This window comes from Streptomyces sp. NPDC029014, from assembly GCF_055564695.1.
Genome location: NZ_JBVHVT010000017.1, coordinates 54,130 through 110,095, shown reverse-complemented (window position 1 = coordinate 110,095; position 55,966 = coordinate 54,130). Strand labels below are relative to the sequence as shown.

48 protein-coding genes and 1 pseudogene (1 of these 49 cut by a window edge) are annotated in these 55,966 nt (G+C 74.8%); 18 read left to right on the top strand and 31 right to left on the bottom strand.

All coding sequences use genetic code 11. The features are described from left to right. Positions 1-63: the 3' end of a DUF6479 family protein gene (locus tag ACZ4VL_RS12160; RefSeq protein WP_468198795.1), read on the top strand. Its footprint begins 342 nt before the window's first position; only the last 63 of its 405 coding nucleotides appear in the window; its start codon lies beyond the left edge, outside the window; its stop codon occupies positions 61-63. A 72-nt stretch (positions 64-135) separates the two neighbouring features. Here ACZ4VL_RS12160 and ACZ4VL_RS12155 read toward each other — a convergent pair whose 3' ends face one another. Both ACZ4VL_RS12155 and ligD read right to left on the bottom strand, forming a co-directional pair. Continuing rightward, on the bottom strand, positions 136-1,080 hold the full coding sequence (locus ACZ4VL_RS12155) for an ATP-dependent DNA ligase (RefSeq protein ID WP_468198821.1): 945 nt from the start codon (positions 1,078-1,080) through the stop codon (positions 136-138). Next, positions 1,080-2,006 carry a non-homologous end-joining DNA ligase gene (gene ligD, locus ACZ4VL_RS12150; protein ID WP_468198792.1) on the bottom strand — a complete coding sequence of 309 codons (927 nt, stop codon included), beginning with the start codon at positions 2,004-2,006 and terminating at the stop codon, positions 1,080-1,082. Before ligD ends, ACZ4VL_RS12155 begins: the two co-directional genes overlap by 1 nt. 31 nt (positions 2,007-2,037) lie before the next feature. Here ligD and ku point away from each other — a divergent pair, with 31 nt between their 5' ends. Next, on the top strand, positions 2,038-3,159 hold the full coding sequence (gene ku, locus ACZ4VL_RS12145; protein WP_468198790.1) for a non-homologous end joining protein Ku: 1,122 nt from the start codon (positions 2,038-2,040) through the stop codon (positions 3,157-3,159). A 72-nt stretch (positions 3,160-3,231) separates the two neighbouring features. On the opposite strand, the gene ACZ4VL_RS12140 is transcribed toward ku, so the two are convergent. Continuing rightward, positions 3,232-4,032: a nuclease-related domain-containing protein gene (locus ACZ4VL_RS12140; RefSeq protein WP_468198788.1), complete on the bottom strand. Its 801-nt coding sequence runs from the start codon at positions 4,030-4,032 to the stop codon at positions 3,232-3,234. Positions 4,033-4,226: 194 nt separating this feature from the next. On the opposite strand from ACZ4VL_RS12140, the gene ACZ4VL_RS12135 reads away from it, so the two are divergent. The 3 genes from ACZ4VL_RS12135 (at position 4,227) to ACZ4VL_RS12125 (ending at position 6,994) form a co-directional block, all read left to right on the top strand. Beyond that, positions 4,227-4,796, top strand: coding sequence for a hypothetical protein (locus ACZ4VL_RS12135; protein ID WP_468198786.1), 570 nt, complete (start codon positions 4,227-4,229; stop codon positions 4,794-4,796). Between the two features lie 120 nt (positions 4,797-4,916). Beyond that, the gene (locus tag ACZ4VL_RS12130; protein WP_468198783.1) at positions 4,917-5,708 is read left to right on the top strand and encodes a coiled-coil domain-containing protein; all 792 of its coding nucleotides are present in this window, start codon (positions 4,917-4,919) and stop codon (positions 5,706-5,708) included. Beyond that, positions 5,705-6,994 carry a histidine kinase dimerization/phospho-acceptor domain-containing protein gene (locus tag ACZ4VL_RS12125; protein WP_468198781.1) on the top strand — a complete coding sequence of 430 codons (1,290 nt, stop codon included), beginning with the start codon at positions 5,705-5,707 and terminating at the stop codon, positions 6,992-6,994. Before ACZ4VL_RS12130 ends, ACZ4VL_RS12125 begins: the two co-directional genes overlap by 4 nt. Positions 6,995-7,050: 56 nt before the next feature. Here the strand turns inward: ACZ4VL_RS12125 and ACZ4VL_RS12120 are convergent, their stop codons facing one another. Both ACZ4VL_RS12120 and ACZ4VL_RS12115 read right to left on the bottom strand, forming a co-directional pair. Then, positions 7,051-7,338 (bottom strand): hypothetical protein, encoded by a 288-nt coding sequence (locus tag ACZ4VL_RS12120; protein WP_468198778.1) that lies wholly within the window; start codon positions 7,336-7,338, stop codon positions 7,051-7,053. A 10-nt stretch (positions 7,339-7,348) separates the two neighbouring features. Then, positions 7,349-8,068, bottom strand: a complete 720-nt coding sequence (locus tag ACZ4VL_RS12115; RefSeq protein WP_385830901.1) for a TetR/AcrR family transcriptional regulator — start codon at positions 8,066-8,068, stop codon at positions 7,349-7,351. Here ACZ4VL_RS12115 and ACZ4VL_RS12110 point away from each other — a divergent pair. Beyond that, positions 7,985-8,530 carry an RNA-guided endonuclease TnpB family protein gene (locus ACZ4VL_RS12110; RefSeq protein ID WP_468198776.1) on the top strand — a complete coding sequence of 182 codons (546 nt, stop codon included), beginning with the start codon at positions 7,985-7,987 and terminating at the stop codon, positions 8,528-8,530. The genes ACZ4VL_RS12115 and ACZ4VL_RS12110 overlap by 84 nt on opposite strands. Before the next feature lie 74 nt (positions 8,531-8,604). Here ACZ4VL_RS12110 and ACZ4VL_RS12105 read toward each other — a convergent pair whose 3' ends face one another. Further along, positions 8,605-9,591, bottom strand: a complete 987-nt coding sequence (locus ACZ4VL_RS12105) for an AurF N-oxygenase family protein (RefSeq protein ID WP_468198773.1) — start codon at positions 9,589-9,591, stop codon at positions 8,605-8,607. A 196-nt stretch (positions 9,592-9,787) separates the two neighbouring features. Between ACZ4VL_RS12105 and ACZ4VL_RS12100 the strand changes: the two genes are divergently transcribed. After that, positions 9,788-10,954, top strand: a complete 1,167-nt coding sequence (locus ACZ4VL_RS12100) for a ferritin-like domain-containing protein (protein WP_468198771.1) — start codon at positions 9,788-9,790, stop codon at positions 10,952-10,954. Between the two features lie 22 nt (positions 10,955-10,976). Here ACZ4VL_RS12100 and ACZ4VL_RS12095 read toward each other — a convergent pair whose 3' ends face one another. The 3 genes from ACZ4VL_RS12095 to ACZ4VL_RS12085 are packed head-to-tail and all read right to left on the bottom strand — an operon-like array spanning position 10,977 to position 14,522. Next, positions 10,977-11,483 carry a DUF3291 domain-containing protein gene (locus ACZ4VL_RS12095; RefSeq protein WP_468198769.1) on the bottom strand — a complete coding sequence of 169 codons (507 nt, stop codon included), beginning with the start codon at positions 11,481-11,483 and terminating at the stop codon, positions 10,977-10,979. Positions 11,484-11,526: 43 nt separating this feature from the next. After that, positions 11,527-13,119, bottom strand: a complete 1,593-nt coding sequence (locus ACZ4VL_RS12090) for a penicillin-binding transpeptidase domain-containing protein (protein ID WP_468198767.1) — start codon at positions 13,117-13,119, stop codon at positions 11,527-11,529. Next, entirely contained in the window at positions 13,116-14,522 is a 1,407-nt protein-coding gene (locus tag ACZ4VL_RS12085; RefSeq protein WP_468198765.1) for an FtsW/RodA/SpoVE family cell cycle protein, read from the bottom strand. The genes ACZ4VL_RS12090 and ACZ4VL_RS12085 overlap by 4 nt, the downstream gene beginning before the upstream one ends. Positions 14,523-14,617: 95 nt before the next feature. Here ACZ4VL_RS12085 and ACZ4VL_RS12080 point away from each other — a divergent pair, with 95 nt between their 5' ends. The 3 genes from ACZ4VL_RS12080 (at position 14,618) to ACZ4VL_RS12070 (ending at position 17,651) form a co-directional block, all read left to right on the top strand. Further along, complete coding sequence (locus ACZ4VL_RS12080; protein ID WP_468198763.1) at positions 14,618-15,007, top strand: DUF6325 family protein; 390 nt, start codon at positions 14,618-14,620, stop codon at positions 15,005-15,007. Next, positions 15,007-15,447: an SHOCT domain-containing protein gene (locus ACZ4VL_RS12075; RefSeq protein ID WP_468198761.1), complete on the top strand. Its 441-nt coding sequence runs from the start codon at positions 15,007-15,009 to the stop codon at positions 15,445-15,447. Before ACZ4VL_RS12080 ends, ACZ4VL_RS12075 begins: the two co-directional genes overlap by 1 nt. 1,034 nt (positions 15,448-16,481) lie before the next feature. Then, positions 16,482-17,651 (top strand): C40 family peptidase, encoded by a 1,170-nt coding sequence (locus tag ACZ4VL_RS12070; RefSeq protein WP_468198759.1) that lies wholly within the window; start codon positions 16,482-16,484, stop codon positions 17,649-17,651. Here ACZ4VL_RS12070 and ACZ4VL_RS12065 read toward each other — a convergent pair. The 5 genes from ACZ4VL_RS12065 to ACZ4VL_RS12045 form a co-directional block, all read right to left on the bottom strand. Further along, entirely contained in the window at positions 17,567-18,862 is a 1,296-nt protein-coding gene (locus tag ACZ4VL_RS12065) for a styrene monooxygenase/indole monooxygenase family protein (protein WP_468198756.1), read from the bottom strand. The two genes, ACZ4VL_RS12070 and ACZ4VL_RS12065, sit on opposite strands and share 85 nt — an antisense overlap. Positions 18,863-18,972: 110 nt before the next feature. Beyond that, a complete protein-coding gene (locus ACZ4VL_RS12060) occupies positions 18,973-19,590 on the bottom strand; it encodes a GTP-binding protein (RefSeq protein WP_468198754.1) in 618 nt (205 codons plus the stop codon). Continuing rightward, positions 19,571-19,972: a DUF742 domain-containing protein gene (locus ACZ4VL_RS12055; RefSeq protein WP_385831037.1), complete on the bottom strand. Its 402-nt coding sequence runs from the start codon at positions 19,970-19,972 to the stop codon at positions 19,571-19,573. Before ACZ4VL_RS12055 ends, ACZ4VL_RS12060 begins: the two co-directional genes overlap by 20 nt. Continuing rightward, positions 19,969-20,481: a roadblock/LC7 domain-containing protein gene (locus tag ACZ4VL_RS12050; RefSeq protein ID WP_468198752.1), complete on the bottom strand. Its 513-nt coding sequence runs from the start codon at positions 20,479-20,481 to the stop codon at positions 19,969-19,971. Before ACZ4VL_RS12050 ends, ACZ4VL_RS12055 begins: the two co-directional genes overlap by 4 nt. Beyond that, positions 20,478-23,684, bottom strand: coding sequence for a sensor histidine kinase (locus ACZ4VL_RS12045; protein WP_468198749.1), 3,207 nt, complete (start codon positions 23,682-23,684; stop codon positions 20,478-20,480). Before ACZ4VL_RS12045 ends, ACZ4VL_RS12050 begins: the two co-directional genes overlap by 4 nt. Before the next feature lie 400 nt (positions 23,685-24,084). Between ACZ4VL_RS12045 and ACZ4VL_RS12040 the strand changes: the two genes are divergently transcribed. Beyond that, on the top strand, positions 24,085-24,858 hold the full coding sequence (locus ACZ4VL_RS12040) for a protein phosphatase 2C domain-containing protein (RefSeq protein ID WP_468198747.1): 774 nt from the start codon (positions 24,085-24,087) through the stop codon (positions 24,856-24,858). Positions 24,859-24,923: 65 nt separating this feature from the next. Here ACZ4VL_RS12040 and ACZ4VL_RS12035 read toward each other — a convergent pair whose 3' ends face one another. The 6 genes and pseudogenes from ACZ4VL_RS12035 to ACZ4VL_RS12010 all read right to left on the bottom strand — a co-directional run bounded on the left by ACZ4VL_RS12035 (position 24,924) and on the right by ACZ4VL_RS12010 (position 32,019). Continuing rightward, positions 24,924-25,388: a MarR family winged helix-turn-helix transcriptional regulator gene (locus tag ACZ4VL_RS12035; RefSeq protein ID WP_468198819.1), complete on the bottom strand. Its 465-nt coding sequence runs from the start codon at positions 25,386-25,388 to the stop codon at positions 24,924-24,926. A 137-nt stretch (positions 25,389-25,525) separates the two neighbouring features. Continuing rightward, entirely contained in the window at positions 25,526-27,925 is a 2,400-nt protein-coding gene (gene lon, locus ACZ4VL_RS12030; RefSeq protein WP_468198744.1) for an endopeptidase La, read from the bottom strand. A gap of 260 nt (positions 27,926-28,185) precedes the next feature. Beyond that, positions 28,186-28,941 carry a DUF4097 family beta strand repeat-containing protein gene (locus ACZ4VL_RS12025; protein ID WP_468198742.1) on the bottom strand — a complete coding sequence of 252 codons (756 nt, stop codon included), beginning with the start codon at positions 28,939-28,941 and terminating at the stop codon, positions 28,186-28,188. A gap of 124 nt (positions 28,942-29,065) precedes the next feature. After that, positions 29,066-29,608: a DinB family protein gene (locus ACZ4VL_RS12020; protein WP_468198817.1), complete on the bottom strand. Its 543-nt coding sequence runs from the start codon at positions 29,606-29,608 to the stop codon at positions 29,066-29,068. Between the two features lie 12 nt (positions 29,609-29,620). Next, positions 29,621-30,517: pseudogene (locus ACZ4VL_RS12015) on the bottom strand (sulfurtransferase); the annotation flags it as partial. Between the two features lie 59 nt (positions 30,518-30,576). Continuing rightward, positions 30,577-32,019: a glycosyltransferase family 39 protein gene (locus ACZ4VL_RS12010; protein WP_468198740.1), complete on the bottom strand. Its 1,443-nt coding sequence runs from the start codon at positions 32,017-32,019 to the stop codon at positions 30,577-30,579. 36 nt (positions 32,020-32,055) lie between these two features. On the opposite strand from ACZ4VL_RS12010, the gene ACZ4VL_RS12005 reads away from it, so the two are divergent. From ACZ4VL_RS12005 to ACZ4VL_RS11990, 4 genes are all read left to right on the top strand, one after another. Next, a complete protein-coding gene (locus ACZ4VL_RS12005) occupies positions 32,056-32,610 on the top strand; it encodes a hypothetical protein (RefSeq protein WP_468198738.1) in 555 nt (184 codons plus the stop codon). A gap of 340 nt (positions 32,611-32,950) precedes the next feature. Further along, the gene (locus ACZ4VL_RS12000; protein ID WP_361088982.1) at positions 32,951-33,694 is read left to right on the top strand and encodes a response regulator transcription factor; all 744 of its coding nucleotides are present in this window, start codon (positions 32,951-32,953) and stop codon (positions 33,692-33,694) included. Beyond that, positions 33,691-34,770, top strand: coding sequence for a HAMP domain-containing sensor histidine kinase (locus tag ACZ4VL_RS11995; protein WP_385831156.1), 1,080 nt, complete (start codon positions 33,691-33,693; stop codon positions 34,768-34,770). The genes ACZ4VL_RS12000 and ACZ4VL_RS11995 overlap by 4 nt, the downstream gene beginning before the upstream one ends. A gap of 258 nt (positions 34,771-35,028) precedes the next feature. Next, a complete protein-coding gene (locus ACZ4VL_RS11990; RefSeq protein WP_468198735.1) occupies positions 35,029-38,871 on the top strand; it encodes a multifunctional oxoglutarate decarboxylase/oxoglutarate dehydrogenase thiamine pyrophosphate-binding subunit/dihydrolipoyllysine-residue succinyltransferase subunit in 3,843 nt (1,280 codons plus the stop codon). 160 nt (positions 38,872-39,031) lie between these two features. Here ACZ4VL_RS11990 and ACZ4VL_RS11985 read toward each other — a convergent pair whose 3' ends face one another. Both ACZ4VL_RS11985 and ACZ4VL_RS11980 read right to left on the bottom strand, forming a co-directional pair. Further along, a complete protein-coding gene (locus ACZ4VL_RS11985) occupies positions 39,032-39,271 on the bottom strand; it encodes a hypothetical protein (protein ID WP_468198732.1) in 240 nt (79 codons plus the stop codon). Positions 39,272-39,379: 108 nt separating this feature from the next. After that, positions 39,380-39,727 carry a hypothetical protein gene (locus ACZ4VL_RS11980; RefSeq protein ID WP_468198730.1) on the bottom strand — a complete coding sequence of 116 codons (348 nt, stop codon included), beginning with the start codon at positions 39,725-39,727 and terminating at the stop codon, positions 39,380-39,382. A 157-nt stretch (positions 39,728-39,884) separates the two neighbouring features. Here ACZ4VL_RS11980 and ACZ4VL_RS11975 point away from each other — a divergent pair, with 157 nt between their 5' ends. Next, on the top strand, positions 39,885-40,874 hold the full coding sequence (locus ACZ4VL_RS11975) for a helix-turn-helix domain-containing protein (protein WP_468198728.1): 990 nt from the start codon (positions 39,885-39,887) through the stop codon (positions 40,872-40,874). Between the two features lie 5 nt (positions 40,875-40,879). Here the strand turns inward: ACZ4VL_RS11975 and fxsT are convergent, their stop codons facing one another. The 7 genes from fxsT to ACZ4VL_RS11940 all read right to left on the bottom strand — a co-directional run bounded on the left by fxsT (position 40,880) and on the right by ACZ4VL_RS11940 (position 53,878). Continuing rightward, the gene (gene fxsT / locus ACZ4VL_RS11970) at positions 40,880-43,885 is read right to left on the bottom strand and encodes an FxSxx-COOH system tetratricopeptide repeat protein (RefSeq protein WP_468198726.1); all 3,006 of its coding nucleotides are present in this window, start codon (positions 43,883-43,885) and stop codon (positions 40,880-40,882) included. A gap of 86 nt (positions 43,886-43,971) precedes the next feature. Beyond that, the gene (locus ACZ4VL_RS11965) at positions 43,972-45,228 is read right to left on the bottom strand and encodes an HEXXH motif domain-containing protein (protein ID WP_468198724.1); all 1,257 of its coding nucleotides are present in this window, start codon (positions 45,226-45,228) and stop codon (positions 43,972-43,974) included. Next, on the bottom strand, positions 45,225-46,487 hold the full coding sequence (locus ACZ4VL_RS11960; RefSeq protein WP_468198722.1) for an FxsB family cyclophane-forming radical SAM/SPASM peptide maturase: 1,263 nt from the start codon (positions 46,485-46,487) through the stop codon (positions 45,225-45,227). Before ACZ4VL_RS11960 ends, ACZ4VL_RS11965 begins: the two co-directional genes overlap by 4 nt. 138 nt (positions 46,488-46,625) lie before the next feature. Continuing rightward, positions 46,626-47,030: an FxSxx-COOH cyclophane-containing RiPP peptide gene (gene fxsA, locus ACZ4VL_RS11955; RefSeq protein WP_468198719.1), complete on the bottom strand. Its 405-nt coding sequence runs from the start codon at positions 47,028-47,030 to the stop codon at positions 46,626-46,628. 126 nt (positions 47,031-47,156) lie between these two features. Continuing rightward, positions 47,157-50,678 carry an SAV_2336 N-terminal domain-related protein gene (locus tag ACZ4VL_RS11950; protein WP_468198717.1) on the bottom strand — a complete coding sequence of 1,174 codons (3,522 nt, stop codon included), beginning with the start codon at positions 50,676-50,678 and terminating at the stop codon, positions 47,157-47,159. Between the two features lie 5 nt (positions 50,679-50,683). Further along, on the bottom strand, positions 50,684-51,694 hold the full coding sequence (locus ACZ4VL_RS11945) for an AAA family ATPase (protein WP_468198715.1): 1,011 nt from the start codon (positions 51,692-51,694) through the stop codon (positions 50,684-50,686). A gap of 45 nt (positions 51,695-51,739) precedes the next feature. Continuing rightward, positions 51,740-53,878, bottom strand: coding sequence for a VMAP-C domain-containing protein (locus ACZ4VL_RS11940; RefSeq protein ID WP_468198714.1), 2,139 nt, complete (start codon positions 53,876-53,878; stop codon positions 51,740-51,742). A 137-nt stretch (positions 53,879-54,015) separates the two neighbouring features. On the opposite strand from ACZ4VL_RS11940, the gene ACZ4VL_RS11935 reads away from it, so the two are divergent. After that, positions 54,016-54,201 (top strand): DUF6104 family protein, encoded by a 186-nt coding sequence (locus ACZ4VL_RS11935; RefSeq protein ID WP_010061466.1) that lies wholly within the window; start codon positions 54,016-54,018, stop codon positions 54,199-54,201. A 167-nt stretch (positions 54,202-54,368) separates the two neighbouring features. Here ACZ4VL_RS11935 and sodN read toward each other — a convergent pair whose 3' ends face one another. Beyond that, positions 54,369-54,764 (bottom strand): superoxide dismutase, Ni, encoded by a 396-nt coding sequence (gene sodN / locus ACZ4VL_RS11930; protein WP_048475438.1) that lies wholly within the window; start codon positions 54,762-54,764, stop codon positions 54,369-54,371. A gap of 183 nt (positions 54,765-54,947) precedes the next feature. Between sodN and sodX the strand changes: the two genes are divergently transcribed. Then, the gene (gene sodX / locus ACZ4VL_RS11925; RefSeq protein ID WP_468198711.1) at positions 54,948-55,373 is read left to right on the top strand and encodes a nickel-type superoxide dismutase maturation protease; all 426 of its coding nucleotides are present in this window, start codon (positions 54,948-54,950) and stop codon (positions 55,371-55,373) included. Here the strand turns inward: sodX and ACZ4VL_RS11920 are convergent. Then, positions 55,277-55,906, bottom strand: a complete 630-nt coding sequence (locus ACZ4VL_RS11920; RefSeq protein ID WP_468198709.1) for a CGNR zinc finger domain-containing protein — start codon at positions 55,904-55,906, stop codon at positions 55,277-55,279. The genes sodX and ACZ4VL_RS11920 overlap by 97 nt on opposite strands. Positions 55,907-55,966: the final 60 nt, after the last annotated feature.

Below are 55,966 nucleotides of genomic sequence, written 5' to 3'. Positions count from 1 at the left end.
GGCCCCGGCCCGCACCCGCAGCCCGGCTCTCCCCCGAACTCGGGGCGCGGCGCCCACGCGTGACCGCCCCGGGCCCTCGTCTCCGCCGCCCCTCCTCCACCACGCCTGACCTGCGCCGCCCGCCCGCGGTGCGGGTCAGGCGTCCGTGCGGAGCCTGAGCACCTCGGGGGGCGGGTGCCGGGTCGAGGTGTGCCGGACCTCGGCGGCGAGGGGCGGGTCCAGGGGCCGGTACGTGACCTCCCCGATCCCGATGGCGGTGGCGGTGGCCGTGGCGGTGGCGGTGTCCCCTCCGCCCGCCCCTCCGCCCGCCGCGCCACCCGCGCCCGCCGCCCGCCCACCCGCGTCCGCCCGCAGGGCCATCTCCGCCAGCAGCTCCGCTCGCTGCACCGCGGTCAGCGGGCTCGACACCAGCGGCGCCTCCTCCTCGCCCGGCAGCACCAGCACCAGCGCCTGGGGGCGGCGCGGGGTGCCGGTGTAGCCGATCACCGCCGCGTCCCGCACCTCCGTGTGCCGCAGCTTCCGCCAGCCGCGCCGCCCCGCCGGGTAGGCCTGGTCCAGCCGCTTGACGACCAGGCCCTCGATGCCGCTGGCGGGCAGGGTCTCGTACCAGGTCTCGGCCACCTCCGGGTCGGTGGTCATCGGGACCGGTTGCAGGGGCGGGCCGAGCGGGAGCAGCAGGTCCACCAGGAGGGCCCGGCGCCGCTCGTACGGGCGCCCGCGCACGTCCTGCCCGGCCAGTTCGAGGACGTCGAACGCGGCGTACGAGGCCGGCAGGCTCTGCGCGAGGACGGCGGCCCTGGCCGCGGTGGCGGCGGCCCGCCGCTGGACGAGGGCGAAGTCGGTGCGCCCCTCGGACCACACCACCACCTCGCCGTCGAGGACGGTGTCGGGGGGCAACTGCCGCGCCGCGGCCACCAGGTCGGGGAAGGCGCTGGTCACGTTCCGGCCGGAGCGCGCCTGCAGCAGTACCTCCTCGGGCGTGCGGACCACGATCAGCCGGTGTCCGTCGAACTTGGGCTCGTACGCCAGGCCCGCCGCGCGCGGCAGGGTGCGCACGGGGGCAGCCAGCGCCACCTGGATCACGGCGGGCCCCGTTTGCGTGAGGCCCTGGACCCGGCCCTTTCGGGGAGCCGGTGGGCGCGGTCCGGGTCCAGCAGGGGCGCCCAGAGGTCGCCGTCCCGCTCCAGCCGGGGCGGGAGGTCGTCGGCGAGGAACACCAGGTCGGACGGTGTGCGGCAGTCCTCGACCTCGGCCCATGACACCGGTGCGGAGACGGTGGGCCGGGCGCGCGCCCGCAACGTGTAGGGGGCGGCGGTGGTCTTGGCGGCGGCGTTCTGGCTGTGGTCGACGAAGACCTTGCCGGGCCGCAGGGCCTTGGCCATGCGGTGCACGACGAGTTCGGGGAGCTCGCCCTCGGCTTCCTGGGCGAGGGCCTTCGCGTACGCCGACACGAGCTCGGACGGGGTCGGTTCCAGGGGCACGGACAGGTGCAGCCCTTTGGCCCCGGAGGTCTTGGCGCAGGCGACGAGCCCGTCGGCGGCGAGCCGCTCGCGCAACCACCCGGCCACCGCACAGCACTCGACGACGGTGGCGGGCGCCCCGGGATCGAGGTCGAGGATCAGCCGGTCGGCGACGGCGGGACTCCCCGCCGTCCACTGGGGCGTGTGGAACTCCACCACCAGGTTGGCCGCCCACATCAGCGACGGCAGGTCGGAGACGACCACCTGCTCGGCCGAGGGGTCGTCCGACCGCGGCACGGCGGCGGTCTTCACCCAGGCGGGCGTACCGGGCGGCGGGTTCTTGGTGAAGAACAGCTGTCCTTCCGGCCCGTCGGGATAGCGCAGGAACGACACCGGCCGGTCGTGGATGTGGGCCAGCAGCGCAGTGGCGACGGTGGCGTAGTAGTGCAGCACCTCGCCCTTGGTGAACCGGGTCTCGGGGTACAGGACCTTGTCCAGGTTGCTGAGCGAGATGCGACGCCCCTCCACCATTGTGATCGGCGTCATACGATGAGACTGCCACGAAACGGGAGGAACCGTGCGATCCATCTGGAACGGGGCCATCTCCTTCGGCCTGGTCAGCATCCCGATCAAGCTGGTGAACGCCACCGAGAGCCACTCCATCTCCTTCCGCCAGATCCACCTCGACGACGGCGGCCGCATCCGCTACCGCAAGGTGTGCGAGCTGGACGGCGAGGAGGTGTCGAGCGACGAGATCGGCAAGGGCTACGAGGAGGCGGACGGCTCGATCATCCCGATCACGGACGAGGACCTGGCCCGGTTGCCGATCGCCACGGCGAAGACGATCGAGATCGTGTCGTTCGTACCGGCGGACGAGATCGATCCGCTCCAGTTGGACTCGGCGTACTACCTCGCGGCGAACGGAGCCACGGCCGCCAAGCCGTACACCCTGCTCCGCGAGGCGCTCAAGCGCAGCCGCCGGGTCGCGATCGCCAAGTACGCGCTGCGGGGCCGGGAGCGGCTGGGCATGCTGCGGGTCGTCGACGACGTCATCGCCATGCACGGACTGCTCTGGCCGGACGAGATCCGGCAGCCGGAAGGGGTCGCCCCCGAGGCGTCGGTCTCGGTGCGCGAGGCGGAGCTGGACCTGGCGGACGCACTGATGGCGACGCTGGGCGAGGTCGACATGGCGTCGCTGACCGACGAGTACCGCGAGGCGGTCGAGGCGATGATCGAGTCGAAGGCGGGGGGCGCCTTCGAACCGCCGTCGGAGGCGGAGGTGGAACCGGCCGGCGGCAAGGTGATCGACCTGATGGCGGCGCTGGAGAAGAGCGTACGGGCGGCCAAGGCGTCGCGGGGCGGGGACGAGGAGGCGGCCGGGGCCGCGGCGGAGGCCGAGGTGACGCCGATCCGGCAGCCGGCGCCGCGCAAGCGGGCTCCGGCTGCGCCGAAGGCGGTGGGCGGCAAGAAGTCGACGGCCGCGGCCAAGAAGACGACGGCGGCAGCGGGGAAGTCCACCGCGACCAAGTCGACGGCGAAGACCGCGAAGACGGCGAAGACGGCCACCACGGCGAAGACTGCGAAGACGGCCAGGAGCACCAGGTCGGCGAAGGCCGCCGGCGCCGCCGAGCAGACCGCGAAGAAGGCGGCGAAGACGACGGCGAAGAAGGCCACCCCCCGCAAGCGGGCCTCTGCGTAGCCGCCGGCCGGCGGGGGAGCGCGGCCCGGCGGACGGAAGGTGGGCTCGGCCCTTCGGGTCCCCCGGGCCGTGTCACCGCCCCTGCCACGTCCGGGCGTCCCGGGCCAGCGCGAACAGTCCCTCGACGTCCGGCGGCTTGAGCGTGAGCGGCGACGACGCCAGGGCGGCGGCGGCCGTGGCCGGTTCGAGCACGCGGATGTCGCGGACCGTGGGGGCCACGTCGACGCGGGAGGCGTCGACCAGGGCCAGCGAAGGCGTGGCCGTGGCGCCCAGCGCCCGCGTGGCGGCGGCGGCCGCGCGGCGGATCCAGCGGGGATCGGGGCGGGGGTCGGCGCGGCCCACGCCGAGCAGGAGGTCGCCGACGACGGCGCGTTGGCGGCGGCCCGGGAGGCTGCGGATGCAGAAGACGCCGGCGGGGCCGATCAGCAGGTGGTCGAGGCGGCCCAGCGCGCGCAACGGGATGCAGTGCACGACCCGCCAGCCGTCGGCGTCGAGGGCGTCGAGGAGGTCGCCGATGCGCTGCTGGGCGGTGAGTTCCTGACGCAGCCGGTGGCGGGTGCGGGCGCCGGCGGAGCCGTGGGCGAGTTCGCCGAGCAGGGTTTCGCCCGGGCGGTTCGGGGCGAGGTCCTCGTCCGGCGGCAGGGCGAGGCGGCGCAGTTCCGTCCGGGTGGGGACGGGCGGCGGGCCGATGGTCCAGGCGCCGCCGAGGTACGGCCGCAGCGCCGTGACCACGGCTTCGCGGTGCTGGTCGGCGAGCACGCTGATCCGGTTGGTCTGCCGGTCGTACCAGGCCACCGCCCGGCCGTCGGGCAGGTTCACGTAGAGCCGGCCGCGGCCGGGGCGGCCGCTGGGCAGCACTGTGAGTCCGCGCATGGACGTCACCCCCCGGGGTCAATGGGACCAGGGCGGGGGGCCGGGGGCAATCCCCCGTGGGGAGTTCTCGGTCGTGTAACGGCTTCTACGGGAGTCTGCCGGGTTCCTGTTACACGCTCATCGCGGTACCGCAACGGCGGGTTCCTAGGTTGGTGGCGATGACGTCGGGTGGCGATGACGAAGGAGGGCTCCGCGTGAGCATCGTCCGTACTGTGGTCCGCGCCACCGCCGTGGGCGCGTGTGCGGGAGGTCTGGTCGTGCTGCCCGCGGCCGCGGCCCTCGCCGAGGGGCTGCCCGCGGCGTCGGCGGCGCGGACGCCGGTCAAGCGGGTGGCGCTCGCGGACGGGGTGTCCCGGGCCGAGGTCTACGAGGTCGCGGACGGTGTCTACCGGGCGGACGTCCTCGGCGGTGACGGGGCCAGGACGGCCACCCTGCACAGCGGGGACGGTGCGGTCGCGATCGGCGGCGGGGCGATGCACGCCGCCCTGCGGACCGACGGGCGGATCACGTCCTGGATCGGCGACGGCGGCGCGCCCGACGGACACGCGCCCGGCGGCAACGTGCCCGGCGGCCACAAGACGGCGACGCGCGACGGGGTCGTCCTCGCCGTGCCCGAGCCGAGCACGGGGGCGCTGCGCCTGAACACGCTGGCCGACGAGCCGGGCGACGGGGTGCTGCTGCTGGCCGCGGGCGGCGGCATCGCGGCGGTGGGGGCTGCGGGGCTCGGCTTCGCGATGCTGCGGCGCGGGCGTACCGACGGCTGATTCCGGGGAGGTTCCGGGGGAATCGGGGCATATCTCTGCATGCGGCCGGACCACGGACGGTCGGACCGCGGGTGCTCGGAACGCACCCGGTCGTGCCGCGGAGAGGAGGTCCCGCAGGTCATGAGGACGCCCCTCCTGCGCGCGGCTCCGCGAGCGACTCGGCGCGCGACCCGGCGCACGACCCGGCGCGCGGCCCTGCGTACGGCTGCGTGCGCGGCGCTGCTGCTGGTCGCCGGCTGCGGCGGGGGCGGAGGGCTGGTCAGTGCGGGGGTCGTGCCGACCGCGAGCGGGCCCGTGCAGCTGTGGCCCGGCCGCCAGGGGGCGACCGTGCCGCCCGCGGATCCGGGGGGCGCGCCCGCGGTGTACGTGCCGGGGCTGCCGCCCGTCCGGGGCCAGAACGTGCACGAGGTCGATCCGGTGGCCCTGGTCAAGGCCGAGGTGGCGGCGGGCACCGCCGGTGTGCCGCCGGAGACGGCGGCGGCGGTCGAGGCCTGCGGGAAGGAACCGGCGGGGGCGTGCCCGGTGCTGACGCCGTACTACCGGGACCTGACCGGGAACGGGCGGGACGAGCTCGTCGTCGGGATCGACATGCCCGACGGGATGATGTCCGTACGGGTGTACACGGCGGACCGGAACGGGCTGCTCAACCGGATCATGACGACCACGGAGTCCGTGGTGGGGGTGGAGCTGGCCGGGCAGGACGTGGTCCTGCGGGTACCGAGCGGAAACCCGGGCTACGAGCTGGTCACCGCCTGGTCCTGGGACTCCAAGGAGCGGACGATGCTGCCGACGCGGGAGCAGATCGTCCGCGTACCGCAGACGCAGGCGCAGGCGCAGGCGTCACCGCAGCCCCCGACGCAGGAACCGCCCGGGACGCAGGGACCGCCCGGGACGCCGGGGCAGTCGTCGTGAGGGCCCCCGCGTGGACGGCGTCGCTGACCTGGAAGTCGGGGTGCTTCATCGTCGTCATGTGCTGTGCGCTGGCGGCCGCGCTCGGCGTGCTCGTCCACGTGGAGGTGACCCGGCAGACCCTCACCACGGCCCGCGACAAGGCGCTCGACAAGCTGAGCGGCGTGGTCGCGGAGTACGAGGCGGGCGAGCCCCTGCCGCCCGATGCGGGACCGGATCCCGCCGGGCTGCCGCCGCCGTTGCGGCAGCTGGCGCTGAGCGGGCGGCGCGGGACGATGCTGGCCGAGGACCGGCCGGTGATGTGGGCGGCGGCGCCGGCGGACGGGAAGGCGCTGGCCACGTACGTCGACTACGCGCAGGGCGCGCGGACGATCAGCGGTCTCGACAACGCGATCATCGGCTCCTCGGTGGTGGCGATCGGCGGGACGCTGCTGCTCGGCGCGTTCGCGGTGACGCGGGTGACGCGGCGGCTGCACCAGACGGCGACGGTGGCCCGGCGGATCACGCAGGGGGACCTGGACGCGCGCGTGGACGATCCGCGGACGAAGGACCCCGCACGGCACCAGGACGAGGTGGCGACGGTGGCGGCGGCGCTGGACACGATGGCGGGGACCCTGCAGGCGAAGCTGTTGCGCGAGCAGCGGTTCACGGCGGACGTGGCCCACGAGCTGCGGACCCCGCTGACGGGGTTGCAGGCGGCGTCGGAACTGCTGCCGGATGGCCGGGCGACGCAGCTGGTGCAGGAGCGGGTGCGGACGATGCGGGGGCTGACCGAGGACCTGTTGGAGATCTCCCGGCTGGACTCCGGCAGCGAGGTGGTGGAGGGCGACCTGCACCAGTTGGGGCGGCTGGCCCGGCGGGTGGTGCGGGCGTCGGGTACGGACACCGAGGTGGTGGTCGTGCGGGACGCGCACGTGGAGACGGACCGGCGGCGGCTGGAGCGGGTGCTGGGCAACCTGGTGGCCAACGCGCACCGGCACGGCCGGACCCCGGTGGTGCTGACCGTGGACGGGCCGGTGGTGACGGTCCGGGACCACGGGGACGGCTTCCCCGCCTACCTGCTGGAGCACGGACCGGAGCGGTTCCGCAGCGGCGGCCCGGGGGGACACGGGCTGGGCCTGACGATCGCGCTGGGTCAGGCGGCGGTGATCGGGGCTCGCCTGGAGTTCGGCAACCCCGGATCCGGCGGGGCCCTGGCGACCCTGACCCTGCCCGACACCCCGCCCCCACCGCATCCGGGCGCCCCCGCCCACCCGGGCGGCCCGGGCGGCCCGCCCCCGCGCCGCTGACCCTGCGACGGGGCCCACGGCGGCCCGGGTACGGGCACGCGGGGGCCGACGGGGGGTTACTCGTTCGGCGGAGGGGTGCGTCGGGTGGGCTTGGTCCAGGGCCAGCGGAGCCTCGGCTTCTCCGCGTCCGGGGAGTACGTGTACTTCCAGCCCTTCTGGAGGCCCAGCCGTCTGGTGTAGCCCGCGGGGACCCGCTCGTACAGCAGGACCGTCGGGGGGCCGCCGTCCGGCGCCGGGACCGGGATCTCGTACCACTTCGGGGGGTGGCCGGTCGGACCGACGAGGATCGGCAGGGTGCGGCCGTCCATCGGGCCGCCCTCGAAGGGGGTGGGTTCGCTTCTCACCCCTCCAGTGTCACAGCAGGTGGGCGGCCTCGGAGACCACCGGGATCACGCGCCGCGCCAGGACTCCGGCCGGCCCGTCGGCGGTTTCCAGGGCGAGTGCCGCGCGGGCCGCGGCGGCCGTCTCGGGGTCGGTGGCGGCGGTGGCGGTCAGCAGGGCGATGAACTGGTCCACCAGCCAGTCCCGCAGGGTGCCGGCGTCGGGCTGTTTGCCCTCGTCGATCCATATCAGGGAGGCGGCTTCGACGGCGGTGATCCAGGTGCGGACCATCATGCGCAGCCGGGGCCCCGGTCCGGGCGCGGGGACGGACAGGTGGAGCAGGATCTCGCGGGCTGCGGCGCGGCGGATGCCGTCGACGGTGGCGGTCGTGCGGGAGGTCTCCACGACGCTGCCGCCCTGGAGGAGGGCGGTGAAGCCGGTGTCGTGCTCGTCGACGAAGGCCAGGTAGTGGTCCAGGGCCCGGGCCAGGCGCTGGGTCAGCGGGCCCGTCCGGGGTACGGCGAAGCACTGGTCGAGCCGGTCCGCGGCCGAGCGCAGGGCGGCCTCGTAGAGCTGCTGCTTGCCGCCGGGGAAGTAGCGGTACACCAAGGGCCGGGAGACACCGGCCGCCTCGGCGACGTCGTCGAGGGAGACCTCCTCCGGCGCCCGGTGCGCGAAGAGCGACAGTGCCACGTCGAGGAGCTGTGCCCGCCGCTCCTCGACGCTCAGCCTGCGGTACGCGGGTGCGGTCATGCCCGCAGGGTAGCCGCCGCGGGCCGGCCGCAGGACTGCCGCAGCAACGCGGTCTGCGCACGGCAGCCGGGGCCCGCCGCCCCCGGGCCGCCGGCCCGCGCCCGCGCCCCGTCCGGTATCGCCCTCGAAGACCTCACGGGCATCCGCAGCCGGGTACGGCTCCGCAAGGACCAGCGGACCACCCTGCACACGTGGAGCTTCCACCAGCTCGTCCGGTACATCGAGTACAAGGCCAAGCGGGCCGGAGTGCCGCTGGTGTACGTCGATCCTGCGTACACCAGCCAGCAATGCTCCGAGTGCGGCCACATCGACCGGAACAACCGCGTCGATCAAGCGACGTTCGCACGCCGGTCCTGCGGGACCCTCAAGCACGCGGACGACAACGCGTCCCACAACCTCGCCCGCAAGGGCCAGACCGCGTGGACAGCGGGGCGTGAGTCACGCGTCCCAGCCACCCCATAGAGGTGGCTCAGACGGAGGAGGCCACGCGACAACCAGCCGCGCCCCACCTCCAAACCCGGCCCTTCGAGACCGGGTCAAGTTGACGCGAGGAGTCCGGAGCTTCGCCAGAGCCGGCGGCCGACGCCGCGCAGGACCCCGATGTCGTCGAGGAAGTCGGTGAGCCGCCCGGCTCCGGTCTGCATGACCTCGCGGCGGTGGCCGCTGGCCTTGACCTGGGCGACGGCCTCGCGCCGGTCGAGGCCGACGTTCTCGTACACCTGCGGGTTGACGAAGGCGAGGGAGAAGACGCGGGCGGCCTCGCCGCAGCTGATCCGGGTCAGCTCCTGCTCCCAGCGCGGGGCCGTGAGCATCTGGCGGCGCAGTTCCTCGCGGGCGTAACGGACGTGTCGGGCCTCCTCGATGACGTGGATCCGGGTGACGCCGCGGACCAGCGGCTGGATGCGCTCGTCGGGGAAGGTGAGGCGCTGCATCCAGTCGAGGATCTCCTCGCCGAGCAGGGTGCAGGCGAAGGAGCCGGGGGTGGTGGAGACGGTCTTGAGGACGCGGGCGAGGTTGTGGTTGAGGCGGGAGACCGGGTAGGCGGGGGCGCCGGCCTTCTGGATCATGCGGGCGAACATCATCGAGTGCCGGCACTCGTCGGCTATCTCGGTGAGCGCGTAGCGGACGTGGTTGCTGGTCAGCGACTTGTCGTAGATGTGCCGGACCAGCAGCTGCATCAGGATGATCTCGAACCAGATGCCGAGGGAGGCGAGCGAGGCGGCTTCGTGGCGGGACAGGTCGATGCGCTGCTCCTCGCTCATCCGCTTCCACATCGGGGTGTCGTAGAGGGAGAGCAGCTCGGGGGGCCAGTAGTACGCGCCGTCGACCAGCGGGGCGTCCCAGTCGAGCTCCTCGTCGGGGTCGAAGGAGTGCTTGGCGGAGGAGTCGAGGAGGCGTGCGGCGGTCTCCTCGCGGTCCTTGAGGAGGCCGAGGGCGTCCCGGAGGGCCTGGTCGCGGTCGGTCCCGCGGCCCTTGCCTCGGTCGGTCCCGCGGTCGTCCGTGCGGTCGGTGGTGGTCGTCATGGCGGGGCACCTCGCCCTGTTCCGGGGTGGGTTGGGGTCACGGCTGCGATCCCCCGGTGCGGTCACCAGTTATGAGACTGCTTGTCAGCAAGAGCGTCAATCCCCTGCGCGCCACTTGTTGACTGCGCGTCTACCAACGTGTGACATTGCCAACGATCCTGTCCTGCACGGCAGTACGCGAGGCGAGGGGGCGTCAGTGTCGACGCACGAGCTCTACACCGCAGTCCCGGACGAGGACGTCTGGCAGGTCCCGGCCACCGGCGCGGCCCGCTTCAACTGGGAGTACGCGCAGGGCCGCGAACGGCTCCTCGCGCTCTACCAGAAGGGCAAGGACAAGCAGTGGGACGGCGCCAAGCGCATCGACTGGGACCTGCCGGTCGACCCTCACAACCCGCTCGGCACCCCGGACGAGGCCCTGACCCTGCACGGCACCCGCTACTGGTCGAAACTCACCGAGCAGGACAAGGGCGAGCTGCGCCGGCACTACGCCTCCTGGAACTTCAGCCAGTTCCTGCACGGCGAACAGGGCGCGATGGTGTGCGCGGCGCGCATCGTGGAGTCGGTCCCGGACCTGGACGCCAAGTTCTACTCCGCCACCCAGACCATGGACGAGGCCCGGCACGCCGAGGTCTTCGGCCGCTTCCTGCACGAGAAGATCGGCCTGCTCTACCCGATCAACGACAGCCTCCAGGGCCTGCTCGGGGACACCCTGCGCGACGCCCGCTGGGACATGCCCTACCTGGGGATGCAGGTGCTGATCGAGGGGCTGGCGCTGGCCGCCTTCGGGATGATCCGCGACACGACCGACAAGCCGCTGCCGAAGCAGATCCTGGCGTACGTGATGCAGGACGAGGCACGGCACGTGGCGTTCGGACGGATGGCACTGCGCGACTACTACCGGCAGCTCACCGACGCCGAGCTGCGCGAGCGCGAGGAGTTCGTGATCGAGGGCTGCCACCTCATGCGCGACCGGCTGCGCGGGGTGGAGGTGCTGGAGAACTTCGGCATCCCGCGGCAGGAGGCGGTGCGGTTCACCGAGCAGTCGGAGTTCCTGCACCTGTTCCGCAGGCTGCTGTTCAGCCGGATCGTGCCGTGCGTCAAGGACATCGGCCTGTGGGGGCCGCGGCTGCAGAAGGCCTACCTGGACATGGGGGTCTTCGAGATGGGCGACTCCAACCTGGACCTGCTGATGAGCCAGGACGAGGAGGTCGCCGAGGCCCTCGACCGCGAGCGGTTCGCGGCCGAGGAGGCGGCGCGGGTGGCGGAGGTGGCGGCCGCCATCGCCGAGGGGGCGCAGGAGGGCGCAGTCGACACGGAAGGCGGGGGCGGGCGGGACGGCCGGGCGGGTCCCGAGGCCCCGTAGCCGGTAGCCGGACGCCCCGCCGCTACCCGGCGGTCGTCGGCGCCGACTCCCGCCCAGGCTCCGGCGGGAAGTCCGTGCGCAGGGTGAACGCGTACGGGGTCGGGCCGTGTTCCCGCAGGTGGAGGAGCCGTTCCTCGGCGTCCGCCACGGTGGGCCGCTGCCCGGCCGGGACCCACCACAGGGCGGTCATCGCGTCCGTGACGTGCTCGAACCACTCCCGGCGGCGGGCCAGGACCTCCCGGTGCCGGCCCCGGTACATGTAGGCCTTCAGGGCCTCGGGGTCCCGCCACACGGACATGTTCAGGATCAGCCATGCGTCGTCGAAGACCGCCACGTCGGTGGCGTTGCCCTCCTCCGACTGGAGCCGCCACACGAACCCGTCGGCCGCGTCGGCATCGGCGTTGACCGGGTCGAGGGCGTCGACGAAGCCCTTCAACTGCGGTGAGTCCAACGAGTACTTGAGTCGGGCTATGTTCACCTGTGCGAGTTCGGCCACGGATTCGGATACGGGTTCGCGTTCAAGGGTCATGAACGTAGCGGTACCAGCCGACCCGTCCGCGGTGCAGGGCATTTCACTCCCCGGACGCGGACGGGGACGGGGACGGGGGCGCGAACGCACGCGGCGGCAGGGCCGGGGGCCGGGGCGTGGCCGCAGGCCCCGGCGTGGTGGCAGGCCGGGGCCGGGCCGCAGGGGCGGCCGCACGCGCCCCGTCGCGCAAGGCCGCCTCCATCACCGCGCGGGCGATCGGCGCGGCCGCACTGTTGCCGCTGATGTGCCCGCGGTCGCCCGCCGCGTCCTCGACGACGACCGCGACCGCCACCTCCGGAAGCGGTGCGCCCGCGGCCTTGGCCCAGCCGATGAACCAGGCGTACGGGGTGCCCGCGTTGCCCACGCCGTGCTGGGCGGTGCCCGTCTTGCCGCCGACCTCGGCCCCCGGGATGGCCGCGTTGCGCCCGGTACCGTCCTCGACGGCGTTCACCATCAGCCGCTGCAGCCGCAGGGCCGTCGCCGGGTTCATGGCGCGGCCGAGGCTGCGCCGGCCGGCGCGCCGGACCTGGCTCCCGTCGTCCTGGGTGGTCCGCTCGACCAGGTACGGGGCCCTCAGCTCGCCGCCGGACGCGACGGCCGCGGCCACCATCGCCATCTGCAGCGGGGTCGCCTTCGTGTTGAACTGCCCGATCGAGGACAGGGCGAGCTGGTCGGGGCTCATGTCGGTGTCGAAGTTCGACCGGGACACCCAGGCCGGCACCCGCAGGCCCTCCTCGTTGAAGCCGAACCGGCGTGCCGCCTCCACCATCCCCCGCAGCCCCACCTGCACGCCGATCTTCGCCATCACCGTGTTGCAGGAGTGCCGCACCGCCTCCGCCATGGAGGCGTCCCGGCAGCCGGTGCCCACGTTCGGCAGCAGGGTGCTGGTGCCCGGCAGCGGGTAGGGGTCGGGGGTGCGGGTCGGCGCGTCCACGTCCGTGACCACGCCCGCGTCCAGGGCCGCGGCCGCCGTCACGATCTTGAAGGTGGAGCCGGGCGGGTACGTCTCGCGCAGCGCCCGGTTGAGCATCGGCCGGGCCGGGTCCGCGTTCAGCCGCGTCCAGGCCGCGGTGACGCCCGGGCCGGTGCCGGACAGCACCCCCGGGTCGTACGAGGGGCTGCTGACCAGCGCGAGGATCCTGCCGGTGGCGGGGTCGAGGGCGGCCACCGCGCCCCGCTTGCCCGCCAGCGCGCCGTACCCGGCCCGCTGCACGGCCGCCCGGACGGTGGTTTCGGCGTCGCCGCCGTCGGGTCGGCCGCGGGACAGCTCGTACCAGAGCGGGAAGAACGACAGCCCCGGGTCGGTGCCGGCGAGGACGGGGTCCTCGGCCCGCTCCAGCAGGCTGGTGCCGTAGGTCTGGGAGGAGAAGCCGGTGACGGGCGCGTAGAGCGGGCCGTGGGCGTACGTCCTCTCGTAGCGCAGCAGTTGGCCGCTGTCCCGGGATCCGGTGACCGGCCGCCCCTCGACCAGGATGTCCCCGCGCCGCTGGGCGTACCGCTCGATGGCGGGGCGCTTGTTGGCCGGGTTCGCCCCGTAGGCGGCGGCCTCCCAGACCTGCACCCGGACCACGTTGGCCAGCAGGGCGGCGAGCATCAGGGCGCAGAAGTACGCGCACCACCGGATGTAGCGGATCACCGGCCGGCCACCGCCCCGCCGGCCGCTCCGGGCCCCGTCCCGGCGGGGGCGGGGCGCGGTCTGCGGGCGCTGTCGCTGAGCCGGACCAGGAGCGCGACGATGATCCAGTTGGTGACGACGGAGGAGCCGCCCTGGGCGAGGAAGGGCATGGCCATCCCGGTGAGCGGGATCAGGCCGGTCACTCCCCCGGCGATGCCGAAGACCTGGAGCGCGACGATGGAGGCGAGTCCGGTGGCCAGCAGCCTCCCGAAGGGGTCGCGCAGGGCGAGCCCGGCGCGGAAGCCGCGGTCCACCAGGATCCCGTAGAGCAGCAGGACCGCGGTGAGGCCGACGAGGCCGAGCTCCTCGCCGGCGGTGGCGAGGATGAAGTCGGACTTGGCGGCGAAGCCGATCAGGAAGGACTGGCCGTGGCCGAGTCCGGCACCGAGGAGCCCGCCGGCGCCGAAGGCGAAGAGGGACTGGGCGAGCTGTCCGGGGCCCTCGCCGCGGTCGATGGAGGCGAAAGGATTCAGCCAATCGTCGACCCGGCCGTGGACGTGCGGTTCGAGGCTGCCGACGGCGTACGCACCCGCGGCGGCCAGGGCCAGCCCGACGGCGATCCAGCCGATCCGCCCGGTGGCCGTGAACAGCATGATCACGAAGAGGCCGAAGAAGAGGAGGGAGGTGCCGAGGTCCCGCTCCAGGACGAGCACGCCGACGCTGAGCAGCCAGACCGCCAGGATCGGGCCGAGGACCCGGCCCGGGAGCAGCCGCAGCCGCCAGAACAGGCGGCGGCCGGTCAGGGCGAGGGCGGTGCGGTTCGCGGCGAGGTAGGCGGCGAAGAACACGGCGAGCAGGATCTTCGCGAACTCCCCCGGCTGGAACGAGAACCCCGCGAACCGGATCCAGATGTGCGCCCCGTTCACCGCCGGGAAGAAGACCGGGACCAGCATCAGCACCAGGGCCGCCGCCACCGACAGGTACGCGTAGCGCTGGAGCACCCGGTGGTCGCGCACGGCCGCGACGACGAGCACGAACAGGACGATGCCGAGGGCCGACCAGCGCAGCTGGTCCCCTGCGGCGGCGTCGGCGGCCGGGGTGGTCAGGTCCAGGCGCTGGATGAGGACCAGGCCGAGCCCGTTGAGCAGGAAGGCGATCGGGAGCAGCGCCGGGTCGGCGTACGGGGCCCGGAGGCGGACCGCGAGGTGGGCGAGCAGGGCGGCGCAGCCGAGCCCGGCGGCGTAGCGCGCGGTCGTCCCGGGCGGCCGGCCGGTGGCGGCGAGGCCGACGGAGAGGTGGCCGAGCACGCAGATGAGGACGGCCCCGGTGAGGAGCGTCAGCTCGGCTCCCCCGCGCCGGGACGGACGGACGCCGGGGGGCGGGTGCGGGAAGGGCTCCGCCACCTCAGCCGTCAGAGCGGTCATACGGGAAACGTAGCAAGTGGACGGGTGACATGTCCGCTTATGTCATAGGGTGCCGAAGAATCGTCAGAAACAGTCGGAAGTGGGAGTCGCGGCACATGGGACCAGTGGAGTTCATCGTCCTCGCCTTCCCGGAAGAACAGCTGCGGGTACCGGCGGTCGAGGCGGTGCTGGGGTTGCGGAAGACCGGGAACGTACGGCTCATCGACGGCCTGGTCACCACCAAGACCGCCGGGGGCGAGGTGCTGGCCGCGGAGTTCGACGAGTTCGTGGAACTCCAGGGTCTCCTCGCCCACCGGGAAGCGGCCCGGCTGATCGGCCCCGAGGACGTGAAGGAGGCCGCGGACCTGATGGAACGGGGCAGCTGCGCACTGCTGCTGGTGGTGGAGCACGTCTGGGCCGAGGACGCCGCCATCGCCGTACGGGCGGCGGGCGGGCGGATCGCGGGATCCGTCCGGATCCCGGCGGAACGGCTGGGGGTCGCCTGATGTTCATCCGACCCGTCGGCCCCGTCGTCCACCCGGCGCAACGCCCCGCCGGGCGGCCGCTGCTCCGGGGGATCCTGGCGCGCGGCGCCTACGTCTGGGACGCGGCCCAGCTTCCGGTCCGGCCGGCGCAGCACGATGCGGATGCGGGCGGGCCGCCGCCCTTCGCCGGGGCGGCGGGGGATGCGGAGGGGCCCGCGGCGGAGGCGCCCGCGACCGCGGAGGCGGTGGACACCGGGGAGGGGGTGGACACCGGGGAGGAGATGCGCCCCGGGGCCGAGGTCGGCGCGGGGCCGGGGGCAGGGCCGTCCCCCGGGCCGGCGGCTGCGAACGCCGGGGGCGCGCTGACGGCCCACCTGACCCAACTGGCCGCCCTGGCCAGGGAGGGCCTCCTCACCCCCGAGGAGTTCACCGCGGCCAAGTCCCGCCTGCTGAACCCCTGACCGGTTCGTGCAGCGGCCCCGACGGGGGGCGGGCCGACACGGGCGCCGGCCCTGCGCCCGGGCCCGGCCGGATCCGGCGCGCCCGCGCCCGCGTCCCGCCGCGGCGGTGGCCGTCGGGGGAATTTCCCCCACCCCGCCCCTTCCCGAAACCGGGGTTGCGCCCCCCGGCGCCGCGCGCCCGAGCTACCGGGGCTCCGCCCCGGACCCCGCTCCTCAAACGCCGGAGGGGCTGGATTGGCCGCGGGTGCCGCCGGGAGGGTGAGTGGGGCGGCAGGGCCGCGACGGATGGGGCGTTTGTCATATCTTGCGTGGCAGCATCGGCGGCCGGAGGTGATCCCATGTCACGCCGCCTACTCCACGCCGCCGGTGTCGCCGCCCTGTTCCTCACGGCCGGGCCGCTGTCCGCTCCCCACGCAGAGCCGCTGCCCCGCCCCACTGCCGAAGCCACCGCACGGGTCACCCCCCGTGGCACGGCCGTGGTCACTCCCGGCGCCACGGCCTCAGCCGGGGCCGGTGCCGAGGCCGGCGCCCCGGGCGGGGCCGCCCCCAGCGCCACTGCCGACGCGGCGGGCCTGGCCACCGCGCCGGCCGGGGCCACGGCGTCCCCGGGTGCTCCCCGCACCGCACCGGGCACGGCCGCCACCGGAGCCGCCCGCGGGCGTGGCGGTGGCTCCGCGGGCGACGGCCCGGGGCGGAGGTCCCGCACGGGTAACGCCGGGCGGGCGGACGAAGCCACCGCCGATGTCGTCACCGATGACCCCGCGCCCACAGCGGAAGCCACGCCGAGCGCCACCGCAACCGCCGGGGCCGGTGCCGGTGCCGGGGAAAGCCCCGGCACGGCAGGCGGTGTCGCCGGTGCCGGAGTCAGTCCCGGGAGTAGTGCCGGGACCGAGCCCGGGTCCGGGTCCGAAGCCAAAACCGGAGCCGGGGCCGGGGCCAGCCGGGGGGCCGGGGCCGAAACCAAAACCGGGGCCGGGGCCGATGTGGGTTCCGGGGCCAGTCCTGCTGCCGGGGGCGGCGCCGGCGGGGGTGGGATGAGTGCCGGTGGGGCCTCGGCTTCGCGGACCGGGAGCGTCGACTCCGTCGGGGGGTTGGTCTCGCGGCTCCAGGGGCTCTACCGGCAGGCCGAAGAGGCCGCCGAGGCCCACAACGCCGCCGAGGCCGCGCTCAAGGTCCGGCAGGAGGAGGAGCGGCGGCTCGGCACCGACCTGGGCCGGGCGCGGGCCGCCCTCGGCGTGGAGCGGGCCGCCGCCGGGCGGATCGCCCGCGAGCAGTACCAGGGGGCCCGCGGCCTCTCCCCGTACGCCCGGATGCTGCTCACCGGCGATCTGCGGGCCGCCCAGGACCAGCGTCGGCTGGCCGCCCGCGAGAGCGCCCGGCAGGCCGGGATCCTGGCCCGCCTCGCCCGCGGTGAGCGGCGGGCCGACGTCCTCGCCACGGCCGCCCGCAAGGCCCTCGACGCCCAGCAGGCCGGGGCGGCCCGCCAGAAGCGGCTGAAGGACGAGGCCGACCTGCGCCTCCGGGAGGTCGAGCGGATGCTGTCGGCGCTCTCCGCGGACGAGCTCGCCCGGGTCGGGGCGCGCGAGGCCGCGGACGCCGACTCCGCGCAGCGGGAGCTACTGGCCTCGGGCCGGCTGGGCGCGCCCGCCGCGGCCCGTACGCGTACCCCGACGGAGGCCGGCAGCACGGCCCTCGCCTACGCCACCGCCCAGATCGGCAAGCCGTACGTGTGGGGGGCGGAGGGGCCGGGGGCCTTCGACTGCTCCGGGCTCACCTCCCAGGCGTGGGCGCACGCCGGCCGGGCGATCCCCCGCACCAGCCAGGAGCAGTGGGCGCAGCTGCCGAGGGTGCCGCTGGACCGGCTGCGGCCGGGGGACCTGGTGGTGTACTTCCCCACCGCCACGCACGTGGCCCTGTACGTCGGTGACGGGAAGGTGATCCAGGCCCCGCGTCCCGGAGCCGCCGTCAAGGTGTCGCCCATCGCGGCGAACCCGCTGCTCGGGGCGGTCCGCCCGGACCCGGACGGGGTTCCGCTCACCGCCTACAGCCCGCCGGCCCTGCTCGCGACCGCCGCTGCCGCTGCCGCCGCCTCGGCGTCCGCCCCGGGCGGCGACGCCGGTTACTCGTCGGCCGAGGCTCCGGCCGCCGCCGGGGCGGAGGAGTCCGCGGAGGAATCCGCGGACTCCTCCACCTCGGCCAGGTAGTCCGCCGCGTCCTGGGCGTCGTAGAAGAACGCCTCGAAGTCGGCCGGGTTGTCGAAGCCGTTGGCGAAGCGGTCCGCCACCGGCTGGAACCGCCCGGCCGCCCCGATCAGGTTCAGCACGTGCTCCGGCGGCGGGGCGAGCATCGCGTTCGTCCACCGGGTCACCGGCTTGCCCGTCGCGAACCAGTACTTGTCGAACGTCGCCTTCATCCAGGCCTCGTCGAACGGCTTGTCGCCGTGCATCAGGATCGACGACAGGTACGAGGCCGCGCACTTCGCGGCGGAGTTGGCGCCCTGCCCGGTGATCGGGTCGTTCGCGACGACGACGTCAGCCACGCCCAGCACCGCACCGCCGCCCGGCAGCCGTCCGACCGGGTTGCGGACGACGGGCGCGTACCGGCCGGCGAGCGTGCCGCCGGCGTCCGTCAGCTCGACCCCGGTCGCCCGCGCGTGCTCCCAGGGGGTGTACCGCTCCATCAGGTCCAGGGTGAGCTTCAGGTGTTCCGCGGGGTCGTTGACCCCCCGGAACACGTCCAGCGGCCCGCCCGGCAGGCCTTCCCAGAACAGGATGTCGGCCCGCCCCGACGTGGTCAGCGCGGGCATGATGAACAGTTCGCCGACGCCGGGGACCAGGTTGCAGCGCACGGCCTCCGTGCCGGGGTGCTCGGGGCGCGGTTCGAGCCCGTGCACGTACGAGACGGCCAGCGCGCGCTGCGGCGTGCCGTACGGGGAGCGGGCCGCGTCCCGGCCGAACATCGACACGAGCTCGCCCTTGCCCGCCGCGACCAGCACCAGGTCGTAGGTGCGGGAGAAGTAGTCCAGGTCGGCGACGGACGCGCCGTGGATGACCAGCTGTCCGCCCCGCTGCACGAAGGTGTCGAGCCAGCCGGCCATCTTCACCCGCTGGTCCACCGACTGCGCGTACGCCTTGAGCCGGCCGAGCCAGTCCACGGCGCGGCCGCCGTCGGGGCCGGCGACCGTGACGCCGACGCCCTCGATGCGCGGGGTGTGCCGCTCCCAGTAGGCCAGCCCGAGGTCGCGTTCGTGCTGGAGCGCCGTGTCGAACATGACCTGCGTCGACATGATCCGCCCGGTGCGTATCTCGTCCGCGGTCCGGTTGGACATGAGCGTGACCTCGTACCCCTTCCCCTGGAGGCCGATGGCGAGCTGGAGGCCGGACTGGCCGGCGCCCACGACGAGTATCTTGCGCATCTCACGTTCTCGTTTCGGGGTACTGCGAGGGTGCAGGGGTGCGGGGGTGCAGGGGTGCGGGCGGGCGGGTGCACGGGGGTGGGGGCGGATCGGCCGCACCCCCGGACCCGCTACTCGGGCGTCTCGTCGAGGGCGTGGTCGACGAGCGTCAGCAGCGATTCGACGACGGTCTCCCGGCGCCGGGCGTCCATGATCAGCACGGGTACGCGGGACGGGATGGTCAGCGCCTCGCGGACGTCCTCGGGCTCGTACGGCTGCGAGCCCTCGAAGTGGTTGACGGCGACCGCGTACGGCAGCCCGCAGCTCTCGAAGTAGTCGAGGGCCGGGAAGCAGTCCCGCAGCCGGCGGGTGTCGGCCATGACGATGCCACCGATGGCGCCGCGGACCAGGTCGTCCCACATGAACCAGAACCGCTCCTGGCCGGGGGTCCCGTACACGTACAGCACGAGGTCGTCGGCGAGGGTGATGCGGCCGAAGTCCATCGCGACGGTGGTGGTGCTCTTCTCCGGCACCGCCGACAGGTCGTCGGTGGGGATGCTGGCCTCGGTCATCACCGCCTCGGTGCGCAGCGGGGTGATCTCGGAGACCGACGAGACGAAGGTGGTCTTGCCCACCCCGAAGCCGCCGGCGACCAGCACCTTGACGGCGGCGGGGGACCGGGAGCGGTCGTACTGCCAGGGCTGGACGGGCTCGTCGTCGACGGCGGTTTCACAGACGGCGAAGGCCACTGAGCACCCTTTCGAGCAGTGCGCGGTCGGGGCGGCCGGGGCCGTGCCCGGTCCCGTAGACACGGACCCTTCCCTGGTCGGCGAGGTCGCTGACCAGGACGCGGACCACGCCGAGCGGCAGCTTCAGCAGAGCCGCTATCTCGGCGATCGTGCGCATCCGGCGGCAGACCTCGACGATGGCGGGCATCTCCGGCATCCGGTCGTCGCCGTCGGCGGGCTGCTGCGGTTCGGACGCCCGGGTGTCCAGGGCCGCGACGAAGGTCTCGACGTGCAGGACCTGCGTGAAACGGGTGCGGCCGCCCGTGAGGGAGTACGGGCGGACGCGCGCGGGACGACGGTCGGCTCCGCGTATCGGCAGCCGGTCGGAGGCCGTGCTTCTCACGGGGTGTTCTCCATGGACTGGCGCAGCTCGCTGCGGACTTCGGGGGTCAGGACGTGTCCGGCGCGGCCGACGAACAGGGCCATGTGGTACGCGACGACGCCCATGTCGCAGTCGGGCGTGGCGTGCACGCCGAGGAGCGAGCCGTCGCTGATGGCCATGACGAAGACGGAGCCGTTCTCCATCGCCACCATGGTCTGCTTGACCTCGCCGTACTCCATGAGGGCCGCGGCGCCGGTGGTGAGGCTGCCGAGCCCGGACACGATGGTGGCGAGGTCGGCGGAGGCGCCCCGCGGGCCCTTGGGCCGGCCGGGGCCCTGGGCCGGGACCTGGCCCTTCCCGGGAGCGGCGGTCGCGGCCGCGCCGCCGGGGTCGGAGGACAGCAGCAGGAGCCCGTCCGAGGACACGACGGCGACGGAGTTGACGCCGGGCACCTCCTCGACCAGGTCGGTGAGCAGCCACTGCAGGTTGCGGGCCTGGGTGCTCAGTCCGTACGTACTGGGCGCGGTCATGTGCGTGCCTCCTGTGCGGTGTCCCCCTGGTCGGTGTCCTGTGCGAGCTCGGCGGCGACGACGCGCCGTCCGTCCCGCGTCCCCTGGTAGAACCCGCCGAGCCGGCGGCGCAGTTCCTCCGCGTCGACGCGGCGCGGCGCGGGGGGTGCGGTCCCGGCTCCCGGGCCGGCACCGGGGACCGGGGCCGGGCCCGGGCCCGCCGCGAATCCCGGGCCGGAGCCGGGGAAGGCCCGGCCGCCCAGGGTGCGCGGGGTGCGCTTGGGCAGGCCCTTGGCCGTGACGGCTTCGCGGCGCCCGTCATGGTCGGCGTGGGTCCCCTGGCGGGGGACCCAGTCGGCCTCGGCGGGTGCGTGCCCGTGCGGCTCGGCGGGTGCGTCGCCCTGTGCGGTGAGGACGCGGTCGGCCGGGGGCAGCCGTTCCGCGTCGGGTGCGGCGGGCGCGGCGGCCTGCCCGGGCAGCGTGGGGCTCGTCTCGTGTACGTCGACCGGCTGCGCGGTGGCGTCCGGCGCGTCCGCGGCCGCCGGGCCGGCGTGGTCGGGCACCTCGAAGGCGCCCGGTTCCGCGTCGGGGACGACCCGCGCGAGGAGTTCGTCGCCCGGATCCCGGTCGGCCGGGGTCGGTGCGGTGAACACCTGCTCGGCGGCCGGCAGTTCCTCCCGCGCGGCCCGCTCGTGCAGCGGCACCGGGGTGGCCGCGGCCACCGGGGCCGGGTCCTGCACCGGATCCGCGTCGGCGCCGGTCGCGGCATCGGCGTCGGCATCGGCATCGGGGGTCTGCGCCGCGCCGGGGGTCGGTGCGGTGAACACCTGCTCCGCCGGGGGCAGCAGCTCCCCGTCCGGGGTGGTGCCGCCGCCGGAGCCGGCGGCCTCGGGTGCCGTCCCGGGCAGCGTCTCGGCGTCGAAGCCGGTCGCACCGGCCGGGGCGTCGTCACCGGCGGCGGTGTCGGAGGCCAGGGCGTCGAAGCCAGGGGTCTCGGAGGCCACCGCGTCGAAGAGCGGGGTCGCGACCGCGTCCGCGGGCGCCGGCGCGGCGAGGTCCGCATCGACGGCCGGGGCGAAGTCCGGGTCCGCCGGCTCCGGGGTGGGCCGGAGCCGGGGCGGCAGGGTGTTCTCGTTGGCCTCGGCGATCACGCCCGGCAGCTGGAACCGCGGCAGGCCCGGCGCGGCGAAGGTGTGCACCGGGCTGGTCGGCGGGCCGTCCGGGAGCAGGGCCGCCGGGATGACGACCAGGCCCTCGATGCCGCCGGACCGCGGGGCGCGCAGCTCGGCGCCGACGCCGTGCCGGGCCGCGAGGCGGCCGGCCACGTACAGGCCGAGGCCGAGGCCGTGCTCCGCCTCGGACTCCTGGTCGTAGGCCTCGGGGGTGGCGAGGCGGGCGTTCAGCGCGTCCAGCCGGTCCGGGGTGACGCCGATGCCCTCGTCCACGACGGACAGCACCACGTCGCCGGAGTCCAGGTGCTGTGCGGACACCCTGACCTTGGCTCCGGGCGGGGAGAACGTCGTCGCGTTCTCCAGCAGTTCGGCGAGGACGTGCGAGACGTCGTCGGCGGCGTGTCCCGCGACCAGGCTGAACGAGGGCGGCACGGCGAGGTCGACCCGCTCGTAGCGTTCGATCTCGCTGACCGCGGCCCGCATGACGTCGACGAGCGGCACCGGGGCGCCGGCGCCCTGCCCGTGCTCCTGCCCGGCGAGGACCAGCAGGTTCTCGTTGTGGCGGCGCATCACGGTCGCCAGGTGGTCCAGCTTGAAGAGGGTCTCCAGGCGGTCCGGGTCCTGCTCCTTGGCCTCCAGCTCCTCGATGACCGCGAGCTGGCGCTCGACGAGGCCGAGGGTGCGCAGCGACAGCGACACCGAGGTGGTCGACATGACGCGCCGGTGTTCCTCGACGGTCTCGCGGAGCGCGGTCAGCTCGGATTCCAGCGCGTCGCGGGCCGTGGACAGCGCGTCGTTGCGGCCGATGAGCCGCTTCCGGTCGGCGTCCAGCCCGGCGATCTTGGTGTGCAGGGAGACCGTCTGGTCCCGGACGGCGTTGAGGTGGCGTACGACCTCGGCGAACTCGTCGTTGCGGCCGGTGAACCGGACCGGTTCCACCGAGCCCTCGGGCGTGGCCAGCCGGGCCGCGCCGCGCCGGAGGACCGACAGCGGCCGGGTCAGCGAGCGGGCGACGCCGGTGCAGACGCCGACGGTGACGAGGAAGAGCACGCCGAGGCCGGCGACGAGCATCTCCAGCCGGCTCACGTCGTCGTCGCGCAGGGTGCCGAGGGCGGTGGCCCGCTGCCCGGCGAGGGTGGCCTCCACCGACCGCATGCGGTCGATGCGGGCGGTCAGGGCGGAGCCGACGGCGGCGGCGTCGAGCTTGCGGTCGGCCGTGGAGAGCGTGGACCGCTCGGTGAGCCGCTTGAGGTAGTCGTCTGCGGTCTTGACCTCGGGGCCGGTGACGGTGGCGGCGAGGGTCTGGCGCACCTCCGGGCGGGCGGCGCGCGTGAAGTCGTCGAGGGCGGCCTGCTCGCGTACGCGCGCCCGCTGGGCGGCGGCGGAGAGTTCGTCGGCGACGGCCGTGTTCGGGGCCTGGTCGGCGCGGGGGACGGCGAGCGCCGCGAGGAGCAGTCCGCGGGTGGCGGAGGCCTGTTCGACGGCCTGACCGAGGGGGGACAGCGGGCGGGTGGTGACGAGGGCGGCCTCGGCGCGCGGCGGGGTCTGCTCGGCGAGCCGGTCGCCCGGGGCGAGGAGTTCGGCGATGACACCGGCGTAGGCCTGGTGGGCGGCGAGGGCGCTGCCCTTGCCGTCGACGGCCTCGGCGCGGACGGCCTGGACGCGGGCGAGGGACTTGGCGAGGGGCTCGTCGGCCTCGGCCCGGACCTCGTCGATCTGCCGGTCGGTCAGGGCGGTGCGCTCCTGGACGGGGTTCTTGGCCTGGGCGCCGGGACGGCCCTTGGCCACGTACTCGACGACGGCGTCGCGCTCGTCACCGAGCAGGTGCGTCAGGGTGAGGGTGTGCTGTGTCTGTTCGGCGAGGGTGACCAGCTGCTGGGAGTCGTTCAGCTCGCGGGTCGCCGTGACCACGGCGGGGGCGCCGGCCGCGAGGACGGTGAGACCGGCGACGGCGACGCCGACGACCAGCCTGCTGCGTACGTGGACGCGGCGTCCTGCGGGGGCTGGTCCGTCGGTGGCGGTGCCGTTCTTCCGAGACCGCTTCTTCTGCACCGGTGCTCGCAATCCTGTACGTGTTCTCGTGCTCGTCTACTCGTGTGGCCGAGGTAACGGCCGGTCAACAAGTAAACGCCCCCTGTCCCCTCAGTACCGCCTCAGACCTTCGCAGTGTGATGGGGAGAGAGCCTCACATCGCCCACCCGGCCACTCGAACGAGTGAACATCACGGAAGAGTTGGCGACCAACTCGGCAAACCGGCCGCGGAGCGACTCCGCGGCCGGGTGGTTGAAAGATCGATGGGGGCTTTGGCAATATGCGCGCCCACATGTCCCCGGGGGCGCCCGGGCGCCGGGCGGAGGCCCGGACCGGCGGCCGCCGTACGCCTCCGCGCCTTGGTACGGACTTTTACGGCCGTCGCGGGCGCCGGCGGCGGCCCCACGGGCAGAATGTCCGTATGCGCATCGACCTCGCCACGGCCCCCGGCAACCCGGAACGCCCCAACGAGGACTGGCTATCAGCCGCGACGCCCGCCGCCGGCGGCGGAGTCCTGGTCGCACTGGACGGGGTCACCCCGCCGCCCGGGGACGTCGGCTGCACTCACGGAGTGCCGTGGTTCACGGCCCGGCTCGGGGGTCGATTGACCGAACTGTCCGGATCGCGGCGGGACATGCCACTGGAGTGGATCTTGGCGGAAGCCATCCGCGACACGGCCGACACCCACCGCGGGGCGTGTGACCTTTCTCACGTGCGTACGCCGCAGGCGACCGTGGTGGTCGTCCGCTGGGACGAGGCGTACGTGGAGCACCTCGTCCTCTCGGACTCCGTCCTCCTCCTGGAGGCGCCGGACGGCGCGGTGACCGCGGTGCTCGACGACCGGCTGGACCGGCTCCCGCGCGAGGCGCTGCGCACCCGGGCGTCGGCGGACGCGCTGCGCAACGCGGAGGGCGGCTTCTTCACGGCGGCCGCGGACCCCGCGGTGGCGGCCCGGGCGGTGACCGGGCGCAGCCCGCGCGGGGAGGTGCGGGCGGTGGCCGCGCTCACCGACGGGGCGAGCCGGTGGACGGACACCTTCGACGAGGGCGACTGGGCGCAGTGCCTGGCGGTGCTGCGCAAGGAGGGAGCGCAGGGCCTGATCGGCCGGGTGCGGGCGCTGGAGACGGACCGGGAGCGCCCGGCCGCCCGCGGCAAGCGGCACGACGACGCGTCGGCGGTGTTCGCCGAGCTGTAGCCCCTTTCAGGCGGCGGCTCCGCTCCTCCGCGCCGGCTCCTCGCCCGCCCCTGTCCGCTCCGCGCCTACTCCTCGCCCTGGTTGAGCTGGTTGAGGAGCCGGGCCAGTTCCGCGACCTCGCCGCGGTCCCAGTCGGCGAGCTTGCGCATGTACTGCTCGCGCCGGGCGCCGCGGACCCGCAGGAACCGCTCGCGGCCCTCGTCGGTGAGCCCGACGAGGAAGGCCCGGCCGTCCGCGGGGTCGGGCTCGCGGGCGATGAGGCCGAGCACCTCCAGGGCGCGCAGCTGCCGGCTCATGGTGGCCTTGCCGACGCCGAAGTAGGCGGCGAGGTCGGTGGCCCGCTGGCGGCCTGCGGCCTCCAGCCGCACCAGCAGTCCGTACGCGGCGGGCTCCAGCTCGGGGTGCAGGGCGCGGGCCATCTCCCCGGAGGAGGCGCGGGCCCGCCGGAGGAAGACGGAAAGCTCCCGCTCCAGCGCAAGGAACTCCTGGTCTTCGCTGCCGTGCACGTGCCGCTCCTGTCCGTGTGTCAGGCACCCCCTGTGCCGATCACCTCCAGTATTTCGTAGAGGGTGCGGCGCCGGCCCGGGGCCCCGCCGGAGCGGGGTCCCGGGCCGGGCGGAGGTGTGCGGGCCGGTCGGCGCGGAGGAGTTCGGGCCCTCGGGGCGGATCAGGCGGCCGCGCTGACGGGGGCCGTCCGGGCCTCGGAGAGCGCCAGCTCCAGCACCTGGCGCACGTCCGTCACCGGGTGCACCTCCAGCCGCTCCAGCACCTCGCTCGGGACGTCGTCCAGGTCGGCCTCGTTCCGCTTGGGGATGATGACGGTGGTCAGGCCGGCCCGGTGCGCCGCGAGCAGCTTCTGCTTGACGCCGCCGATCGGGAGCACCCGCCCGGTGAGGGAGACCTCGCCGGTCATCGCCACGTCCGTGCGGACCTGCCGGCCGGAGAGCAGCGAGGCCAGCGCGGTCGTCATCGTGATGCCGGCGCTCGGCCCGTCCTTGGGGACGGCGCCCGCCGGGAAGTGGATGTGCACGCCCCGGTCCTTCAGGTCGGCGACCGGCAGCTCCAGCTCCGCGCCGTGCGAGCGCAGGAAGCTCAGCGCGATCTGCGCCGACTCCTTCATCACGTCGCCGAGCTGACCGGTCAGGGAGAGCCCGGCCGCGCCGGTCTCCGGGTCGGCGAGGGAGGCCTCGACGAAGAGCACGTCGCCGCCCGCTCCGGTCACCGCGAGGCCGGTCGCGACCCCGGGGACGGCCGTGCGCCGCTCGGCCGGGTCCTGCGCGGACTCCGGCACGTGGTGCGGCCGGCCGATGAGCGCCCGCAGGTCGTCGGCGCCGATGCTCAGCGGCAGCGCGCGCTCGCCCAGTTCGTGCTGGGCGGCGACCTTGCGCAGCAGCCGGGCGAGGGAGCGCTCCAGGGTGCGCACGCCCGCCTCGCGGGTGTACTCGCCCGCCAGCTTGCGCAGGGCCTCCTCCTCCAGGACGACCTCGTCCGCGCCGAGGCCGGCGCGCTCCAGCTGGCGCGGCAGCAGGTGGTCGCGGGCGATCACGACCTTCTCGTCCTCCGTGTACCCGTCGAGGCGGACGAGCTCCATCCGGTCGGCGAGCGCCTCGGGGATGGCCTCCAGCACGTTCGCGGTCGCCAGGAAGACGACGTCGCTCAGGTCGAGCTCCACCTCCAGGTAGTGGTCGCGGAAGGTGTGGTTCTGCGCCGGGTCCAGGACTTCCAGCAGGGCGGCGGCCGGGTCGCCGCGGAAGTCGGAGCCGACCTTGTCGATCTCGTCGAGGAGCACGACCGGGTTCATGGACCCGGCCTCCTTGATGGCGCGGACGATGCGGCCGGGCAGCGCGCCGACGTACGTGCGCCGGTGGCCGCGGATCTCGGCCTCGTCCCGTACGCCGCCGAGCGCGACGCGGACGAACGTGCGGCCCATGGCGTGCGCGACGGACTCGCCTAGGGAGGTCTTGCCGACACCGGGCGGGCCGACGAGGGCGAGGACGGCCCCGCCGCGGCGGCCGCCGATGACGCCCATGCCGCGCTCGGTGCGGCGCTTGCGGACGGCGAGGTACTCGGTGATGCGGTCCTTCACGTCGTCCAGCCCGGCGTGCTCGGCGTCGAGGACGGCGCGGGCGCCGGTGATGTCGTAGGCGTCCTCGGTCCGCTCGTTCCAGGGCAGTTCGAGGATGGTGTCGAGCCAGGTGCGGATCCAGGAGCCCTCCGGGGACTGGTCGCTGGACCGCTCCAGCTTGTCGACCTCCTTGAGGGCGGCCTCCCGTACCTTCTCGGGGAGGTCGGCGGCCTCGACGCGGGTGCGGTAGTCGTCGGAGGCCTCTCCCTCCTTCTCCCCGTTCAGCTCGCGCAGTTCCTTGCGGACGGCCTCCAGCTGACGCCGCAGCAGGAACTCGCGCTGCTGCTTGTCGACCCCGTCCTGGACGTCCTTGGCGATGGACTCGGCGACGTCCTGCTCGGCGAGGTGCTCGCGCAGCCAGGTGATGGCGAGCTTGAGACGGGCGACGGGGTCGGCGGTCTCCAGCAGCTCGACCTTCTGGGCCACCGTCAGGAAGGGCGAGTAGCCGGAGTTGTCGGCGAGGGCGGAGACGCCGTCGATCTGCTGGATGCGGTCCACGACCTGCCAGGCGCCGCGCTTCTTGAGCCAGCTGGTGGCGAGGGCCTTGTACTCCTTGACGAGTTCGGTGACCGATCCGGGCAGCGGGTCGGCGAGCCGCTCGTCGACGCTCTCTCCCTCGACCCACAGCGCGGCGCCGGGGCCGGTGGTCCCGGCCCCGATGCGGACGCGGCCGATGCCGCGGATGAGCGCGCCGGGATCGCCGTCGGAGAGCCGGCCCACCTGCTCGACCGTCCCCAGCACACCGGTGCCGGCGTACTTCCCGTCGACGCGCGGCACGAGCAGCACCCGGGGCTTCCCGCTGCGGACCGCGGCCTGGGCCGCCTCGACGGCGCCGCGCACCTCGGCGTCGGTCAGGTCCAGGGGAACGACCATGCCGGGCAGCACGACCTCGTCGTCGAGCGGCAGCACGGGCAGGGTGAGCTTTACGGACGTCGAAGCCATGATCTTCCCTTCGGCAGTGAAGTTGAGCTATGCCGACTCAATGCATGTGCGCCTCCAGGTGTTCCCCAACTACCGTTCGCCTCCGGCGAACACGCCCGGAAGGGGTCGGATCACGGGCCCGGGGCCAGGTGCCTGCCGGGGCCGGCGCCTACCGGGGCCGGCGCCTACCGGGACCTGGCGCGGTCCTTCGGGGCCGCAGCCCGCGACGGGCACGCCGTGCTCATGCGGATCTCCTGAACCCAACCCGCCGTCGGGCCGGGCTACGCCCCGAAAATGCGGATGTCGCCGGAGGACGTGCGGGCCTGCAAGCGGGCGGGGGCGGCCGGGTCCGTGGGGACGGAGACCTCGTTGCGGCCCGAGTCGGTGGCCGTCTCGACCCGGTACGGGGCCGCGGGCAGGCGCAGGGTGACGTCGCCCGAGGTGGTCTCGGCCGACACCGAACCGGGCCCCTTCGCGAACTCCAGGCGCACGTCGCCCGCGGAGGTCGCGGCATCGGCGCTCGCCCCGGTCAGGCCGGTCGCGGTGACCGAGCCCGAGGTGGTGCGGACCCGCAGCGGACCCGTGACGCCCTCGGCCCGGACGTCGCCGGAGGAGGTGGTGAGGTCGGCGGCGGCCACCCCGGTGACGGTGAGGCGGCCGCTTGTGCCGGCCAGCTTGACCGTCGCGCCGGCCGGGACCTCCAGCCGCCAGTCGGTGGAACAGGGGCCGGAGCCGGAGCAGCCGTCGGTGAGGACGAGGCGGCCCTGCGACAGCTGCCGCCCCGGCACCGGCTCCGGGCCGCCGCGGTAGCGGACCGTGCGGTGGATGCGGACTCCGGGGCCGCTGCCCGGGACCACCTCCACGGAGCCGCTGCGGGCGTCCGGCACCTCGACCGCGGTGACCGCCCCGGTGACCTCGGCGCCGTCCGAGAGGGTCGTCAGGCGCTCGCCGAACACGCATGCGGACAGGAGCAGGGCGCCGGCCGAGGCGACGAGCGCCGCTCGTACGGACCGGGACGGAACGCGGTGGAATGCCATGCCCCGACTCTGCCGGGGGCGGCCACGGCGGGCCGATGGTGCCGGTACCCGGATCCGGGGTGGGGTTGTCCCCCGGATCCGCCGGCCACCACGATCCCGCCCGCCTGCCCCCGCGGCGGCAGCGTCAGAGGCCGACCGAGCCGTCGATGCGCTCGCGCAGCAGGTCGGCGTGGCCGTTGTGGCGGGCGTACTCCTCGATCATGTGGACCAGCACCCAGCGCAGGGACACCCGCCCGCGCCAGCCGTCCTCGCCCTCCGCGTCGAGATCGGGCGCGGCCGCGGTGAACGCCCGGGCGAACGCCACCTCGGTGTGCCAGGCCTCCCACGCCTCCCCCGCGGCCCCGGCGGTACCGGGGCCGGGGCGGCCGGCCCCGGCGAAGTCGAAGTCGCCGTCCGGGTCCGCCTCCGAGGAGTACCGGGCCGGCGCTTCCTGACCGGCCAGGACCTGCCGGAACCAGCGCCGCTCCATGTCGGCGAGGTGCCGGACGAGCCCGAGCAGCGAGAGCGTGGACGGCTCGACCGGCCGCAGGGCCAGCTCCGCGCCCAGCCCGGCGCACTTCAGTTCCAGGGTGGCGCGCTGCGCCTCCAGGACGTCGGTGAGGATGCTCCGCTCGTCCCCGGTGGCCGGTCCGCCGAAGCGCCGTTCCGAGGTGTTGCCCGGGATCAGCTCCGCCCGACGGCCCGTCACGGCGGGGCGCTCCGGGCTCGCGGCCCAGTCCGTCCACGAGCCGTCGTACACGGCGAGGGATGCGGGCGGGTACCCGGCGAGGACCGCTCCGAGGGCGAGGACGCAGGCCGTCACCCCCGACCCGCAGCTGAAGTACAGCCGCTCCCGGCCCCCCGTCAACACCTCGAAGGCGTCCTTGAGTTCCCCGGCGGGCCGCATCTGGCCGCCCTCTCCCAGCAGCTCCCCGAACGGCAGGTTGACCGCCCCCGGCATGTGGCCCCCGCGCAGCCCCGGCCGCGGCTCCGGGGCGGTGCCGGCGAAGCGCTCCCGCGTCCGGGCGTCGAGGACGGCCGCGTCCGGGTCGGCCAGGGCGGCGGCCACGGCGTCGCCGTCCACCAGGAGCCCGGCGCGGGGGCGGGCCGTGAAGGAGCCGCGCGGGCCCTCGTACGCGGGCCCGGTCTCCTCGACGGGCAGCCCGGCGGCGGTCCAGGCCGGAAGGCCGCCGTCGAGGACGGCGGCCCGGTCGAAGCCCATGGCGCGCAGCATCCACCAGGCGCGGGCGCTGGAGTAGACACCGGCGCCGTCGTAGACGACGACGGTGCTGGTGTCGTCGATGCCGAGCTCGCGCGCGGCCGCGGTGAACGCGTCCGCGCCGGGCATGGTGTGCGGGGCGGGGGCGTCGTGGTCGGACAGGGCGCCGTCGAGGTCGAAGGGGCGGGCGCCCGGGATGCGCCGGCCGGCGCCGCGGTGGGCGCCGACGGAGGCGTCGAGGACGACCAGGCCGGGCGTGCCGAGGCGGGCGGCGAGCCAGTCCGCCCCGACGAGGGGCCCGACCGGCCCCCCACCCGCCCCTGCGCCTGCGCCCGTGCCCGTGTCGGTGTCGGTGTTCGACTGGGTGTGCTCGGTCATGCGGTGGGTCCCCCCGGAGCCTCGTGCGACGTGACGGCACCCATCCTGCCCCGACCGCCTCAGGGGCATCCGCCCGGGCGGGCCCAGACCGCGATCCGCGCCCCGCGCACCCGGTCCACCGAGCAGAGGTCGTAGTGCGAGACCAGCGTCTGCCGTTTGACGGCCTCCCGCGGGTACGGGTCGAGCGGCTGCCCCGCCGGGTCCATCAGCGCGATCACCCGCGGGGCGTCGTCCACCAGCCGGGCCCGGATACCCGCCGAGGGCAGCTCGGTGCCCCACAGGCTGGCCGAGGCGGCCGGGGAGCGGTCCAGGGCCAGGTCCCACAGCCCCCGGTACACGGCGGGCGAGGACAGCAGCCACTCGCGCCGCCGGGCGGGCAGGAACAGCACCGCGTCCCCGGGCCGGGCCCGTTCCCGGACCGCGGACGCCACGGCGAGGGCGTCGTCCTTGCGGCTCTCGGGGGTGCGCAGCCACACCGACCACCACCCGAAGGGCACCAGCACGGCGGCCACCAGCAGCCACGGCACGGCCGCGCGCCACCGCTGCACGGCCGCGAGGCGGGCCCCGGCCGCCAGGGCGAGCCCGGTCAGCGCGTAGAGCACGTACCGGTCGACGTACAGGGGGTGCACCAGCGAGACGGCGATCAGCAGCCCGGGCGGCAGCAGCGCGAGCGGTACGGCGACCCTCACCAGCTCCCGCGGCACCGCGCTCCCCCGCGTCAGCAGCCACGTCGCGGCCGCGACCACCGCGTACGCGGCCCAGTCCGCCCAGCCGGGCCGGCCGAGCCAGCCCAGCTGCTGCTCGACCTGCCGGGCGCCGAGCCGGGCCAGCGGGAGCAGCAGGACGAGGACGGCGGCGGCGCTGCGCCGCCAGCCGGGCGAGCGCCGGGCGGTGACGGCGTGGGCGGGCAGCGCGAACACGGCGAACGGGTGCAGCCAGCAGCCGAGGAGCAGCACGACGGCGTACGCGGGCCACCGCTCGCGCAGCATCAGGTACGTCGACCACACCACGGCCGCCGCGACCAGGGCGTACGAGCGGCCTTCCTGGGCGTACATCTGCACCGGCGGCAGCACGGCGTACGCGGCGCCGGCGAGCAGCCCGGCCCGCTCGCCCGCGAGCCGGCGGCCGACCGCGGCCACCCCGGCGGCGGCGAGGGCGGTGGCGGCGACCGACGGCAGCCGCAGCAGCCACAGCCCGGCGGGCGACGGGTCGGGGCCGGCGGCCGCGCCGGTGCCGGGGAGGGCGTCCGCGGCCAGGAACACGCCGTGCAGGAGCAGGTAGTACAGCCCGTGCACGGCGTCCACCTGCCCGAGCAGCTCGACCAGCCCGCCGAGCGGGCGGTGCGCCACCTGCCAGGTCACGGACTCGTCGCGCCACATGCTGCCGCCCCGGCCCGCGCCCCACAGTCCGAGGAGGAGCGCGAGGAGCGGCGGCAGCCAGCGCCGGGCGGCGGTGCGGATGTCGTCCTCCGGGTGCTTTCCGTAGGGGTGGGCGGCCTCCATACTCGGGGTCGGGCCGAAAACCTGCGGAGGTGGGGTGTGCGCACGGTACGAGCGGTGGCGGCGGTGCTGCTGGGTGCGGTGGCCCTGACCGGATGCGGTGCGGCCGGGGCGCAGACCCCCGCCCCCGGTCCTCCGGCCGCCTCGAACGCCCCGACCCCGGCGGGCCCGGTTCCCTCGGGGCCGGGCGTCCCCGCGACGACGGGCGGCCCGACCGGCCCGTCCACGGCGGCCTCCGCCGGCCCGTCCCCGGCCGCCGGGCGCCTGGTCGCGGTCACCCGCAGCGGTGGCTTCGCCGGGCGGACGACGGGCCTGCTGGTCACGGACGACGGCTCGTGGACCCGCCTGGACGGCGAGGGCCGGCGGACCGGATCCGGGAAGCTGTCGGCGGACGGGCTCGCGAAGCTGCGGGCGGCGCTCGCGGCCGCGGACTTCTCCCGCCTGCCCCGGGTCCCGACGGGCGGACCGACGGTCTACGACGGGTTCACGTACGCCTTCGTGCACGGCGGCCGCGAGGTCACCGCCCGCGACGGGGCGATCCCGCCGGGCCTGGCGGACGTACTGTCGGCGCTGCCCTCGTTCGAGGGCAGCTGACCCCGGCCGCGGACGCCCCGACAGGACCCCCGCAGGAACCGGCGCGGGCTTCCCACCGGGCACACCTGCGCGGGCGCCCCGAGGCGGACTCCAGGCAGACCCAGGGCGGATTCCGGGAGGCTTGCGGCCGGCTTCCTGCCGACTTCCTGCCGACTTCCTGCCGGCTTCGAAAGGTCTTCGGGGAGGCCTCCGCGGCACCCGGCATGGCGGCCCATATCCCCATTCCGACCGCAATCGGAATCAGCACCTCCGCCGGTTTCGCTGTCCGAACCCCGCATAGCCGCAGGCCGGTGGCTCCTCTACGCTGCACCCCTATCACGCGGATCTCCAGGGGCGGGACATGGAACAGACACACACCACCCACACCGGCGGCGCCGCGGCCACCCCCGGCGCTCAGCGGCGCGTGCTCGTGGTCGAGGACGACCGCACCATCGCCGACGCCATCACGGCCCGGCTGCGCGCCGAGGGCTTCCAGGTGCAGGCCGCCTTCGACGGGCCGGCCGCCGTGGCGGCGGCCGAGAGCTGGCAGCCCGAGCTGCTGGTCCTCGACGTCATGCTGCCGGGCTTCGACGGCCTGGAGGTGTGCCGCCGGGTCCAGGCCCAGCGGCCGGTCCCGGTGCTGATGCTCACCGCGCGCGACGACGAGACCGACATGCTGGTCGGGCTCGGGGTCGGGGCCGACGACTACATGACCAAGCCGTTCTCCATGCGCGAGCTGGCGGCCCGGGTCCACGTCCTGCTGCGCCGCGTGGAACGCGCGACGCTGGCCGCGCACGCCCCCCGCGGGGCCACGCTGCGGCTGGGGGACCTGGAGATCGACCACGCGCAGCGCCGGGTCCGGGTGCAGGCGGAGGACGTCCACCTGACCCCGACCGAGTTCGACCTGCTCGTCTGCCTGGCCGGCACCCCCCGGGCGGTGCTCTCCCGGGAGCAGCTGCTGGCCGAGGTGTGGGACTGGGCCGACGCCTCCGGCACCCGTACGGTCGACAGCCACATCAAGGCCCTGCGCCGGAAGATCGGGGCGGAGCGGATCCGTACCGTCCACGGCGTGGGATACGCCCTGGAGACCCCGGCGCAGGCGTGAGCGGCGGGCGCCCCGAGGGGGGGCTCCGCCCGTTCTCGCCGTTCTCGATCAAGACCAAGCTGGGCACGCTGGTCGTGGTCTCGGTGTTCATCACCACCGGGCTGCTGCTGGTGGCCCTGCGCACCGACACCGAGCTCCGCTTCATCACGGTGTTCTCGGTGATCGCATCGATGCTGATCACCCAGTTCGTGGCGCACAGCCTGACGGCCCCGCTGGACGACATGACCCGGGTGGCCCGGGCGATCTCCCACGGGGACTTCACCCGCCGGGTCCGCGGGGCCGGCCGCCGCGACGAGCTCGGCGACCTGGCCTCCACCATCAACCTGATGGCGGACGACCTGGAGGCCGTGGACCGGCACCGCAGGGAGCTGGTCGCCAACGTCTCGCACGAGCTGCGCACGCCCATCGCGGCGCTGCGCGCGGTGCTGGAGAACGTGGTCGACGGGGTCTCGGAGGCCGATCCGGAGACCATGCGGACGATGCTGAAGCAGACCGAGCGGCTGGGCCGGCTGGTGGAGACGCTGCTGGACCTGTCCCGGGTGGACAACGGGGTGGTCCCGCTGAAGGCCCGCCGCTTCGAGGTGTGGCCGTACCTGTCGGGGGTGCTCAAGGAGTCCGGGCTGGCGGCCGCCGGCCGGCCGGGGCTGGCCTCGGGCTCCGGCGGGCACACCCGCAACGACGTGCACCTGCACCTGGACGTGTTCCCGTCGGGGCTGACCGCGTACGCGGACGCCGAGCGGTTGCACCAGGTGGTGGCGAACCTGATCGACAACGCGGTCAAGCACAGCCCCGCCCTCGGCCGGGTCACGGTCCGCGCCCGGGCCGGGGACGCCCCCGGCAGCCTGGCGCTGGAGGTGGTGGACGAGGGCCCCGGGATCCCCGAGGCCGAGCGGCACCGGGTCTTCGAGCGGTTCAACCGGGGCAGCGCCAACGGCGGCGACGGGGGCACCGGGCTGGGCCTGGCGATCGCCCGCTGGGCGGTGGAGCTGCACGGCGGCCGGATCCGCGTGGCCGAATCGTCACGCGGCTGCCGGATCCTCGTCACACTTCCGGGCAGCCCGGCGGCGTCGCATTGACGTAGGGTTCGACTGGGAAGGACATGATCTCGGCCACACGTGCACGAGGTCCGTCAGGGGTGCGAAGCCAGGGGGTCGCAACCCGGCTACTGCATACCCGAACCCCGTTGGTTTCCCGCCATTCAGAGCGGCGAAACCCGCCGTTCGGTGTGACCTACATGACGTAAGTCCGGCCCGGTCTGCATCTCCCCGCCCGGGAGGCGTAGCCTTTATTCCCGCTGTCCATACCTTGTGAAGCGGAAGAGGGCGGTTGCCGCCGTGTCGCCACAGTCCCCGAGTAACCCGAGCACCACGACCGAAGCAGCTGAGGGCGGGAAGACCCCTGCCTCAGGCTTCGGCGCCAATGAGTGGCTCGTCGACGAGATCTACCAGCAGTACCTCCAGGACCCGAATTCGGTCGACCGGGCCTGGTGGGACTTCTTCGCCGACTACAAGCCGGGGGGCGTGAGCGCTCCCGCCAAGGCCGACGAGCCGGTGAAGACCCCGACGGACGGCGCCTCCGCACAGGCCGCCACCGTCGCCACCGAAACCCCGAAGGTCTCCGACGCCGCCGCCACGGGGGCGGCGGTCGCCGCGCCGACCTCTTCGCCCGTGTCAGCTCCTGCCCCTGCTCCTGCCACTCCCTCTGGTGCCCCTGCTGTGACTGTCACCTCCCAGGCCTCGGCCGCCGCTCCGGCCGCCGCCGCTCCCGTCGCCGCCCAGAAGGCCGCGCCCGCCACCGAGGCCCCCGCGGGCCCCGAGCTGGTGACGCTCCGCGGCCCGGCCGCGGCGGTCGCGAAGAACATGAACGCCTCCCTCGACGTGCCGACGGCCACCTCGGTCCGCGCCGTCCCGGTGAAGCTGCTGTTCGACAACCGCATCGTCATCAACAACCACCTGAAGCGCGCCCGGGGCGGGAAGATCTCCTTCACGCACCTGATCGGCTACGCGATGGTGCAGGCCATCAAGGCCATGCCGTCGATGAACTACTCCTTCGCGGAGAAGGACGGCAAGCCGACCCTGGTCAAGCCGGAGCACGTCAACTTCGGCCTCGCGATCGACCTGGTCAAGCCGAACGGCGACCGCCAGCTCGTCGTCGCCGGCATCAAGAAGGCCGAGACCCTCAACTTCTTCGAGTTCTGGCAGGCCTACGAGGACATCGTCCGCCGCGCCCGCGTCGGCAAGCTGACGATGGACGACTTCACCGGCGTCACGGTCTCCCTGACGAACCCGGGCGGCCTGGGCACCGTCCACTCCGTGCCGCGCCTGATGCCCGGACAGTCGGTCATCATGGGCGTCGGCTCCATGGACTACCCGGCCGAGTTCCAGGGCACCTCGCAGGACACCCTGAACAAGCTGGGCATCTCCAAGGTCATGACCCTGACCTCGACGTACGACCACCGGGTCATCCAGGGCGCCGCCTCCGGCGAGTTCCTGCGCATCGTCGCGAACCTCCTCCTCGGCGAGGACGGCTTCTACGACCGCGTCTTCGAGTCGCTGCGGATCCCGTACGAGCCGGTCCGCTGGATGCGCGACATCGACGCCAGCCACGACGACGACGTCACCAAGGCCGCCCGCGTCTTCGAGCTGATCCACTCCTACCGGGTCCGCGGCCACGTCATGGCCGACACCGACCCGCTGGAGTACAAGCAGCGCAAGCACCCCGACCTCGACATCACCGAGCACGGCCTCACCCTGTGGGACCTGGAGCGCGAGTTCGCGGTCGGCGGCTTCGCCGGCAAGTCGATGATGAAGCTGCGCGACATCCTCGGTGTGCTGCGCGACTCGTACTGCCGCACCACCGGCGTCGAGTTCATGCACATCCAGGACCCGAAGCAGCGCCGCTGGATCCAGGACCGCATCGAGCGCCCGCACTCCAAGCCGGAGCGCGAGGAGCAGCTGCGCATCCTGCGCCGCCTGAACGCCGCCGAGGCCTTCGAGACCTTCCTGCAGACGAAGTACGTCGGCCAGAAGCGCTTCTCCCTGGAGGGCGGCGAGTCCGTCATCCCGCTGCTCGACGCGGTCATCGACTCCGCGGCCGAGGCCCGCCTCGAAGAGGTCGTCATCGGCATGGCCCACCGCGGCCGCCTGAACGTCCTCGCGAACATCGTCGGCAAGTCGTACGCGCAGATCTTCCGCGAGTTCGAGGGCAACCTCGACCCGAAGTCCATGCACGGCTCCGGCGACGTCAAGTACCACCTGGGCGCCGAGGGCACCTTCACGGGCCTCGACGGCGAGCAGATCAAGGTCTCGCTGGTCGCGAACCCGTCCCACCTGGAGGCCGTCGACCCGGTCCTGGAGGGTGTCGCCCGCGCCAAGCAGGACATCATCAACAAGGGCGGCACGGACTTCACCGTCCTGCCCGTCGCCCTGCACGGCGACGCCGCGTTCGCCGGCCAGGGCGTGGTCGCCGAGACCCTGAACATGTCGCAGCTGCGCGGCTACCGCACCGGCGGCACCGTCCACGTCGTCATCAACAACCAGGTCGGCTTCACCGCCGCCCCGGAGTCCTCGCGTTCCTCCATGTACGCGACCGACGTGGCCCGCATGATCGAGGCGCCGATCTTCCACGTGAACGGCGACGACCCGGAGGCCGTGGTCCGCGTCGCGCGGCTCGCCTTCGAGTTCCGCCAGGCGTTCAACAAGGACGTCGTGATCGACCTCATCTGCTACCGCCGCCGCGGCCACAACGAGTCGGACAACCCGGCGTTCACGCAGCCGCTGATGTACGACCTGATCGACAAGAAGCGCTCGGTGCGCAAGCTGTACACCGAGTCCCTCATCGGTCGTGGCGACATCACCCTGGAAGAGGCCGAGCAGGCCCTGCAGGACTTCCAGGGCCAGCTGGAGAAGGTCTTCGCGGAGGTCCGCGAGGCCGCCACGCAGCCCGCGATCGGCACCCCCGCCCCGGTGGAGCAGGCCGAGTTCCCGGTCGCCGTGAACACCTCGGTCTCCTTCGAGGTCGTCAAGCGGATCGCCGAGTCCCAGGTCAGCATCCCCGAGGCCCACACGGTCCACCCGCGTCTGCTGCCGCAGCTCCAGCGCCGCGCGGCGATGATCGACGACGGCACCATCGACTGGGGCATGGGCGAGACCCTCGCCTTCGGCTCGCTGCTGATGGAGGGCACCCCGGTCCGGCTGTCCGGCCAGGACTCCCGCCGCGGCACCTTCGGCCAGCGCCACGCGGTGCTGATCGACCGGGAGACCGGCGGCGACTACACCCCGCTGCAGCACCTGACGGAAGACCAGGCCCGCTACAACGTCTACGACTCGCTGCTCTCCGAGTACGCGGCGATGGGCTTCGAGTACGGCTACTCCCTGGCCCGCCCGGACGCGCTGGTCCTGTGGGAGGCCCAGTTCGGTGACTTCGTCAACGGCGCCCAGACCGTCGTCGACGAGTTCATCTCCTCGGCCGAGCAGAAGTGGGGCCAGACCTCCGGCGTCGTCCTGCTGCTGCCGCACGGCTACGAGGGCCAGGGCCCGGACCACTCGTCCGCGCGTCCCGAGCGCTTCCTGCAGATGTGCGCCCAGGACAACATGACGGTCGCGATGCCGACCCTGCCGTCGAACTACTTCCACCTGCTGCGCTGGCAGGTCCACAACCCGCACCACAAGCCGCTCATCGTCTTCACCCCGAAGTCGATGCTGCGCCTGAAGGCCGCGGCGTCGAAGGCGGAGGAGTTCACGAGCGGCGCGTTCCGCCCGGTCATCGGCGACTCGACCGTCGACCCGAACGCGGTCCGCAAGGTCGTGTTCTGCGCGGGCAAGGTCTACTACGACCTGGAGGCCGAGCGGGAGAAGCGCGGCATCACCGACACCGCCATCATCCGCATCGAGCGCCTGTACCCGCTGCCGGGTGCGGAGCTCCAGGCCGAGATCGCCAAGTACCCGAACGCGGCGAAGTACATCTGGGCCCAGGAGGAGCCGGCGAACCAGGGTGCGTGGCCGTTCATCGCGCTCAACCTGATCGACCACCTCGACCTGGCGGTCGGCGCGGACATCCCGGCCGGCGAGCGCCTGCGCCGCATCTCGCGCCCGCACGGCTCGTCCCCGGCCGTGGGTTCCGCCAAGCGGCACCAGGCCGAGCAGCAGCAGCTGCTCAACGAGGTCTTCGAGGCCTAGTCCCCGCTGCGGTCTGACGCAGGAAGGCCCGGTCCCCGTCACGGGGGCCGGGCCTTCGGCATGTGCCGCCGGGCTGCCGGGGGCGTATCGCAGCGTGCGGGCCCGCCCGGTCGGGGGACAGCTGCCCTGCAGGTGCAGCTGTGGGGGGCGAGCGGGACGGCTACTGCCAGCCGAAGTCGTTCTTCGGGGCGGCGGTCACGGTCTGCCAGCCGAAGTCGTTCCTCGGAGCGGCGGTGACGCTCTGCCAGCCGAAGTCCTTCTTGGGGGCGGCGGTGACGCTCTGCCAGCCGAAGTCGTTGGTGCCGGGGTTGACGGCCTGGGCTGCCGAGGAGCCGAGGAGGACGGATGCGGCGGCGAGGACGGTGACCGCGGCGGCCTTGGCGATGCGGACGGTGTTCATGACGGTTGACCTTTCGGCAGACGGGGCTGTGGGACGGATCCGGCCCCGCATCCCGCGGTGACGTGGCGCCGGTGTTGCCTGCCGGGCGGTGTCCCCTGCTGGCGAGAACTACTTTCGTCGCAGGCCAGAGGCGGTGGAAGGGCTTTCCGGTGGACCCAACGGGCCATGTCCCAATGGGGCCAGCAGGGGCACTTCCGCCCTCACGAGCGCCCAGCCGGACATGCCGGCGTGCTCCCGCAGCAGGCGCCTGCAGACGCCGGTCGCCCGCCCCTCGGCCTCGCGCAGGGACGGGGTCAGCAGGAAGAGCCCCAGCACCGGATGGGGTTCGGCATGCGGGTGCGCGGTGACGTGTTCGACGCCGTCGCCGACCTGTGCGAGGGCGAGGGCGCGGCGGGCCGCGTCGTCCGGAAGGGTGCTGCCGAGGGGCCCGCGGAACTGGGCGTGAATCAGATACATGGTTCCGAGACTGGCAATCCGGAAGCTTCTCAACCAGTAGTCCCGGCTGGCCCCTTGGGGCTCTGGACGGAAGAGGCCAACCGCCCCCTCGGCGCTCCACGCCTCGCCGTGATCATGCGATGATCAAGAGTGAGGATCACGCATTGGGGGAATGCGCATGTTGACCCTTCTGGGTCTCGACAGAACGACGGAAGCCGTGTACCGGGCGATGCTGGCCCACCCCGGTGACGGCGTGGCGGGCCTGTGCACCCGCCTCGACCTGCCCGAGGAAGCCGTCCGCTCCGGCCTCGACCAGCTGAGCGAACTGGCTCTGGTACGGCCCTCGTACGAGGAGCCCGGCCGCCTGCGGGCGGTCAGCCCCGACGTGGGAATGGAGCTGCTGCTCGCCCGGCAGCAGGCCGAACTCGCCGCCCAGCAGCAGCGGATCGAGGCCTCCCGGGCCGCCGCCGCCCAGCTCATCTCGGAGTACGCGGACCTGCGGCCGGCGGCCTCCGAGCCCGGCGTCGAGCACCTCGTCGGGCTGGACCGGATCCGCGAGCGCCTCACCCTGCTGCACCGCGAGGTGGAGCACGAGGTCATGGTCTTCGCCCCGGACGGCGAGCAGACCCCGGAGAACCTGGAGGCCTCCCGGCCGCTGGACGAGGCCCTGCTCCGGCGGGGGATCCGGATGCGCACGGTCTACCTGGACAGCGTCCGCAACAGCCAGCACACCGTCGCCTACGCGGGGTGGCTGGGCGAGCTCGGTCGGCAGGCGCGGACCGCGCCGACCCTGCCCATCCGGATGATCATCACGGACCGGAGCACCGCCGTGATCCCGGTCAACAGCGAGGACACCGCGGCCGGCGCCGTGGTGCTCACCGGGCACGGCACCCTGACGGCCCTGTGCGCGCTGTTCGAGAGCGTGTGGGAGGCGGCGCAGCCGTTCGGCGAGAAGGCGCACCGGGACGACGAGAACGGGCTGACCGGCACCGAGGCGACCGCCCTGAAGCTGCTGGCGGACGGGTTCACTGACGAGGCCATCGCCAAGCGGCTGGGGGTCTCGCACCGGACGGCCCGCCGCGTCGCGACGGGCCTGATGGAACGCCTGGGGGCGCGCAGCCGCTTCGAGGCGGGCGTGCGCGCCGTCCGGCAGGGCTGGCTGGTCTAGTACTCCTACGGCTGGGGCTCGAAGTCCCAGTACGGGCGCATCTGCTGGCGGGCCGAGACGGTGTGGACGTGCTGCGGGCCGAGGGTGCGGGTCAGCGCCTTCAGGCCCGCGTCCTCGTGTTTGGCCGCTTCCGCGTCCTCCCGTACCGACCGCAGGTCCGCGGCCAGGGCGATCTGTGCGCTCAGCGTCATCGGGTGGTCGGGGCCGAGTACCTGCTCGCAGTTGCGCAGCGTCTCCCGGCCGAGGTCCAGCGCGTCCTGGAGGTGTCCGGTGATGTTGCGGTGCCCGGTGGCGTTCAGGGCGCAGCCCAGCGCCCAGGGATGCCGCTCGCCGACCGCGCCGCGCATGCCGACCAGGGCCTGTTCGGCGAGGTTCAGCGCCTCGCGGCGCTCGCCCTGGGCCCGCAGCACGAGGGCGAGGTTGCCGACCGTGCCGATGCTGTACGGGTGGGCGAGGCCGAGCTGCGTCTGGTAGCCGCGCACGACCTCCTCGGAGATCCGGCGGGCCTCGCCGATGTCCCCGTACTCGCGCAGGTAGGTGGCGTAGTCGGAGGCGACCATCAGCGTCCAGGGGAACTCCGCGCCGAAGACCCGCGTGGAGCGCTCCAGCACGCTGCGCAGCCGGGCGCCGGCGCCGGGGATGTCCCCGGAGCGGCGCAGGCACATGCCGAGGTTGTGCTCGGCGCGCAGGGTCTGCGGGTGGTTGGGGCCGAGGACCTGGGAGTTGAGTTTGAGGCCCTGTTCCTGCCGGGCGAGGGCCTCGCGGTAGCGGCCCATCAGGCGCAGTCCCATGGCGCAGCCGATCCCGGAGGAGAGGGTGGCGATGTGCCGGACGCGCAGGACCCGTTCGCGGCGGCGCAGGGTGTCGAGGTCGGTCTCGTACGCCTCCTGGTAGCGGCCCAGCAGGCGCAGCGCGACGGCGACGTTGTTCTCGGCGTTCAGGGTGGTGGAGTCGTCCTCGCCGAGGAGCTCGCGGTACCGGGCGAAGGCGTGTTCCAGCAGCTCCCGGGCCTGTTCGAACTTGGCGGTGCCGAGCAGGACGCCCGCGTAGGTGCTGGTGGCGCGCAGGGTCTCCAGGTCGCGGTCGCCGCGTTCGGCGAGGAGCCGGTCGGCGACCGCCTTGGCGAGGGCCTCGGCCTGTTTGAAGTGGCCGAGCATGCGCAGGGCGCCGCCGTAGTGGTAGCTGAGTTCGCGGACCTGGTCGTGGTCGTCGCCGAGCATCGCCCGCCAGACCGCGTCGGTCTGCTCGGCCAGGCGCAGGCAGGTGCGGTATTCGCCGGCGAGGATCAGGTAGCGCAGGCAGTTCAGCAGGAAGCCCTGGATCCGCGGGTTGCTGCTGGTCAGCACGCCGGCGGCCTCCAGGTGCGGGATCAGCTCGGCGAAGCGGGGCCACAGCCGGGAGTCGGAGGGCCGGCCGGGGTCGGCGGCGGCGAGGACCTGGCGGACGGCGCGGGCGAGGGGTCCGGCCTCCTCCTCGGCGAGGTTCTCGCGGACGATGCCGTGCACCATGCGGTGCAGCTGTACGGTCTCCAGGCCGCCGCCGCCCTCCTCCACGGACAGGTCGGAGTACTCCAGCCGGACGACGGAGAACTGCACCAGCTTGTTGAGGGCGGCGTTCCAGCGGATCTGGTCGTTGATGAGCCCGGCGAGCTGCTCGGGCACGTCGTCGACGGGGAACTCGCGCAGCAGCCGCAGCGGCACCGGGCCGGGTGCGAAGAACACGAACAGCCGGAGCAGGGCGAGGGCGTCGGGGAAGTTCTCCCGGACGTTGTTGAGCAGTATCGCGAGCGCGGTGGGGAAGGGCAGCGGGTAGTCGTCGGAGACGGTGACGGCCTCGTGGGAGTCGAGGCGGCGGCGCAGCAGCGCGAGGTAGTCGTCGACCGTCAGCGGGGAGTCGGCGAGCCAGCCGGCGGTCTGGTCGAGGGCGAGCGGGTAGTCCTCCAGGGCCTCGGCGAGCTGGTCGGCCTCCGCGCCGGTGAGCCGGCGGGCCCGGCGGCGGATGAAGGTGACCGACTCGGGCCGGGCGTAGAGCGGGACCTCGACGAGACTGGTGTGCCGGGAGGCCCACTCGCGGTTGCGGGAGGTGATGATGACGTCGCCGGCGCCTGAGGGCAGCAGGTCGGTGAGGTCGTCGGGGTTGTCGCAGCCGTCGAAGACGACCAGCCAGCGGTTGTACGGGGAGCCGCGCCGCAGCGCCTCCAGGACGGACCGGATCTGCTCGCCGTAGCTGCCGGCGCCGCGTGGCAGGCCCATCTCGGGGGCGAGGTCGGCGAGCCGCTCGCGCAGGGTGGGCCGGTCCTCGGCGGGGACCCACCACACGACGTCGTACTCGGAGGCGAAGCGGTAGGCGTATTCGGTGGCGACCTGTGTCTTGCCGACGCCGGACAGGCCGAGCAGGGTGACGGTGGATGCGCCGGGGGGTGCCTCGCTGAGGGCGGCGCGCAGGTTGCCGATGATGTCGTTGCGGCCGGTGAAGCGGGGGTTGCGGCGCGGGACGCGGCCCCAGATCTCCGGGGGGTCGTTGGGGAAGCGGGGGCCGCGGCGGCCGGTCTCGGTGCCGACCCGGTCGGTGGGCAGGTCCAGGCGGCGCAGCACGCGGTACTCGGCCTCGTACGCGTCGAGGCCCCACAGGTCGGTCGTCTCCAGGGTGGCGACGGCGCTGGGCAGCAGGGCGTCGGTGAGGCTGACGGCGGCGAACCGTCCGGGGTGGCTGTCGGTGACCGCGCGCAGGGAGGTGTTCCACTCCTCGTCGGTGTGGGTGCCGACGGAGAAGTACCGCTCGCTGAGGACGAGCAGGACGCGGCTGCCGCTGCGGGCCAGGTCGTCGAGGGCCTGGGTGAGGCCGCCCGCGGACTGCGGGTCCCAGCGTTGCAGGGCGACGCGGTGGCCGTGTTCCTCCAGCCGGTGGGCGATCCACACGGCCCAGGGGCGGTTGAAGCCGGCGAAGCTGATGAGGAAGCGCTGCGGCCGCGCGGGGGCCGGGTCGCGTTCCTGCCGAATACCGGTGGTCATGCGGCCGTCTCCCTGGAATCCGGGCGGTGGACGGGGTGGATCCGGGCTGTGGGCGGGGGTGCCACGGTATCGCAGCGGACGGTCCGTCAGCCCCGTTCGGGCGGGGCGAGTTCGGGGTGTTCCGCGTACCAGGCGCGGCGGGCCCGGTCGACGGCACGGCGGGCGACGGCGTGCTGGTCGCCGGGCGGCGGCAGCTCGTCCATGGCCCGCTCGGCCGCGGCCATGGCCTCGGTGAACTCCCGGCCGGTCGCGGTGAGTCGGGGGTGCGCGCGGAGCGCGGGGAGGACGGCGGCGACCTGGGCGCGGATGCGGGCGTGCTGGGCCCAGGCGCCGCGGGCTCCGTAGAGGGCGGCGCGCTGCCAGTAGCCGGCCAGGGCCAGGTGGGCGTAGGCGCCGTGCAGCAGCCCTTCCAGCGGGCGGGGGTCGGCGCGCCAGGGGGCCCAGTGCCGGGGGGTGGCGTCGGCGGTGTGCAGGGTGAGGACGTCGGCGAGGGCGGTCAGCTTGCCGTGCTGGACCTCGTGGACGAGGGTGGCGGCCAGGGCGGGCGGGGCCTGGCTGCGGGCGAGGACGGAGCCGGCGGCCGCGGGCAGGGTGGCGCCGCTGGAGCGGGAGCCGCCGCCGAGCGGGACGACGGAGCGCAGCAGCAGGCCGGTCTCGCCGGCGCGGGCGGTGTCGTACCGCTCCAGCAGGGTGAGGGCGCCGGTCCACTGGGTGTCCCAGCGCTTGTGGCCCTTGGGGGTGAGGCGGCGGGCGGCGCGGACGGGCGCGGGGCGGGCCTGCCCGGGGGCCCGGTAGGGGTCGAGGTCGTCGAGGGCGGTCCGGCCGCCGGGCAGGGTGTGCAGGGGCAGGGCGGCGGGGTCGTCGGGGTCCCAGGAGCGTTCGGTGAGGGCCAGCGGGCCGGGCCGGGCCGGGTGGAGCAGGCCGAGGGTGGGCAGCGCGAGGCGGCCGCCGACGGGCTTCAGGGTGGCCTTGAAGTCGATCCCGGCGCGCAGGGCGGCGGCGACGGCGAGGGCGCCGAGGTGGCCGAGGTCGGCGGCGGGCCCGTGCGGGGCGTGCAGCCGGCGGAGGGTCTCCTCGGCCCAGACGCCGGTGGCCGGGTAGTGCAGGACGTCGTGCACGGCGTCGGGGTCGTGCCGCTCGGCCTCCTCCAGCAGGGCCCAGTGGTCCGCGGCCTCGCCGGAGCGTCCGCCGGGGGCGGCGTCGAGCACGGCGCGGAGCAGGACCAGCCGTTTGGAGTGGCGGACGGCGCGCACGAGGCGGGTGCCCTCGGCGGAGGGTTCGGTGGAGGCGAGGGCGCGCAGGACGGGCCGGGCGACGGTGAAGGCGGCGAGGGAGTCGGTCATGAGGCGGCCGCCCGGGGGACGGCGGCGCGGTCGGCGGCCCGGTGGAGGGCGGCGGCGACGTGCCGGATGACGGCCTGGAGGTCCTCGCAGTAGACGGACGGCTGCCGGAAGCCCTCGCCGGCGCGGTAGCGGTGCGGGTAGTGGCCGCCGCCGCAGACGGCGACCAGCTCGCAGGCCCGGCAGGGGTCGGCGAGGGCCGCCGCCCCGAGCTGGCGGGCGGCCAGTCCCGGGTGGTCGAGCAGGTCGTCGAAGCTGTGGGTCCGCAGCGCCATTCCGGTGGCGGCCGCGCCCTCGTACGCGGATTTGAGCGAGTCGGCCTGCTCCAGGGTGCCGTCGGTCTCGATCACGGCGGTGGTGGCGGGGGCGAGGCCGAGGGTCTCGGTGGCGGTGGGCAGGCCGAGCAGCAGGGCGATGATCTCCTCGAACATCCGGATCCGGGCCCTCAGCGCCCCGTCGTGCCACCAGCGTTCGAACACGGCGATCAGCCAGTCGGCGTACGGGGTGCTGCCCGGGCGGTGGCCGGGCGGCGGGGTGCTCCAGTTGGCGAGGGGCAGCAGCAGGCCGATGCTCGGCGGGGCGAAGGCGAGCAGGGACTCGTACGTCCGCACCGGGTCCTGGGCGGGGTCGATCACGCACAGCACGCCCGCGTAGCTCTCGGGGTGTCGGGCGAGCAGCCGCAGCCCGCGGGCGGCCGCGCCGAACCCGGGTCGCCCGGCGTGGTCCACGCGGCGGGTGTTGTGCTCCGGCAGGCCCCCGTCCAGGCTGACGCCGATGCGGATCCCGGCGGCGGCGAGCGCGGCGAGCCGGCCGCGGGTGAGCAGGGTGCCGTTGGTCTGGACGGTGGCGGTGACCCTGGTCCGCGGGGACGCCGCGCGCAGGGCCGCCCGCACGGCGTCGACGGGGGCGGCCAGCTCGGCGGGGGCGGTGAGCAGCGGTTCTCCGCCGTGCAGGACGAGGTCGACGCGGCTCAGGCGGTGTGCGGCGACGTGCTCGGCGATGCGGGCGGCGGCGCGGGCGGTGGTTTCGGGGGACATGGCGGCGGGCCGGCCGCGCCAGCTCCGGTCGGCCATCTCGTACACGTAGCAGTAGGTGCAGGCGAGATTGCAGCGGCTGCGGGTCTTCAGCACGAACTGCCGTACGGGGTACGGGCGGTGGCCGGCCGCGCGGAGCGCGGGGACGTCGAGCCGGGCGTAGGGCCAGGGGGCGCGGGCCCGGTGCGCGGGCAGCGCGGACCCGCCGCTCCTGTCCGTGTGCCCCATCGCCTGCACCTCCTCGCCCGGCCGCCTGCCCCGGCGGACGGTCCATCCCTGCCCGGGGTTCGGCACCGGCTAACGGCGGAAACGGGTCAACTGTGGGTGCGCTGCGTGGCCTTGGGGATGCGGTGCGTGAGCGGCCGCTCAGCTGACGCCGGAGTCGAAGGCGTTGAGGATCTCGGCGGGGTGGGTCACCCGTTCCACCATGCCCTCGATGACCAGGGCCAGCACGGGGTGGTCGATCCCGCGCAGTGCGGCCAGGTCGTATCCGGACAGGTCGGGGAGGCGGGGTGCGCAGGCCGTCGGCCGGTCGGCGCCCGCCCCCGGGGCCGCGCCCGACTCCCCGGCCGGGACGCCGCCGACGGCATCCGCGCCGCGGCCCGTGCCGCCGTCCGCCTCCGTGTCCGTTTCCGTGTCCGTGTCCGTGTCCGTGTCCGTTTCCGTGTCCGTGTCCGTGTCCGTGTCGGTGTCGGTGTGGGTGCCGGGGTCCCTCTCCCCTTCCGTGCGCGCCGCAGCTTCCGTGTGCGGTGTCTGATGCCGGATCACCATGGGCTGCCCGTCCCCCTGTTGAGTCGCCGTGCCGAATCGCGTGTGGTGTCGCGTGTCGCGTTGTCCGATGGCCCGCCCGTTGAACGGGTTCCCGCGTGCGGGCCCTTCACGCCCCGGGCGCCGGCTTCACAGCCCGGCCTCCAGGGTGCGGACCCGGGAGGCCAGCGCCTCCCGGCGGTCCGCGGCCGCCTCCCCGAGCCCCCGCCACAGCTCCAGGGCGGACCGGTAGGCGTCGAGCGCGGCCCGGGGCCGGGCCAGCCGCTCCAGCACCCCGCCGCGCAGCTCCTGGACTCTGGCGGCGATCTCGACGGCCACCTCCCGGCGGTCCGCGCGGTCGGCCTCCAGGGCCGCCCGCCAGGCCCGCCGGTAGGAGTCGGCGGCCCGGTCGAGGCGGTCCAGGGCCCGGGTGTGGGCGTGGATCTCCTGCTGGACGTCACCGTGCTCCCGCCAGGCGCGGGCCTGCTCCAGCGGGCTGCGGCCGTGCCGGACGGCCAGCTCCAGCAGGTACTCGGCCTCCCGCAGGTCCACCACGTCGCCCTCGTAGCCGTGCCGCAACCGCAGTCCCGCCGCGAGCCGCACCAGCCGGTGCGCGGAGCGGGCGTCGGACTGCGGGACCGCGGCCCGGCTGTCGCGCAGCACCCGTACGGCCGCCGAGGTGAACCGCCGCCCGCCCGCGGCCCGGGCCCGCTCCAGGAGTACGTCGCCCCACTCGGGCAGCAGCTCCGCGTAGGCCTCCGCGTCACGGGGGATCAGCCGGCGGGCCCGCCCGTACGCGTCGGCCGCGTCCTCCAGCGCCGTCGGGTCGGCGTCCCGCGCGGAGCGGGCCCGGTGCACGCGGGCCAGGCACACCAGCGCGGCGAGCCGGAGCTCCGGGTCGCCGTCGGCCTCGGCCAGCGCCCGGGCCAGCTGGCCGGACGCCTCCTCCAGCCGGGCGGGCAGGTAGCGCAGGGCCGTGGCCAGGTCCACCCGCAGCCACGCGGTCCGCGCCCGGTCCCGGCCCGGCTCGGGAGCCGGCCCCTCGGGATCGGCCGGCCCCGGCCCGGATCCGGCCGCCACGGGCCGCCCGGTGGCCCGGGCGGGCACGTCGGCCCCGGCGGGTCCGGGCTCGGCTCCCGCCCCGGCGGGCCCGGCGGTCCCGGCGGCCGCGGTCCCCGTTACGGCTGCGTCCCGGGAGGGTTCCGGCGCCGGCCCCGGCGGTCCCGGTGGCCCCGGTGGGACCGCGCCGCCCGGGTCCGCTCCGGCGGCCGGGCCGGGTCCCGGCAGGGAATCCGCCCCGGCTCCCCCGGCCGTCTCCGGCAGCCCCGATGCCAGGTGTCCGGCGGCCTGTTCGGCCAGCGCGGTGCGTTCCACCGGGTCGGGGGTGCGGGGCAGCAGGGCCAGCAGCACCCGCCCCAGGGCCGGCCGCAGCACGCCCGTGTCGGGCCCGGCCCCGGGGCCGGCCAGGGCCTCCAGCACGGCCCGGGCCTGGAGCAGGGGTATCGGGTCGTCGCGCAGCTCGCCCAGCGCGACCAGGGCCCGGGCCTGCCGCACCGTGCAGTCCAGTCGCAGCCGCGCGTCGCCGTCCGGGGCGGCGGCCGCGGCCGCGAACTCCCGCTCGGCGGCGGCCAGCAGCTCCGCGGTCAGCAGTTCCGCGTCCGGCCGCTCGGCCGGCGCCGCCCGCGCCCGCTCGTACAGCACCCGGCCGCGCAGCGCCCGGGCGGGGGCGGTGCGCAGTCCGCCCACGGCCTGCTCGGCCTCGGCCAGCAGTTCCGGGTCCCGCTGCCGGGCCCACAGGCGCAGCAGCGCCCCGGCCAGCTCGCACTCGGCCTCACCGGCCGGGTCGTCGGGGCCGGCGGGGGCGGCCAGCGCGCGGCGCAGCACGGCGACGGCCTCGTACAGGCCGCGCTGGGCGCCGTCGCCCCCCTGTCGGTCCTGGGCGGCGAGCCGGTCGCGGGCCGTGCGCACCGCCCAGCCCCGCCCGGGCGGGGGCGCGGCGGGTTCGGGTCCGGCGGTGTCCTGGTCGGCGGGTCCGGGCAGGTAGCGGCGTACGACGCGGGCGGAGACCTCGGCGAAGGCCTGCGGGAGCGGCGCGGCGGGGACCCGCTCCTCGCCGCCCTCCTCGACCAGGGGTTCCCCGGTGAGCTGGGAGACGGCGAGCGCGGGGAAGTTGCGCACCCCGCGCCCGAAGTGCGCGAGGACGTACTCCGAGCAGTGCTTGAGGACGAGGGCGGCCTCGTCCCGGCCTAGCGGCCCGAGCAGGACGTCCTGGACGCCGGGGGTGAACTCGTACCACTCCCCCGGCGCCGGACCGCGCCGCAGCAGCCCGCTGAGCAGCACTTCCGCCAGGTCGGAGGGTTCGGAATCGGGCAGCATGGTGCGCTGGACGAGCCGCATCACGGGCAGGGTGAGCGGGGCGGCGGACAGGTAGACGGCGAGCTGTACGGCGCGCGGCGAGGCGGAGGAGTAGAAGCGGCGCACGAGTTCGCGGGGCGGCCGCACGGCCCGCGGCGGCGGGAGGGGCGCGGCGGGGTGGTCGGCGAGGACGCGGCCCACCTCGGCCGGTACGGGCCCGGTGCCGAAGCCGGCGACGAGGCGGGCCCAGGCGCCGAGCGCGGTGGCGTTCGGCGGGAGGACGGGGACGGTGAGGCCGCCGCGGAGCCGGCCGGGGCGGGCGGGCCGGTCGGGCCGGAACCTGAGTCTGCCGGCGCCGCCCTCGACCCGGGTGAGGGTGCCCCGCTCGGTCGGCAGCCAGCTGCGGTTCCACAGCCGCTGGGGCAGTGGCTGGACGACGACGCAGGGGGTGCATTCGGCCCAGCGGTGCAGGACCCGCTGGGCTTCGCCCTCCCGCCACAGCGGCCCGGCGCAGTCGGAGACGACCATGGTGAGGGAGCGTCCGCTGGGGTCGCGGAGCTGGTCGCCGGAGCGCAGCCGGGTGCCGGGGGCGGAGGCCTGGCCGAGGGCGGCGCGACCGTCGGCGAGCCGGTGCAGGTAGTGGACCTGTACGTCGCGGAAGGCGCCGAGGCGTTCGCAGACGCCGCGCAGTTCCTCGAACATGTCCTGCCACACGGCCATGGAGGGCGAGGTGTCCATCACGAGCCGGACGGTCGCCTCGCGGCGGCTCTCGGGCCGCAGGACGGGGATGACGAGGCCGAGGGCGCGGGCGCTGGCCTCGGCGGTGGCGGGTTCGTCGAGGACGAGCCGGGTCGGCGGGCCGGGCGGGCGGTGCCGCTGGAGGGAGCGCAGGGCGCGCTGTATCTCCAGGATCCGGGGCAGTGCGGCCGCGCCGGGGACGCGTACGGGCACGCCGGCTCCGCCGGGGAAGGCGGCGGCGTCCTCGGCGGCGGCGCCGCGCAGGCGGGCGGCGTAGAGCCGGACCGGGTCCTCGGACGGGTGGGCGGGCGGCGGGGGCCCTTCCTCGGGCGGCGGCTGGTCGCGCGGCGCGGGCCGGCGCGGGGGGCGGGCGGCGCCGGCCGGGGCTGCGGCGGGGACGGGCGGGCCGATGCGGCCGGCGAGCCAGAGCGCGTCGGCGAGCTCCTCGGCGGAGGGGTCGAGTCCGGCGGCGCGCAGCAGGCCGGCCAGGTCGCGGATCTCGGGGGGCGCGGGGGCGTGCTGCCCGGCCGGGGCGGGGGGTCCGGCGGGGCGTCCGGTCGGGGCGGGAGGGGTCGGCACGGGGGTCACCTCGGGCGGTCGAGGCGTTGGATGAGCAGGTCGGCGAGGTCCTCCCGGGTGGGCGGGGAGGCGTAGTGGGTGAGGTAGATGGCGTTCAGGAGCTGGTCGGCGGCGACGAGTTCGGACTGGGAGCGGCTGAGGAACTCGCGGATCAGGTCGGCGCCGAGCCGGGCGGCGTCCTCGCCGAGGTGGGCGCGGACCATGGTGGCGAGGCGTTTCTCGCCGGGCTGGCCGAGCTTGAGCTGGATGCAGCGGCGCAGCAGGGCGGCGGGGAAGTCCCGTTCGCCGTTGCTGGTGAGGATGATGAAGGGGAAGGCCCGGCAGCGGACGCGGCCGTCGCGGACGGTCACCTTGGCCCCGTCGTCGGTGAGGACCTGCACCTCGGGCTCGCTGTCGGCGACGCGTTCCAGTTCGGGCAGGGAGAACTCGCCCTCCTCCAGGACGTTGAGGAGGTCGTTGGGCAGGTCGATGTCGCTCTTGTCGAGTTCGTCGACGAGCAGGACGCGGGGCCGCCGGCCGGGCAGCAGGGCGGTGCCGAGCGGGCCGAGCCGGATGTACTTGCCGATGCCGGGCGCGCCGCCGGGGCTGCCGCCGCTGGCGGCGATCTGTACGTCCTGGAGCCGGGCGATGGCGTCGTAGCGGTACAGGCCTTCCTGGAGCACGGTCCGGGAGACGACGGGCCAGCGCAGCACCCGGCCGAGTTTGAGTTCGTGGGCGACGGCGTGGGCGAGGGTGGACTTGCCGGTGCCGGGGTATCCGGTCACGAGCAGCGGCCGGCGCAGGTAGAGGGCCGCGTTGATGGCCTCCAGCTCCTCGGGCTCGGGCCGGTGGAGTTCGGCGGCCTGCCGGTGCGCGCCGAGCCGGCGCGCGACGTTGCCGTCGGCGGTGGCGGCCGGTAACGGGGGTTCGCCGACCGGCCCGCCGTCGAAGTCCCGCCAGGGTGGTGGGTCGGGCAGGGTGTCGATGCCGTCGTGGGGTTCGCCGACCCCACGGTAGATGAGCCATTCCTCGTTCACGTCCGTCCCCTCCCGGGTCCCCTCCCGCGGGTCCCCTCCCGCCCGTCACAGGTCCCCCTGCAGCGGCTCTTCCTCGGGCAGGGCGCGGGCCGGGTCGTCCCAGACGAGGGCCATCCCGTTCGCCCAGTAGGCGTCGGGGTCCGCCCCGTGGGCGCGGGCCCGCAGCGCCTGCAGCCGCACCGGCAGTGGTGCGCCCCGCCCGGCCTCGGTCAGTTCCTCGCGCAGTCCGCGGTGGAACGGCGCGCAGGACTCCCCCGGGTCGGCCGGGGGCCGCCGGGTGACCGCCACCCCGTACCCGGCGTCGCGGACCGCGTACAGGGATCCGCGGGTGGGTTCCGCGTCGGCGGTCCGGCAGTGCACCGGCACGGTGTTGTCCGCGAGTCCGTCCAGCCAGGCGGGGGACGGGCTGCGGGGCCGGCCGCGGGCGCAGTCGGCGCGTTCGTCCAGAAGCGGCCCCGCCTGGACGCGGGCCCAGCGGTCGGCCCTGCGGTGGGCGGCGTCGGCGTCGGCGGGGTGCGCGCCGTCGCCTCCGGCGGGGTGGCGCAGCACGACGGGCCGCTGGACGCCGAGCGGGACCCGCCCGGTGAGGACCCAGGTGTCCACCGGCAGTCCGAACAGTTCGGGGGCCACGGCGACTTCGAGGACGGCGGCGGCCTCGTGGGTGTCGCAGCGGCGGAAGGCCTCGGCGAGGGCGTCGCGCACCGCCTCCGGCAGCCCGGCCCGGGTGGCGCGGACGCCGGAGCCGACGGGGGTGACCCGGCCGGGGTGGGCGGGGCCGGCGAGGACGGAGACGCGCCAGTCGTAGACGTCCTCCCAGCCGTGGGCCCAGGCCTCCAGCAGTACGGAGGGCCCCTGGGGCAGGGGGCCTCCGGGCCGGCCGTGCTGCTGGGGGCCCTGGGCGCCGTACGCGGCGCGGGCGCGGCGGCGGCGTTGCCGTTCGGCGAGGCCCTGGTCGCGGCGTTCGCCGAGTTCCCGGCGCAGGGGCCGCCAGAGCCGTTCGGCGGTGGCGCGGACCCAGTCCCACAGTTCCTCGTCGGCGCCGGGGGCGGGCGGCTCGCGGAAGTCGGCGACGCTGACGTCGGTGGCGTACCGCAGCATGGCGGCGGCCTCGCCGGCGCCGCCGGGCGGGTCGTGGAGCATGCCGAGGCCGTCGCGCCAGCTGAGCGGGGCGGGCAGGGCGGGGTCGGGTTCCTCGCCGCGGGCGGCCTCGACGAGGGCGCGGACCGCCTCGGAGGACGGGGGCGGCGGCAGTTCGGCGAGCAGCCCGCACAGGGTGGTGCGCTCGGCGGGGGTCAGCCGGCCCGCCGCGGTGTACGGGGCGCCGGAGCCGGGGAGCGGGGCGGGGCCGGCGGTGGCGGCCCGGGCGGCGCCGAGGGCGCCGAGTTCGCCGTGCAGGTCGGTCCAGGTGCGGCGGGTGTCGAGGTCGCTGAGGTGCTGGTCGTAGTGGTAGAGGTCGTGGGCCTGCATGACCCGGCGGTAGAGGCCGACCTGGCCGGTGGCGGCGAGGGGCAGGGTGCGCAGCTGGATGACGGAGACGGCGAGTCCGCCGCCGCCGGTGTGCCGGCGGGCCTTGACGACGCCGACGACCTCGCCGTTGGCGAGGTCCACGACGGGGCCTCCGGACATGCCGGGTTCGATCTCGTCGTCGTCGCCGAGGCGCAGGGCGGCGCCGCCGGCCGCGGTTCCGCGCAGCCGGGTGGTGCGGCCGGTGATCTCGGGGGTGCCGAGGTCCTCGGTGCAGCCGAAGTAGGCGACCTCGTCGAGGCGCGGCCGGGCGCGGTCGGTGAGGCGTACGCAGGTGTGGGAGACGGGGGCGAGGACGCGGACGAGGGCCAGGTCGGGGAGGTCCCACAGGGCGCGGCGGGCGGGCCGGCGCTCTTCGAGCCGTTCGGGCAGGACGCACTCGACGCGGCCGGTGACGGTCCCGGTGCTGCGGGGGCCGGAGGAGAAGGTGATGCCGAGCTCACGTCCCGCGAGACGCACCGCAGCACCCCCTTCGCCGACGACGTGCGCGCAGGTCAGGACCCAGCCGGGGGCGATGAAGAAGCCGCTCCCCCAGGTGGGGCCGGTCCCAGGGGGTGCATACCCGTCGGGGGCGGCGTGGACGCGTACGGTCGCGGCCTGGACCAGGGGTTCGAGGAGTTCGTAGGCGCGTGCGGTGCCGTCGGTGCGCGCGTCTGGCATCCCCCGCCCCTCTCGCGATTGGAAAGGCACTCCAGGCTAGCGCCGGGGCCGGTCGGAGGGGAGGTCTCGCCGGTTATGCGGATTATCCTGGCGGGAAACATCCGCATGCACATCTTCATCACGGCACGGAGCCCGACTTGTACTTCACCGATCGCGGCATCGAGGAGCTGGAGAAGCGGCGCGGCGAGGAGGAGGTCACTTTCGAGTGGCTGGCCGAGCAGCTGCGTACGTTCGTCGACCTGAACCCGGACTTCGAGGTCCCGGTGGAGCGGCTGGCCACGTGGCTGGCGCGGCTGGACGACGAGGACGACGAGGACGAGTGAGACCGGCGGGACCTGCGGCGCGAGCGCACGGGGCCCGCTGCGGCGGGGGGGGGGGGGGGGGGGGGGGGGGGGGGGGGGGGGGGGGGGGGGGGAGGGGGGGGGGGGGGGGGGGGGGGGCCGGGGGGGCCCCCCCCCCCCCCCCTCCGGCGTCATGGGGGAGGCGCGCCTCAGGCGGCCTTGGTCTCCCAGAAGATGCGGTCGATCTCGGCGATGAGGTCGAGGGCCTTCTGGCCGGTCGCCGGGTCGTTGGACGCCTTGGCGGCCGAGAGGGCCTTCAGGGTGTCGTTGACCAGGGTGTGCAGCTGCGGGTACTTCTCGAAGTGCGGCGGCTTGAAGTAGTCGCTCCACAGCACCGAGACGTGGTGCTTGGCGAGCTCGGCGCGCTGCTCCTTGATGGTGATGGCGCGGGCGCGGAAGTCAGCGTCCTCGTTGGCCTGGTACTTCTCCTGGACGGCCTTGACCGACTCGGCCTCGATGCGGGCCTGGGCAGGGTCGTACACGCCGCACGGCAGGTCGCAGTGGGCGGAGACCTTCGCCTTGGGGGCGAAGAGGCGGGAAAGCATGGAGATTCTTCCTCCTCGTGATCGTCTTCTCAAGGTGGAGATTACTCCGTGGCACAGCGGATTTCGCGAGCGGCCCCATGGGCTTAGGACAAAAGTCCAGGGCGGGTCGTGCCGTGGTGAGCGAACGTACGGCGGGGTGCGGCAGCATGCCCGGTGAGGAACGAGCGGGCGAGGAGGTCGCGGATGGCGGGCAGGACGGCGGGTAGGGGCGGCTCCCGGTTCGAGGTGCTGGAGGTGACGGGGCCGTCGATGGCGCCGACCCTGCTGCACGGCGACCGGCTGGTGGTGCGGTACGGGGCCGTGGTCCGGCCGGGTGACGTGGTGGTGCTGCGCCATCCGTTCCAGCAGGACCTGCTGGTGGTGAAGCGGGCGGTGGAACGGCGGCCGGGCGGCTGGTGGGTGCTCGGGGACAACCCGTTCAACACGACCGGCGACAGCACCGACTACGGGGCGGTGCCCGAGGACCTGGTGCTGGCGACGGCGGTGCTGCGGTTCCGGCCGCGCCCGGAGGATCAGAGCTCGCTGAGGGCGCGGCTGTCCTGGGCGGCCTCGGCGCTGCGGCCGCTGTGGGCGGACGCCTCGGCCTCCAGCCGCTTGCGGGCGCGGTAGGCGGCGACGTTCGCCCGGGTGGCGCAGCGGTCGGAGCAGTAGCGCCGGGAGCGGTTGGTGGAGGTGTCCAGGTAGGCGTTGCGGCAGGGCGGCGCCTGGCACAGGCCGAGGCGGTCGGGGCCGTGCTCGGTGAGGTGGAACGCCAGCCCGAAGGAGGCGATGGCGGCGTAGCCCGCGGAGGCGTTCGAGGGGTGGTCGGCGAGGTGGATGTGCCACTTGGGGGTGCCGTCCTCGTCCAGGGTCTCGTGGCCGGAGACCTGGGGGCTGACCGGGAACTCCATGAGCAGGGAGTTGAGCAGGTCGACCGCGAGGACGTGGTCGCCGCCGTCGGCGGCCTCGAAGACGGCCCGGAGCCGGCCGCGGACGTTGCGGAAGCGGGTCACGTCGGTGTCGGTGACCCGGCGGGCCATCTGCGTGCTGGCGCCGAAGAGGGCGCGCACGGCGTCGACCGAGGTGAGGGCGTCCTTGTTGCGGGCCGGCTCCTCGGTGTTGACCAGGCGCACGGCGAAGTCCGAGTAATGGGCCAGTTCCACTTGTAGTCCTTACGGATGCAGATTAGGGTCCGGGTAACAGCTGCTACGTATTCGAGGGTA

Coding starts and splice junctions, on each gene's coding strand:
- ligD (WP_468198792.1), bottom strand. CDS start 2,006: ATGACGCCGATCACAATGGTGGAGGGGCGTCGCATCTCGCTCAGCAAC.
- ACZ4VL_RS12140 (WP_468198788.1), bottom strand. CDS start 4,032: ATGCGCGGACTCACAGTGCTGCCCAGCGGCCGCCCCGGCCGCGGCCGG.
- ACZ4VL_RS12130 (WP_468198783.1), top strand. CDS start 4,917: ATGAGGACGCCCCTCCTGCGCGCGGCTCCGCGAGCGACTCGGCGCGCG.
- ACZ4VL_RS12115 (WP_385830901.1), bottom strand. CDS start 8,068: ATGACCGCACCCGCGTACCGCAGGCTGAGCGTCGAGGAGCGGCGGGCA.
- ACZ4VL_RS12105 (WP_468198773.1), bottom strand. CDS start 9,591: ATGACGACCACCACCGACCGCACGGACGACCGCGGGACCGACCGAGGC.
- ACZ4VL_RS12095 (WP_468198769.1), bottom strand. CDS start 11,483: ATGACCCTTGAACGCGAACCCGTATCCGAATCCGTGGCCGAACTCGCA.
- ACZ4VL_RS12085 (WP_468198765.1), bottom strand. CDS start 14,522: ATGACCGCTCTGACGGCTGAGGTGGCGGAGCCCTTCCCGCACCCGCCC.
- ACZ4VL_RS12080 (WP_468198763.1), top strand. CDS start 14,618: ATGGGACCAGTGGAGTTCATCGTCCTCGCCTTCCCGGAAGAACAGCTG.
- ACZ4VL_RS12075 (WP_468198761.1), top strand. CDS start 15,007: ATGTTCATCCGACCCGTCGGCCCCGTCGTCCACCCGGCGCAACGCCCC.
- ACZ4VL_RS12070 (WP_468198759.1), top strand. CDS start 16,482: ATGAGTGCCGGTGGGGCCTCGGCTTCGCGGACCGGGAGCGTCGACTCC.
- ACZ4VL_RS12065 (WP_468198756.1), bottom strand. CDS start 18,862: ATGCGCAAGATACTCGTCGTGGGCGCCGGCCAGTCCGGCCTCCAGCTC.
- ACZ4VL_RS12050 (WP_468198752.1), bottom strand. CDS start 20,481: ATGACCGCGCCCAGTACGTACGGACTGAGCACCCAGGCCCGCAACCTG.
- ACZ4VL_RS12040 (WP_468198747.1), top strand. CDS start 24,085: ATGCGCATCGACCTCGCCACGGCCCCCGGCAACCCGGAACGCCCCAAC.
- lon (WP_468198744.1), bottom strand. CDS start 27,925: ATGGCTTCGACGTCCGTAAAGCTCACCCTGCCCGTGCTGCCGCTCGAC.
- ACZ4VL_RS12025 (WP_468198742.1), bottom strand. CDS start 28,941: ATGGCATTCCACCGCGTTCCGTCCCGGTCCGTACGAGCGGCGCTCGTC.
- ACZ4VL_RS12010 (WP_468198740.1), bottom strand. CDS start 32,019: ATGGAGGCCGCCCACCCCTACGGAAAGCACCCGGAGGACGACATCCGC.
- ACZ4VL_RS12000 (WP_361088982.1), top strand. CDS start 32,951: ATGGAACAGACACACACCACCCACACCGGCGGCGCCGCGGCCACCCCC.
- ACZ4VL_RS11985 (WP_468198732.1), bottom strand. CDS start 39,271: ATGAACACCGTCCGCATCGCCAAGGCCGCCGCGGTCACCGTCCTCGCC.
- ACZ4VL_RS11980 (WP_468198730.1), bottom strand. CDS start 39,727: ATGTATCTGATTCACGCCCAGTTCCGCGGGCCCCTCGGCAGCACCCTT.
- ACZ4VL_RS11975 (WP_468198728.1), top strand. CDS start 39,885: ATGTTGACCCTTCTGGGTCTCGACAGAACGACGGAAGCCGTGTACCGG.
- fxsT (WP_468198726.1), bottom strand. CDS start 43,885: ATGACCACCGGTATTCGGCAGGAACGCGACCCGGCCCCCGCGCGGCCG.
- ACZ4VL_RS11965 (WP_468198724.1), bottom strand. CDS start 45,228: ATGACCGACTCCCTCGCCGCCTTCACCGTCGCCCGGCCCGTCCTGCGC.
- ACZ4VL_RS11960 (WP_468198722.1), bottom strand. CDS start 46,487: ATGGGGCACACGGACAGGAGCGGCGGGTCCGCGCTGCCCGCGCACCGG.
- fxsA (WP_468198719.1), bottom strand. CDS start 47,030: ATGGTGATCCGGCATCAGACACCGCACACGGAAGCTGCGGCGCGCACG.
- ACZ4VL_RS11940 (WP_468198714.1), bottom strand. CDS start 53,878: ATGCCAGACGCGCGCACCGACGGCACCGCACGCGCCTACGAACTCCTC.
- sodN (WP_048475438.1), bottom strand. CDS start 54,764: ATGCTTTCCCGCCTCTTCGCCCCCAAGGCGAAGGTCTCCGCCCACTGC.
- sodX (WP_468198711.1), top strand. CDS start 54,948: ATGGCGGGCAGGACGGCGGGTAGGGGCGGCTCCCGGTTCGAGGTGCTG.